Genomic DNA, 57,671 nt, shown 5'->3' with positions numbered 1-57,671 from the left:
GCGCCTCGACCTGCTCAGCCGCACCGACACGCTGACCCAACTGGGCAACCGCTACCAGTTCAACAACCTGTTCCCCAGCCTGGTCGCCAATGCGCAACGCCAGGACGAGCCGCTGTCGCTGGTGCTGCTGGACATTGATCATTTCAAGAAGATCAACGATGCGCATGGCCACATGGGCGGCGATGCCTGCCTGAGCGCCTTTGCCGAGCGCATGCGCGACGTCTTTCAGCGTGACGGCGATGCCCTGCTGCGCCTGGGCGGCGAGGAATTCGGCGTGCTGCTACCGAGCACGCCCTTGCAGCAGGCGCTGGAGTTGGCCGAGCGCTTCCGTCAGGGCCTGGAGCAGGACGGTCTGCAGCTGGATGAGCAACGCCTGAGCCTTACCACCAGCCTTGGCGTGGGCAGCTTCGACAACCGCCTGGATCGCGACGCCGATGCCTTCTTCTCACGGGTAGATGGCGCGCTGTACCGCGCCAAACGGGAAGGTCGCAATCGCCTGGTGATTTCCGAAAGCTGACTCAGGGGCCGACGCTGAACGCCAGCCTGGCCGTATTGCCACCCTCGTCCAGCACGCTGAGCTGGTGCTGCCCGGGCTCGAAGGCATGGGTGAACGGAGCATCGGCGCTGGTTTCGCCCTGCGGCTCACCATCGACGAACCACCAGCGCCGGCCGCTACCGCCCAGCGTCGACAGACTCAGACGCAACGGCTCGCCAAGGCCCTGTGGGCGGCGCAGGCGATCACCCTCACGCACGCCGACGATGGTCAATGGCGCCAGTTGCGTGCTGCGCGGCGGCGGACACGCGGGATCGCTGGCGGGCAGGCGCGCGACACGCCGCTCGCGGCGTGGCAGCCAGGGCTCAAGCGGCGCCGGCCAGAGCACCAGTTCATGGGGCTCGGCGCCGGGGCAGTCCGGCGCAACGCGCAAGCCCTCGGCATTCACCCAATAGCGCTCGCGCAGGCCGCTGCCCAAGGGTTGATCGGCAGCCAGCAGGGTCGGAGGTGTAGTGCCATCCAACGTCCAGGCGAAGCGCTGGCGGCGGCAATTGGCATCGTCCCGGTTCATGGGCTGGCCCAGTGGCCAGCAGATCGCCGCAACACCGACCGTTGGCGGTTGCGGATCAGCGGGGGGTGCCAGGCCGCGCTGGCTGTCGCGGCCGACCAGCAGGTCGTGCACCTGCAGCAGCAGGGGCGCGGCGGAGGCCAGGCCGAACTGGCCTGGCACCGGCGTACCGTCCGGGCGGCCGATCCACACGCCAATCAGGTGGCGCGGGCCAACGCCAATCGCCCAGGCATCGCGAAAGCCATAACTGGTGCCGGTCTTCCAGGCCAGGCTGGGACGCTGCGCCAGTTGCGCGCGCGGGTCGCGATCCGGGCGGGCCTGGCCGCTGAGAATACGGCGGATGATCCAGGCCGCGCCTGGCGACAACAGCCGCCGCTCACGCAGCGTCTCGCTCGGCTGCAGGCGCGGGCGCGCGGCCATGCCGCCGCGGGCAAAGGCGCTGTAACCGCCGACCAGCGCCTCCAGACGCGTGCCACCACCACCAAGAATCATCGCCAGGTTGGGCTCGGCCAGGGCTGGCAGACGAATCGGCAGGCCGGCACCGCGCAGCTCACCGGAGAAACGCTTTGGCCCGTAGGCCTCGAGCAGTTGTACGGCCGGCAGGTTGAGCGAAGTGGCCAGGGCTTCACTGGCCGACACCGGGCCGCTGAAACCAGCGGCGAAGTTGCCGGGACGGTAGTCGCCGTAATGTCGCGGCACATCCTGCAGCAGCGACTCGGAATGAATCAGCCCGGCATCCAGGGCCAGGCCATAGAGGAAGGGTTTCAGCGTCGAACCGGGTGAACGCAGCGCCCGCACCATGTCGACATGACCGAAGCGGGCGGTGTCGGCGATATCCACCGAGCCCAGGTAGGCGCGCACCGCCATGCTCTCGTGCTCGACCACCAGAATGGCGGCCGAGGTACGCTCTGGCAGGCGTGCGCGCCAGCCCAGCAACAGGTCTTCCAGGCGCAGTTGCAACGCGGCATCGAGGCTGGTGCGAATCAGCGGCGGGCTACCGGGACGGTTCAGCCGGCGCGCCAGCAAGGGTGCCAGGCTCGGCTCGCGACGCGTGGCGAGTAGCACCGGCTCCTCCAGCGCTTCGTCGACCTGTTCCTGCGGCCATACACGGAACTCGGCCAACCGTCGCAAGACCTTGTCGCGCGCAGCCTGGGCGCGCTCGGGGTGGCGATCCGGGCGCAAGCGGCTGGGCGCCTGCGGCAACACCGCAAGTAGCGCCGCCTCGGCGCGGGTGAGCTGGCTCGGCGGTTTGCCCAGGTAGCTCCAGCTCGCCGCTGCCACGCCCTGCAGCGTACCGCCGAAGGGCGCACGGTTGAGGTACAGCGCGAGGATTTCATCCTTGGACAGGTGCCACTCCAGTTGCGCGGTACGCCAGAGCTGCTTGAGCTTGCCGGGCAGGTCGCGCGAGTGTGGGTCGAGCAGGCGCGCCACCTGCATCGACAGCGTGCTGCCACCGGACACCACGCGCCCGCCACTGAGGTTCTGCCAGGCTGCCCGGCCCAGCGCCAGCGGGTTGATGCCCGGATGCTGGCGGAACCAGCGATCCTCGTAGGTCAGCAGCGCGTCGAGGTAATAGGGCGACACTTCGTCGGGTGTCACCGGGTAGCGCCAGACGCCGTCGCGATCGGCGAAACGCCACAGCGGCGTGCCGTCCTCTGCCAGCACCACACGGGCCAGATCGTCCTCGGGCAGCGGCAGCGGGAAGAGGCGATCGGCGAGCCAGAGCAGGGCCAGGGGGAGCAGGAGGATCGGTAGCCAGCGGCGAGTTAGGCGGCGCATGCAATGCCCTCTACCCCAGCCCCTCTCCCATAAATGGGATAGGGGAGCGGATCGGTGTTTTGCAAAGCCTCGTGGCAACGTTCACAGCTCTTGCTAGTCGATTTCAAGGCGAATCTGCTCAAGTACGGCCTCGGTTTCCGCCAGTACCTGATGATTCCAGAAACGCAGCACACGATAGCCACGATCCTGTAGATAACCGTCACGTTGGTGGTCGTACTCTGCCTGCTGCTGATGCTGTCCGCCGTCCAGCTCGATGACCAGACAGCGTTCGGTGCAGACGAAATCGACGATATAGGGGCCAATGGGTTTCTGCCGTTTGAACTTCAAGCCAAGGAAGCGATGAGCACGCAAGTGATACCAGAGCCGTTGCTCGGCATCGGTCATGTCGCGGCGCAAGCGCTTGGCGTTGTCGAGTAGGGTCATGGCTCCTCCTTGAACCGGGTTTGCCCTCTCCCCCAGCCCCTCTCCCGCAAGCGAGAGAGGGGAGCAATATGGCACGAGCCTGAAACATGGTACGGCCAGCCCCCTCTCCCATTCATGGGAGAGGGTTGGGGATAGGGAAGCTTTTTACCGCCCCCGCACCACCATCCCCTGCGGCGTGTTGCCCAGCGCCTGCCAGCTCGGCCGGTACATCGACTCTACCTGCGGTGGCGGCACCCGGTAGCTGCCCGGGGTGACCGCGCGGGCCAGGTACAGCAGGTGCGTGGTGTCGTAGCTGTCCACGTCCACCGCCGCAACGTAGCGGTCGCCACGAAACTCCTGGTGCTTGATTCGCGCGTTCTGCATCGCCTGGCTCCACTCCTTGACGTTGCTGCCCGCGTCGTCGAGGCTCGCCGCGCTCTGCGCCAGGTTCTGGTTCTCCAGTTCCAGACCAGCCGGCAGCAGATCCACCACCAGGGCATCAGGCACACGCTGCTTGGCGCGCACGGCGATATGCACCAGCACCAGTTCGCCGCTATCCAGGCGCTGCAGGTCGAGCGGACGGCCCTCCATGCCGAGGTATTCGCGCTCGATGCTGAGGTTCTCGCCACCTGCGCGCGGCGCCTGGCTCGGGTAACCGGACAGGGTCAGTTGCTGATACAGGGTGCTGCTGCCGGTATTGCTCACACCCAACGGCTCGCCCAGTTCGGCACGCTCCAGCTTGATGCCGGGCTGCTGATTGCTCAGGTCGAACTGGAAGGCGCCGCTGGCAAGCCTGGCGCTCCAGGCCTGTTCAGGCTTGCCGAGGATGCCGCGCCCGGCGAGGAACAGCGCGTTGCGCTCCTGGGTCGACAGCCAGCGCTGGCCGGCCAGCTCGTCGGCCAGGTCGAACAGGCGCTGTTCACGCTGCCCGGCAGCCATGTCGTTTTCCTCCAGCACGGCGAGGATCAACGCCTGATCACGCAGGGCGCTGCCGTAGTCGGCCATCCAACGCTCGCCATCGCGCTGCAGGGTGAGCCCCTGGGCCAGTGCCTGGTCGGCACGCGGCGCATCGCCCATGAGCTTCAGCGCAGCGGCCAGTTGCACCAGCGGCAGACCGGAGCGCGCCTCGCTGCGGCGCTCGAACAGGCTGCGCAACGTCCCCAGCGGCGCCTGCTGGCTGCGCGCCAGAACGTAGCCGGCATAGGCCTGCACGGCGAAGCGGGTGTGCGCGTTGTCGTCGCTGTAGCTGACCTCGATCAGGCTGCTCTGCTGCAGGTAGCGCAGCAGCCGATCCGTGGCCTTCTTCAGCGCCTCGTTGGGCACGCCGAAGCCCTGTTCACGGGCACGTAGGAGGAAGTCGGTGACATAGGCGGTGAGCCAGTACTCCTCCTCGCTCTCGGCGCTCCACAAGCCGAAGCCACCGCTGTAGCGCTGCATGCCGAGCAGGCGTTCGATGCCCAGCTCGATGCTCTTGCGCCGTTGCTCGTCCGGCTCGCCTTCCAGGCCTAGACGCTTGAGGCTGGCGGCATCGGCATAGAGCGAGGGATACAGGCCACTGGTGGTCTGCTCCAGGCAGCCGTAGGGGTAGGCCTTGAGCGCGCGGATCTGCTCGCCGAGGTTGAGCGGTGGGCGGCTCGACAGTGCCAGCACCGCCTCCAGCCCGGCCGGCTCGAACTGGCTGAGGGTGCCCGACGGCAGGCTCCACGGCTCGCCCTCGTTGAGTACCGCACGGAAATGCTGCAACTGCGCCGGATAGGCCGGGCGCACGCCCAGCGTCCAGTCGCGGCTGAAGCTGCCGAGCTGCTCGTTGGGCAGGCTCAGCCCCTGCACCTTGACCTGGATATGCCCCTGCCCCAAGCCACCTTCGGCGCGCACCGGGATGCGCAAGGTGGTGCGCTGACCATCCTTGAGGCTCAGCGGCGCCTGCGCGTTGCCAAGCAGGCGCAACTGGCCGCTGACATCGAGCTGCACGTCGAGTTTCTGTTCGGCGCCGGAGAGGTTGGTGACGTCCAGCGCCAGGGTGGTTTCGTCGCCCCCGGCGAGGAAGCGCGGCATCGACAGCTCGGCGATCAGCGGCGCAGCCACCACCGTCTTCGCCTCGGCCACACCGAAGCGCTCGTCACTCCAGGCCTGCGCCATCAGGCGTAGCTCGCCGTTGAAGTCGGGGATGTCCAGGCTGACTTCACCCTCGCCCTGCTCGTTCAGCTTCAGCGCTTCGCTCTGCTGGGCGACGATCAGCACGCTGGTATCCGGGCGCTTGCCCCCGGTTTCGAGGCCGGCATCGCCACCGAAGGCAAGGCTGGCGAGGCGGCCCTGGGCCTCGATCAGCTGGCCGTAGATATCCATCTGGTCGGCGCCATAGCCCTTGCGCCCGAAGAAGCTGGCGAAGGGATCGGGCGTGGCGAAGCTGGTGATGTTGAGGATGCCCACGTCCACCGCAGCGACCAGTACATGCACCTTGTCGGGGATGCTGCCGTCGGCATTGCGCGCCACGACCTTGACCTTCAGCGGCTGCTTGGGCCGCATCTTCTCAGGCGCTTGCAGGCTCACCGCCAGCTTGCGCGGCGCGCGATCCAGCGGCAGGTGCAACAGGCCGACGGCACGCTTGGGCGTGACCTGCGCCTTGCGCTCACCGGGGCGAATCACCAGGGCGCTGAGGTACAGGTCATGGCGCGCCCATTTCTCATCGATGGGCAGCTCGAAGGTTTTGCCTTCTGCCGGCACGCTGATTTCCTGCCACCACAACGGGCCTTCGCTGGACTCGACCAGCAGATAACCATTGCCGGCAGCCGGCGGGGTGACGGTGATCTTGGCCATATCGCCTGCCGCATAGGCGGGCTTGTCCAGAGCCAGCTTGACCTGATCCGGGCGTACCGCGCCGCCGTCGGCATTGTCCTGCCAGCGGTAACCGGCCCAGAAGCGCAGGCTGCTGACCAGGCCGGTCTGGTTGTCCACCACCTCGACCCGATACGGGCCCCACTCCACCGGGAAGCTGACCTTGGCAGTACCGCCCGCCTCAACCTTGAGCGGCTCGTCGCTGAGGGTGAGGAATTTCTCGTTGTAGTTGTGACGCCAGCCTTCGCCGTCGGAGAAGCTCCAGAAGTAATCGCGGCGCTCGCGCACCAGGCGCACGTTGAGGTTGTCGGCGGCCAGTTTGTTGCCGGCGGCATCGGCCACCAGCACCTCGAATTCGGCCAGGCTGTCGGCATCGACCTGTTCGCCCTCGAACACGCCACGTACGCCTGGCAGGCGTTCGGCCGGCCACACGGGCTGAATCACGCGACGGGTGATCGGTCGGCCACCGGACTCCTGCAGGCTGGCCTGGAGGATGAGACGCAGCGGCGAGCGGGCGTCGGCCCAGCGATTCTCGGGCGTCAGCGTGGCGTGCCCCTGGTCGTCGAGGCTCTGCTCGTCCAGCTCCAGATCCTGGCTCAGTTCCGCTTCGGTGATATCGCCGAACTGATAGCCCGGCAGGCTGGCCACCGCCTCGCGCAGCGGCCGCACATAGAGCTGCCCGGACAGGCGATTGCCAGCCGCCGGGGCGCCATAGAGGTAACGCCCGGTGACGCTGAAGTGCGCCTCGTCTGCCGGGGCGATGGGGCTATCCTGGCCTTTGAGTTCCAGCGCCATGCGCTCGGGCAGGAAGTCCTCGACGAGAAATTCGTAGACCTGCGGATTACCGTCACCCAGGTCGAGCAGCAGTTGCCAGCGACCGGTCGGCGCCTCCTCGGCCAGCGGCAGCTGGTATTGATAGAGGCCATCCTCGGCGGCGTTCCAGAAGAACTTGCGGCTGATCTGCTCATCCGGGCGGCGCACCTCGACGCTGACCGGCTGGGCCTTCACCGGCTTGCCATCGACATCACGCAGCAGGCCGTTGAGCAGTACGGTCTCGCCCGGGCGATAAAGGTCGCGCGGGCCGAATACGAAGAACTGCAGCGGATGGGCCGCAGGACCGGTGATGTCGAACTCGGCCAGATCCAGCGCCGGCGCGTTCAGGCGCAGCAGGCTGGTCTGTTCATCCTGCCTGGCCAGCAACACCTCGGCCTTGGCCGGCAGCGGCAACTGTGCGTGGCCGGCGGAATCGGTCTTGCCTTCGGCCAGCAAGGCTCCATCGCCATCGAGCAGTTCGAGCTCTACGGCGGACTGCGCCTTGCCACCTTCCAGCGCCTGGGTGAAGACATCCAGACGGTCGCGGTAGCGGTGCGCGGACAGGCCGATATCGCTCAGGGAAAACAGCGTTGCCGGCTGCGAGTAGCTATAGCTGCCAGCCTGGCGCATCACCGCCAGGTAGACCCCAGGCTGCTTGAAGGGCTCCAGCCCGGCGATGGGCAGCAGCAGGGTTTCGCGGGTGTTGCGCGCCGGGTTGAGGTCGAAGCGACCGCCATAGACCAGATCAGCCAGGGGCAGCAGCTCGCTGGCCTCCCAGGTATCGAGGTTGCTGGAACGGCCCCAGCGTGAGAGGAAACGCGGCAGCGCCTCGGGCTTGATACGGAAGAACTCGACGTTGACCTTGTCGACGTTCAGCGCGATCACCGGCAGGCCCTCGGCCAGGCGCGTGGGCAGCAGCGAGCCACGGCTGGCGAAGCCGACGCTGGCCTGCAGGTCACGGGTTTCGAAGCGGCTGACGTGCTCGGCCGCCAGCTTGCTGCCATTGATCGCGGCAAGGCCCGAGTCGATGGTCAGCACCAGCTTGCGCTTGGGTTCCAGGTGGCGCAGACGCAGCTCGTTGAGGCCATCGGTCAGCTCCCAGGCGCCATCGACCTTGCCGTCCTTGCTGTCGACCAGGTGCAAACGCTCGGCGAACCGCTGATCCGGATCCAGCGGTACGGAGAAGGTCACCGACAGCGCACTGGCGCCGTCGAGCTGCACTTCGGAGACATCCACCACTTCCAGCTCGCGACCGGCATAGCGTTTGGCCAGCGCAGCGCGGTCGACCGCCGGCTTCGCTGCCTGCGGCTGCTCGGCGGCAGGCGAAGAACCGGTCACGGTAGCGGGCGACTGGGAGGAATCACAGGCACTGAGCAGGCTCAGGGCCAGGGCCAGAAGCAGTCCTTTGTTCGGCATTGCAGGCTCCGGGAGAAGGGGGCGCGGGAGGCGATACTATAGCCGAGCGCCCATGCACCGAAGGCGCCAACCGACGAATACGCCAAGCCGCGCACACTCGGCCGACAGCCCGCCCGTGCCTATAATCGGCGTTTTGCCGGAGCCGCCCATGTCCGCCCTGCTCGACGCCTGGCGCCACGCCCCGACCCAGCGCAAGGTCTGGGCACTGGCCGCGCCGATGATCCTCTCCAACCTCTCGGTGCCGATGGTGGCGCTGGTCGATACCGCCGTGGTCGGCCATCTGCCGCATGCCCACCAACTGGCGGCGGTGGCGGTCGGCGGCAGCCTCTACACCCTGCTGACCTGGGCCATGGGTTTTCTGCGCATGGGCAGCACCGGCTTCGCCGCCCAAGCGGCCGGCCGCGAAGACGGCGGTGCCTTGCGCCAGGTGCTACTGCAGGGGTTGGGCCTCGGCGTGCTGCTCGCCCTGCTGTTGAGCCTGCTGGCCATTCCATTCAGCAGCGCCGCGCTGAGCCTGATGCAACCCTCGGCCGAGCTGGATCGACTGGCCCGCGACTATTTCCAGATCCGTCTGTTCGGCCTGCCCGCCAGCCTGGCGACCTACGCGCTGATTGGCTGGTTGCTCGGCACGCAAAGCGCGCGTGGCCCGCTGGCCATTCTGCTCACCGCCAACCTGCTCAACGTGACGCTGGATCTGCTCTTCGTGCTCGGGCTGGAATGGGGCGTAGCAGGTGCGGCCTGGGCCTCGGTCATCGCCGAATGGAGTGGTGCGCTGCTCGGCCTGTGGCTGGCTCGCGGCGCGCTCAGGCGTTACCCCGGCAAGCTCGACCTGGCCGCGCTGCAACGCTGGCGCAACTGGCGGCCGCTGCTGGCAGTCAACCGCGATATCTTCATCCGCACCCTGGCACTGCAACTGGTGTTTTTCCTGATCACCGTGCAGGGCACGCGTCTGGGCGATACCACGGTGGCGGCCAATGCCCTGCTGCTCAACGGCCTGACCCTGACCGCCTATGCCCTGGACGGCCTGGCCCATGCCGTCGAAGCACTGTGCGGGCATGCCCTCGGCGCACGCGACCGCACCGCCCTGCGTCGCTCGCTGCTGGTAGCCGGCACCTGGTCGGTGCTGGCCAGCGCCGGCTTCGCCCTGTTCTTCCTGATCGGCGGCCAGGCCTTCGTCGCCCTGCTCACCGACATTGCCGAGGTACGCGAACGCGCCTCGCAGTTCCTGCCCTACCTGGCCGTATTGCCGCTGCTGGCGGTGTGGAGCTACCTGCTCGACGGTCTGTTCATCGGTGCCACCCGCGCCCGGGAGATGCGCGACGCCATGCTCATCGCCCTGGCGCTGAGCCTACCGCTGGCCTGGCTGCTGCAAGGTTTGGGCAATCATGGCCTGTGGCTGGCCTTTCTTGCCTTCATGAGCCTGCGAAGTCTGGTATTGGCTGGCTATGCTTGGGTTTTGAGTCACCGCGACCTGTGGCTCCCCCCGCCAGCAGAAGGAGAGATCGCCCATGCTCAGCGTGCCCGTGCCCGCAAATGAAGCCGAACGCCAGGCAGCCCTGGATCGCCTGGAAGTACTCGACACGCCAGCCGACCCCTGCCTGGATGCGATCACCCGCCTGGCTCGTGAATTGTTCGGCGTGAAAACCGCGCTGATCAGCCTGGTCGACCGCGAGCGCCAGTGGTTCAAGAGTCGCCAGGGTCTGGACGTGGCAGAGACTTCCCGCGACATCTCCTATTGCTCCTATGCGGTACTGGCCGACATGCCGCTGCTGATCGAGGACAGCGAGACGGATCCGCGCTTCGCCGGCACCGACCTGGCCAAGAGCAACCCCGGCGCACGCTTCTACGCCGGCTGGCCACTGCACGACGTCAGCGGCATGCCACTGGGCACCCTGTGCCTGGCGGACCCGCACGTGCGACGACTCAATGCACGGCAGAAATGTCAGCTACGCGACCTGGCTTACCTGGCCGAAGGCTATCTGCGTCTGCAGCACAGCTCGCAGCAGGCGCAGGAACTGCGCGACGCCCTCGACCGCGAACAGCGCAAAGGCATGCTCGACCCACTGACCCAACTGTGGAATCGCGCCGGGCTGCTGCACTTTCTGCCACTGCAACGAGCGGCCGCCGAACGCAGCGGCCTGCATCTGGGGCTGATCTACTGCGACCTCGATCACTTCAAGCAGGTCAACGACCGTCACGGCCACGACGGTGGCGATCGCGTGCTGTGGGAGAGCGCCAGGCGCATGAGTGCGGCGGTTCGGCCGCAGGACGTGGTGACGCGTAACGGCGGCGAGGAATTCGTCATCCTCACCCAGGTGCACGGAGCCAAGGAGTTGCTGCAGATCGCCGAGCGCGTTCGCCTGGCCATCGCCGAACTGCCGATCACCCTCGACGACGCCGAACTGCAGCAGACCGTCAGCCTTGGCTGCACCCTGCTGGACAGCGGCGAAGACAGTGGCGATGCTCTCAAGCGCGCCGACCAGGCGCTGTATCGTGCCAAGAACGGTGGTCGCAACCGCAGCGAACTGGCCACCTGAATAGCCTCGACCAAGGAGCCCACATGGCCACGGCGTTTTTTGCCTACCTGCACTTCATCGCGATCTTCGCCCTGTTCGCCCTGCTCAGCATCGAGCACGTGCTGTTCAAGGCGCCACTGGACATCCCGCGCGCGCAGCCTGATGATCACCGACATCGCCTACGGCATCTGCGCCGGTGTGGTGTTGCTGACCGGCGTGGCGCGGGTGCTGTGGTTCGGCAAGGGCGCCGCCTACTACCTGGGCAACGGCCTGTTCCATGCCAAGGTGGGCCTGTTCATCCTGATTGCCCTGCTGTCGATCCTGCCGACCTGGGTGTTCTTCAACTGGCGCAACACCCTGCAGGCCGGCCAGGCGCCCACGCCAAGCCCGCGCCAGGTACGCCTGGTGACCTGGTGCATCCGCCTGGAGTTGCTGCTGTTGCTGGTGATGCCGCTACTGGCCGTGCTGATGGCGCGCGGCTATGGCGTGATTGGCTGAGCCTTTGCGGGCGCCTCAGCGTGCACTGAAGCGCCCGCGACCGGGGCTCACGACGACAGGTAGGACGAACGGGTCAGGCCCAGGCGCAGCGCGTCGAGGAACTGGGTACGCTCACGCGTGCTGATCTTGGCGCTGGCAACTTTGTCGCGGTAGTGGGTCATCAACTCCTCGGGCGACAGGTGCACGTAGCGCAGCATGTCCTCGATGGTGTCGTGGGTCTCGATGCCGGCATGCACCACGCTGCCATCGGCGGCCTGGTAGATGTTCACCGAGTCGGTGTCGCCGAACAGGTTGTGCATGTCGCCGAGGATTTCCTGATAGGCGCCGACCAGGAAGATGCCCAGCACATAATCCTCACCTTCGCGAACCTCGTGCACCGGCAGGCTGGTCTCGATGGACTGCTCGTCGACGTACTGGCGGATCTTGCCGTCGGAGTCGCAGGTCAGATCCTGCAGCACGGCGCGGCGCAGCGGCTCTTCGTCCAGACGCGACAGCGGCAGGATCGGCAGGATCTGGCCGATGGCCCAGGTGTCCGGCAGGCTCTGGAACACCGAGAAGTTGCAGATGTACTTGTCGGCGAGCTTGTCGTTGAGCTCGTCGAGCACGGCACGGTGCGAACGCTGACGCGCCTTGAGCTGGTTGTACAGGCGGCGGCAGATGGCGAAGTAGCACTGCTCGGCCAGCGCCTTCTGCGCCAGGCTCAGCTTGCCGGCGGAATACTGCGCGGCCACTTCCTCGATGTAGTGGGTGGCGCGCCAGTAGGTTTCGGCGACCATTTCCGGGTCGCTGTCGTCGAGCAGCTCGATCAGCCAGCGCAACACCTCCGGTTGCTCCACGTCCGGATCGATCTCCGGCACCTTGTCGTTGTGCCGCTCCACGTCGGTGACCTGCACCAACAGCACGGCGTGGTGCGCGGTCATCGCCCGGCCGCTCTCGGAGAAGATGTGCGGATGGGGGATTTCCTGGCGGTCGCAGAATTCCTTGAGCATGTCGACCACGGCATCGGCGTAGTCCTGCATGTCGTAGTTGATCGAGCTGGCATTGCGTGAATGGGTGCCGTCGTAGTCCACGCCAAGACCGCCGCCGACGTCGATGTGGTCGACCGGCAGGCCCATGGCGCGCAGCTCGCCGTAGTAACGGATGGCCTCACGAAAACCCTTGCGGTAGTCGGCGATGTTGGCGATCTGCGAGCCCATGTGGAAGTGCAGCAGGCGGATGCCCTGATCCAGCCCGGCCGCGTGGAAGCGCTCGACCACCGAGAGAAGCTGCGCGGCGGACAGGCCGAACTTGGACTTCTCGCCGCCGGTGTCGGCCCACTTGGAGGATGCCAGCGAAGACAGGCGCACACGCAGGCCGATCTGCGGCGCGACCTTGAGTTCGGCGGCCTCCTCGATCACCAGGGCGACTTCCGATTCCTTCTCGATGACGATGAACACGTTGTGGCCGAGCTTCTGCCCCATCAGCGCCAGGCGGATGAACTCGCGATCCTTGTAGCCGTTGCAGACGATGGTGCCGCCCTTCGGCGCCAGCGCCAGCACGGCCAGCAGCTCGGGCTTGGAGCCGGCTTCGAGGCCGATGGAGACATCCTGCGTGGCGATGATGTTATCGATCACCGCCTCCTGCTGGTTGACCTTGATCGGGTACAGGGCGGTGTAGCGGCTCTGGTATTCCAGGCGCTGGATGCTGGCGTCGAAGGCGCCGGTCAGGCGCCGTACGCGATCTTGCAGGATGTCCGGGAAGCGCACCAAAAGCGGCAGCGACAGGCCGCTCTGACGCAATTCGTCGACCTGCTGGCTAAGATCGATGGGCTGGCTGTCCGGGCCGTTGGGGCGCACCTCGACACGACCGGCATCGTTGATCGAAAAGTAGCCAGCACCCCAGTGGCGAATGCCATAGACACTGCGGCTATCGGCTACGGTCCACTGGCTGCCGTCGTCTTTGCGGGTGCGTCGTGCGGACATCGGGTTCTCCCATGAGAAAAGCCTGACCTTGCTGGCGGCCAGTTTAGAAATGATGAAGGCAAGATGACATTTGCTCGGCGGTTGACCGCATGAGCGTCATCAAAGTTTAGAAAAGGGGGCGTCAGCCGCCGGACTTCTTCGCGGTAAAGCCGCGCTTGCTCAGTTCGGCGAGCAGCAGCTCGACGTGGTCGCCCTGGATCTCGATGATCCCGTCCTTGAGCGCACCGCCGGTGCCGCAGCGCTTCTTCAGCGCGCTGGCCAGCTCCTTGAGCGGCTCCTCGGCCAACGGCACGCCGCTGACGGTGGTGACGGTCTTGCCGCCACGGCCCTTGGTTTCACGGCGTACACGGGCAATGCCATCGCCTTCCGGAATATGCGTCTGCTTGCAGATACAGGCATCCACCGGCTGGTTGCAGTCCGGGCAATGGCGACCGCCATCGGTGGAGTAGACGAGACCGCTCAAGGCGGAAAATGAAGAGGCTTTCTTGACCACCGGCTTGTCCTCGTAGGGGTCAGGATAGCGACTGGCCGACCTCAGTCGACCGCGAAGCCCCACTCAGGCAGGGGCAGCGCTAGCGGACAGACGTCCGCTGAAAAGGCCGCGCAGTGTAACGGCAAAGGCCACACTTGCTAAGTATGGATTTGCGTCATTGTGCGGCACTTTGGCGACGCAACCGGTAGGGCTGCAGGTAGGGCGGGTGCAAGCCGCCACAGCGAAAACAGCGGGTTGCCTCCGCCCTGCGGCTTTGCGCAGCTCAGCCAGCTGCGAGCGGCCTGTTTAAATAGCGCTCCAGCGCCGCCAGCGAATCCGGGCAATAGGGCAGACGACGGGTCTCCTCCAGCGCCTGGTCGATGCTGATGAAGCGCGCCTCCAGCACCTCTTCCGGCTGCAACAGCAGCGGCGCATCGGAGACCGCCGAGTAAGCCATGCACCACAGCCGGCTTTCCGGCGCGTCGTAGAAAAAGTGCGCATGCTCGACCAGCTCGGCGTCGGCGATGCCCAGCTCCTCGGCCAGCTCACGCTCGGCAGACAGGCGATAGTCCTCACCTTCGAGCACCATACCGCCGGCTGCCACGTCCCAGTAGCCGGGGTACAGCGCCTTGCTCAGGGTACGCCGATGCACGCACAGCAAACCGGCCGAGTTGAACAGGAGGATATAGGTGCCACGACCGATCAGCCGGCGCTCGCGCAGCTCGGCGCGGGAAACGCCGCCGAGCGGCTGGTCATGCTCATCGACCCAGGCCACGCGCTCCTGATCCGAGGCCGCGCGATGCGCCGCCTCGGCTGCAGAGATCGCCGCCATCAACCCTGGCTCAGCAACTGGCGCAGGTCGATCAGGCCGGCGTTGGCACGCGAGATGTAGTTGGCCATGACCAGCGAGTGGTTGGCGAGGATGCCGTAGCCGCTGCCGTTGAGGATCATCGGGCTCCACAGGGTCGCCTGCGCCGCCTCCAGCTCACGGATGATCTGGCGTACGCTGACGGTGGCGTTCTTCTTCGCCAGCACGTCGGCGAAGTCCACTTCGACGGCACGCAGCAGATGCGCCAGGGCCCAGGCCTGGCCACGGGCTTCGTAGAACACGTTGTCGATCTGCAGCCAGGGCGTCTCGTACACCCCGCCCTCACCGACCAGACCGGCCTCCTCGGCATCGTTGCCGACCTTCAGACTCTCGTTCAGACGTACCTGACCGACGCTGGCGGACAGCCGCTGGGACAACGAACCCAAGCGAGTACCGGCATCACCCAGCCAGTTGTTGAGGTTGTCGGCGCGGGTATAGAACTGCGCGTTCTGCTGGCTCAGGTCGGCCAGGTAGCGATCCAGCGACTTGATGCCTTCGCGGTATTCGGACTCGGAAGCCGGCAACGCCCAGCTTTTGTTATCGAAGTGAAAGCGCGGCTCGGCCTTGGCCAGATCGGTGTTCTCCGTGGATTGCGACTGCGAGCGCGAGAAGTCCTTGCGCAAGGCCCGGGAGAAATCGCGCACCTGTACCAGCACGCCGTATTCCCAGCTGGGCATGTTGTCCAGCCACAGACCAGGCGGGGCCAGGTCGTTGGAGAGGTAGCCACCGGGCTTGTCGAGCAGCGTGGAGGCCACCTGCTTGAGGGTTTCCACCGTGGTGTAGCCGGTCACCAGCTGGCGCTGGGCCTGCTGCGCAGCCGCCTGCGCGTGCTGCTGCACCTGGAAGGCGGCAGGCTCCTGGCTCCAGTACCAACCCACCACCAGGGCGATCAGCAGGTAGACACCAACCAGGCCACCCAGTGCGCGAGCGATCAGGCTGCCGCCACTGCGGCTGCCTCCGGTGGCCTTGTCGGTGCCGCCGTCCGAGGGCGTCGCACGATTCTTCCAGTCCAGCATGGCAGTGTCCTTTCATCAGCGAATTCATGTGTTCGACCGCGAACCCCGGCATGGGTTGCGACTCGTTCCGCACTATAAGGCAAGCAGACGGCAAAGCGCAGGGCGAGGCGGCAAACTTACCGCCGGGATGAGAAATCTACATTTTTGTCGCCTAGTCGACAGAAATAGAGGCGTCAATTGATCGACGGCAATGTCAATGACCATGGCGCCGGTGATAGCATCCAGCCACCACTTTTTGCCACCGGAAGTCGGCCCCATGACCGAGTTGCCAGACCCCAGTCGCGATCGCCTGAAACATCACTTCGCCCAGCGCGTGATCCACCAGGCGCGCCAGGTGCTGGAAGTCTGGCAGCGCCTGCAACGCAGTGAATGGAGCGAAGCCGGCATGGCCGAGCTGGGCGACGCCACGGTGCGCCTGCTGCGCTACGCCGAACGCTTCGAGCAGGCCGAACACGGCCAGCTGGCACAAAGCATCTGCAACAGCCTGGACGCCGTCGGCGAGAACCGTGGCCGCCTCAACAGCCACTTGATCGCCCAGCTCAACCAGACCATGCAGCGCCTGTCGCGCACCGGTCTGCGCCATGGCGACCACTTCGAACAGACCTTCCTGCCGCCGCTGCGCAAGCCGGTCTACCTGGCGCTGCAGGACGGTGATCGCGCCGAGCGCCTGGCTCATCAGCTGGAATTCTTCGGCCTTGCCGCCCACTCCCTGGCCGATGCCGATGCCTTCAAGGCGGCGGTGAGCGAACGCCACCCTGCCGCCATCGTCATGGACGTGGATTTCGCCGGCGCGGGCCTGGAACTGGCCAATGCCGTGCAACAGGGGCTGGAGCACAAGATACCGGTGCTGTTCTACAGCCATTGCGACACCGATACGCCGACCCGCCTGGCTGCGGTACGCGCCGGCGGCCAGGAGTTCTTCACCGGCTCGCTCGATGCATCCAGCCTGCTGGAACGCATCGAAGTGCTGACTCACGTCGTGCAGTACGACCCGTACAAGGTGCTGATCGTCGACGACTCCAAGGCGCAGGCGACTCACACCGAGCGCGTGCTCAACAGCGCCGGCATCCTCACCCATACGCTGACCGAGCCCATCCTGGCCATGGATGCGCTGACCGAGTTCCAACCGGATCTGATCATCCTCGACATGTACATGCCCGAGTGCAATGGCACCGAGCTGGCCAAGGTGATCCGCCATAACGACCGCTACGTCAGCGTGCCGATCATTTATCTGTCGGCCGAGGACGACCTGGACAAGCAGCTCGACGCCATGAGCGAGGGCGGCGACGACTTCCTCACCAAGCCGATCAAGCCGCGCCATCTGATCGCCACCGTGCGCAACCGCGCGGCGCGCGCGCGCAACCTCAAGGCGCGCATGGTGCGCGACAGCCTTACCGGCCTGTACAACCACACCCACACCCTGCAGTTACTCGACGACGCCTGTTTCCGTGCCCGCCGCGAGGAGCAACCGCTGGCCTTCGCCATGCTCGACATCGACCATTTCAAGAAGGTCAACGATACCTATGGTCACCCCATGGGCGACCGCGTGATCAAGGGCCTGGCCCTGTTTCTCAAGCAGCGTCTGCGCAAGACCGACCACATCGGCCGCTACGGTGGCGAGGAATTTGCCGTGGTGCTGCCCGACACCGACGCGCAATCGGCGCTCAAGGTGCTGGAGGAAATCCGCCAGCGCTTCGCCGAAATCCACTACCCCGCACAACCGCAGGATCTGAGCTGCACCTTCAGTTGCGGCATCGCCATGCTGGAGCCTGGCCTGGACGGCAACACGTTGTCCAAACGTGCCGACGAGGCGCTGTACAAGGCCAAGCATGGTGGGCGTAACCGGGTGGAGCTGTACCGCGGCGAATGACGAATGGCACTGTGACAGGGCGCACGGCGTCATAAGACTGTCACGCGCCTGAAATATCTTCTGGGCTCATCGTTCAGTCGTCGATCGAGCCCGCCATGCGCCTCAAGCTGCTTACCAACCTCAACACCTTGCTGCTGGTCACCGTTTGCGTGGCGCTGGCGGCCACGCTGTGGTGGTCGCAGCGCGCCTTGCAACAGCCCGTGCAACTGATGGAGCGCTATCTCGGCTTGTCGCAACAGTTCCAGCATGAGGTGGCAGACAACATCCAGGCCTATCTGACCAGCGGCAATGCCGTGCAACACAGCGCGGCGACACAGGCCATGGAGGATTTCGGCCAGGCACTGGATGAGCTGCCCCCGCAACTGGCCGAAGAGCTGCGCCCCAGCCTGGAGCAACTGCGCCGCTTCACCGCCAGCGAACTGCTCGCCGCCGGCAAGTTGGCCGGCGATCCGCAAGCGCTGCTGGTACAGGCCGAGCGTGAAATGAGCGGCAACCTGGGTCAACTCGCCGCATACGCGGGCAGCGCCACTGGCAGCCCGGCCGAGGCCTACCGCGCGCCGCTGTTCGAGGCCAGCAGCCGCCTGCTGCGCCTGGCGCATGCTCGCAACCGTTTCGTCAGCCTGGGCCGCAGCGAACTGATCAGCGACGTGGAGCGCGAGCTCGGCGCCCTCGGCCAGCAGGTAGAGCGTCTGGAAGCACTGCCGCTGCTCGGCGTGGAAGAGGCCTCCAGCTCGGCCAGTGACGGCTTCGCCGCCATGCTCGGACTCGACGACAGCGAACAACAAAGCCAGGCCGAGGATCGCGGCATCGCCCTCAAGCGCGAGCTTGGCTCACTGCTGCGCCGCTACCCGGGCGAATTGCAGCGCACCCGCGAGCTGGTCGAACAGCGCCAGAGCCTGGCCAAGGCCACTAGCGCGCGGGTCGCCGAAGTGCAGCAGGCACTGGCCGCACTGGAGCCGCTGGTCAAGGGCGAGTACGGACGCATCCAGGCCGAGGTACGGGTGATTCAGGGCCTGATGATCGGTCTGATCCTGCTCATCGCACTGATCATCGACCGCATCCAGCGCCGCCTGTCACGCGTACTGGGGCAACTGGTGCCGGCCCTGTCGGCCTGGGCTGGCGGCAACTTCACCAGTGCCATCGGTATCGACTCGCGCATTCGTGAGCTGCGCGACATCGAAGCCTCGCTCAACCACCTGCGGCGCTATCTGGTGGAGCTGGTGGGCACCATCAACGGCCATGCGGGAGAAGTCGCCGGCGCCAGCCGCTCGCTTGCCGAACTCAGCGGCGGCCTGCACGGCAGCGCCCAGCACCAGACCAACGACACCGCGCTGATCCGCGATGCCCTGGGTGAACTGGAAGCGACCATCGGCCAGGTCGCGGCCGACGCCAGCCAGACCGCCGAGGCCAGCCAAGCCGCTGACCAGGCCCTGGGCCAGGGCCAGCGCGTCATCGGCGAAAGTCTGCAAGGCCTGCATGCGCTGGTCGGCGAAGTGCAGAGCAACGCCCAGGCCATCGAGCGCCTGGCCGAGGAAACCACCACCATCGGCAACGTGCTCACGGTCATCCGTGGCATCGCCGAGCAGACCAACCTGCTGGCGCTCAACGCCGCCATCGAGGCGGCGCGTGCCGGCGAAGCGGGCCGAGGCTTTGCCGTGGTCGCCGACGAGGTGCGCTCGCTGTCGCAACGCACCGGTCATGCCACCGCCGAGATTCAGGATGTCATCGGCCGCCTGCAGACAGCCGCGCGGCAATCGGTACACGCCATGCGCGAGCAGGTGGAACATGCCGAAGCCACCGCGGGCAAGGCCGAGGCAGCGGACGGCGCCCTGGACGAGATCGTTACCGCCATCCGCACCATCGCCAGCATGGCGGCCCGCATCGCCGAAGCCACGGCCCAGCAGAGCGAGGCGGTCGGCGAGATTCGCGAGCACGGTGAACGCATCCACCAGTTGGGCGACGACAACCTCGGGCTCATCGCCACCGGGCGCAACGAGAGCGAGCGCCTGCTGCAACTCGGCGGCCAGCTGCACGAGGCAGTGCAGGCGTTTCGCGTTTAGCAGGCTCAGGCTGCGACAAGACGGCGCACGCGGGAACTCGTCGCGCACCGGCCTTTCCAAGGCTCCGCCCATCCCCAGCAATCGACAGCCCGGCGCGGCGACGGCGCTGTGGGTGGGTGCTTTCCGGTATCATGCCGCCACCTTTCGCCGAGATAGTCGTCCGATGTCACTGCGCCGCCTGCTGCTTCCGCTGCTACTGCTCTGCCTGAGCCTGCCCGCCGCCGCCAGCCTGCTGGATCAACGCCCGGCACCTGCGCCCCTGGGCGCGCCGCTGAACAACAGCAGTGACTTCCTGCCCGTGCGCGAGGCCTTCAAGCTGAGCCTGGTGAGCAGCGATGCCAAGGCCGTCACCCTGCGTTTCGTCGCTACCGAAGGCTATTACCTGTACCGCCATCGCCTGAACTTCAAGGTCGAACCGGCGGATCTGCAACTCGGCACGCCCGAGCTGCCACCCGGCAAGCCCAAGCACGACGAGTTCTTCGGCGACACCGAGGTCTACTACGGCGTGCTCGATGTGCGCCTGCCGCTGGACAACCCGAACAACCGCCCGCTGCGCCTGCAGGTCGGCTACCAGGGCTGCGCCGACAAGGGCCTGTGCTATCCGCCGGAAACCGAGTTCATCGAGATTGGCGATGTACCCGCCGGCACCGCGAATGGAGCTGCTGCGCCGGCGAGCTGGGACTGGAAAGACCTAGCTCTGTTCTTCCTCGCCGGGCTGGGCCTGACCTTTACCCCCTGCGTGCTGCCGATGCTGCCGATTCTCTCCGGCGTGGTGCTGCGCGGCCGCCCGAGTAATTCCCGTGGCCTGGTTCTGTCGCTCGCCTACGTATTGCCGATGGCGGCCTGCTATGCGCTGCTTGGCGCGCTGATGGGACTGTTCGGCGCCGGCCTCAACCTGCAGGCCATGCTACAGTCGCCCTGGATTCTGGTGCCCTTCGCAGCCTTCTTCAGCCTGTTTGCCCTGGCCATGTTCGGCGTCTTCGAACTGCGCCTGCCGGCATTCATTCGCGAGCGCCTCGACCAGCGCGCCAACCAGACACGCGGCGGCACCATCGCCGGGGCCGCGACCCTCGGCGTGCTCTCCAGCCTGATCGTCTCGCCCTGCATCACGGCGCCGCTGACGGCCCTGCTGCTGTACATCAGCAGCACTGGTGACGCAGTGGGTGGCGGCTTGCAACTGTTCGCGCTGGGCCTGGGCATGGGCACGCCACTGGTGTTGTTCGGCGCGGGCGGCGGTGCGCTGCTGCCAAAATCCGGCCCCTGGCTGGTGACGGTACGCAACGCGTTTGGCGTGATGCTGCTGGGCGTATCGGTCTGGCTGCTCGAGCGCGTGCTGCCAGGCAGCCTGAGCCTGGCGCTGTGGGGCCTGCTGGCCGGCGGCGTGGCAGTGTTCCTCGGCGCCCTGGAGTTCGGGCCGAAGACGCACCGGCAGAAGCTCGGCCAGATCGCCGGCCTGGCCCTGCTGGTCTACGCCCTGGCGGCCTGGGTCGGCGCCCTGCAAGGCGCGACCGATCCGCTCAAACCGCTCGGCCAACTGCAGGCTGACAACCTCAGCACCGGCAGCGCCAAGAGCGGTGCCTGGCAGACCCTCACCAGCCCCGCCGAGCTGGACGCCGCACTGGCCCAGGCCAAGGCGGCAGGTCAGCCGCTGCTGCTGGACTGGTACGCGGACTGGTGCATCAGCTGCAAGGTGATCGAGCGCGAGGTGTTCGGCAATGCCGATGTCGGCAGCAAACTGGCCGGCTGGCGCCTGGTTCGTTTCGACATCACCGAGAGCAACGCCGCTCAGCGCGCCCTGCTCGATCGTTACAAACTGTTCGGCCCACCGGCCATTCAGCTGTTCGCCGGCACTGGCGAGGAGCTGCAGGATCTGCGCGTCGTCGGTGAAATCGACGCGCCGGCCTTCGCGGCTCGCCTGGAAAGCGCGAAGGCTTCCCGGTAACGACCAAAACGCCTGCTATAGTCATATTTCTGCCGCAATTGGCGGGCAACGTGCCGGGTATTGCTGACAACAGGCCGCCTGCGGCATAGTCCCGCGCAGCCTGAACAACAAGGAATTCGAGCATGGCCACCCTACTGGTGTTGCACGGCCCCAATCTCAACCTGCTGGGCACCCGCGAGCCCGACAAATACGGCGCCACTACCCTGGCTCAGATCAATCAGGATCTGGAGCAGCGCGCCCGCGATGCAGGCCACCACCTGCTGCATCTGCAGAGCAATGCCGAGTACGAACTGATCGACCGCATTCATGCCGCCAAGGGCGAGGGTGTCGACTTCATCCTGATCAATCCGGCCGCTTTCACACATACCAGCGTCGCATTACGTGACGCGTTGCTGGCGGTGAGCATCCCATTCATCGAAGTGCACCTGTCCAACGTGCACAAGCGTGAACCTTTCCGCCATCACTCCTACTTTTCCGACGTTGCAGTAGGGGTGATCTGCGGCCTGGGCGCCAGCGGTTATCGGCTGGCCCTGGAAGCGGCACTCGAACAACTGGCCGAGCGCGCCTGACGCGACGCTCGGTAGACAAGTCCTACCTCACCTCTGGGAGTTGAACCTTCATGGATATCCGTAAAGTCAAGAAACTGATCGAGCTGCTGGAAGAGTCCGGTATCGACGAGCTGGAGATCAAAGAGGGCGAAGAGTCCGTACGCATCAGCCGTCACAGCAAACAACCGGCCTACGCCCCGCAACCGATGTACGCCCCTGCACCGGCTCCGGTAGCCGCGCCTGTTGCCGCCGCCGCTCCGAGCGCTGAAGCCGCCCCGGCTGCCGCACCGAAGCTGAACGGCACCGTCGCTCGCTCGCCGATGGTCGGCACCTTCTACCGCGCTGCTTCGCCGACCTCGGCCAACTTCGTCGAAGTCGGTCAGACCGTGAAGAAAGGCGACATCCTGTGCATCGTCGAAGCCATGAAGATGATGAACCACATCGAAGCCGAAGCCAGCGGCGTGATCGAGTCCATCCTGGTGGAAAACGGCCAGCCGGTTGAGTACGACCAGCCCCTGTTCACCATCGTTTGATGCGCGGGGAGCCTGCAATGCAGAAGCTGGAAAAAGTCCTGATCGCCAACCGTGGCGAAATCGCCCTGCGTATCCTGCGCGCCTGCAAGGAGCTGGGTATCAAGACGGTGGCTGTGCACTCCACCGCCGACCGCGAACTGATGCACCTGGGCCTGGCCGACGAGTCCGTCTGCATTGGTCCGGCACCTGGCGCGCAGTCCTACCTGAACATCCCGGCCATCATCAGCGCCGCTGAGCTGACCGGCGCCACGGGCATCCACCCGGGCTACGGCTTCCTCGCCGAGAACGCCGACTTCGCCGAGCAGGTGGAGAAATCCGGTTTCGCCTTCATCGGCCCGAAAGCTGACACCATCCGCCTGATGGGCGACAAGGTGTCGGCCAAGGACGCCATGATCAAAACCGGCGTGCCGGTGGTTCCCGGCTCCGACGGCCCGCTGCCGGAAGACGAGGAAGAAGCCCTGCGCATCGCCCGTGAAGTGGGCTACCCGGTGATCATCAAGGCCGCTGGCGGCGGCGGTGGTCGCGGCATGCGCGTGGTGCACAAGGAAGAAGACCTGATCAAGTCGGCCAAGCTGACCCGCACCGAAGCCGGTGCCGCGTTCGGCAACCCGATGGTCTATCTGGAAAAATTCCTCGGCAACCCGCGTCACGTCGAAGTCCAGGTGCTGTCCGACGGCCAGGGCAACGCCATTCACCTGTATGACCGCGACTGCTCGCTGCAGCGTCGCCACCAGAAGGTGATCGAAGAAGCCCCAGCCCCGCTGATCGACGAGAAGGCCCGTGCCGAAGTGCTCAAGCGCTGCGTCGATGCCTGCATCGAGATCGGCTACCGTGGCGCCGGCACCTTCGAGTTCCTCTATGAAGACGGTCGTTTCTACTTCATCGAGATGAACACTCGCGTGCAGGTGGAGCATCCGGTCACCGAGATGGTCACCGGCATCGACATCGTCAAGGAAATGCTCAGCATCGCCGCGGGCAACAAGCTGTCCATCAAGCAGGAAGACGTGAAGATCCTCGGCCACGCCATCGAGTGCCGAATCAACGCCGAAGACCCGGACAACTTCATGCCCAGCCCCGGCAAGGTCAAGCACTTCCACGCGCCAGGCGGCAACGGCGTACGCGTCGACTCGCACCTGTACAGCGGTTACAGCGTTCCGCCGCACTACGACTCGCTGATCGGCAAGCTGATCACCTACGGTCGTGACCGCGACGAAGCGATGGCGCGCATGCGCAATGCCCTGGACGAGATCGTCGTCGACGGCATCAAGACCAACGTGCCGCTGCACCGCGATCTGACCCGCGACAAGGGCTTCCTCAAAGGTGGTGTGAACATTCACTACCTGGAGAAGAAGCTGGGCATGGACAAGCACTGAGTCCTGACTCGCTGTCATGACAGGGGCTGCCTTCGGGCGGCCCCTTGTCGTTTCGGCACCGAACTGGCAAGCCGCCTTGCCCTTCAAGTAAGCTGCGCGGCCAAACGCGCGCCCTTCACGAGGTTTCCCATGCCCTGGTTACAAGTTCGTCTCGCCATCACGCCTGAGCAGGCGGAAACCTACGAAGACGCCCTGCTCAGCATCGGCGCGGTGTCGGTGACCTTCATGGACGCCGAAGATCAGCCGATCTTCGAGCCGGATCTGGGCACCACCCCGCTGTGGTCGAACACCCACCTGCTGGCGCTGTTCGAAGCCGATACCGACGAAGCGGCACTGATCGCCCACCTGACCCTGCTGTGCGGTGGTAGCCTGCCCGAGCACCAGATCGAGCACATCGAAGATCAGGACTGGGAACGCAGCTGGATGGACAACTTCCAGCCGATGCGTTTCGGCCAGCGCCTGTGGATCGTGCCGAGCTGGCACGCCGCACCGCAGCCGGAGGCGGTCAACCTGCTACTGGATCCGGGCCTGGCCTTCGGCACCGGCACCCACCCGACCACCGCCCTGTGCCTGGAGTGGCTCGACGGCCAGCCGCTGGAAGGTTGCGACCTGATCGATTTCGGCTGCGGTTCGGGCATTCTCGCCATCGCCGCCCTGCTGCTCGGCGCGCCACAAGCGGTGGGCACCGACATCGACCCGCAAGCCCTGGAAGCCTCGCGCGACAACGCCTCGCGCAACGGCATCGACCCGGCGCGCTTCCCGGTCTATCTGCCCGCCGACATGCCGCAGCAGCCTGCGGACGTGGTGGTCGCCAACATCCTCGCCGGCCCGCTGGTTTCTCTGGCACCTCAGATCAGCGCGCTGGTCAAAGCCGGTGGACGCCTGGCGCTCTCTGGCATCCTGGCCGAGCAGGCAGAAGAAGTGCGCGCCGCCTACGCAGATACCTTCGTCCTCGACCCGACCGCCGAGAAAGATGGCTGGGTGCGCATCAGCGGCGTCAAGCGCTGATGCGGCAGGCCGCAGGCGAACCGGCATAGCATTCGGCCGCGTTGGCATCTGCCTGCAGCCTGTGGCTTGCAGCCTGAAGCCGCTCCTTTAGACTAAGCGCCTCGATCAATCGGACTCCTGCATGAGCGAAAGCCACGTCACCCAGTGCCCCCATTGCCGCACCAGCTTCCGCGTCAGCCAGGCGCAGTTGGCCGCTGCCCATGGCGCCGTGCGCTGCGGGGCCTGCCTGCACGTGTTCAACGCCGCCGAACAATTGTTCGGGGCGGCAGCGCGAGTCCCCAAGCCCGCAGCCCCGGCGACCAGCGTAACGCCGCCAGCGGCGGCAGTTCCTAAAGCAGCCAAAGCGACCGACGACACCCTGTGGATCCACGACGATCTGGATCTGGATGGGCTCGACCTCGATGAAGAACTGGCCAAGCTGGAAGAGCAGGAACAACAGCTGTCGAAACAGTTCCTCGCCCTGGAGCCTTCACCGCGCCCCAGCGAAGGCTTCAAGCCAGCCGACGAACCCCGCCAGGCTGCGCACGACGAAGCCTGGGCGGAAGCCCTGCTACGCGAAGAGGCGAATGCCGAGCACCAGCGCAAGGCACACGCACGCGCGCAGGAACCAGACGAGCCCATAGTCCCGGCCTTCCGCCCCGCACCGCCTGCGCCCGTAAGCCAGGCCCCAGCCGACAGCATCGACGAGGAACCGCACGAACCTCGCCTGGGCCGCCTCGACATCGAGACCGATGACCCTGCTGACGAATCGCCCGCAGAGCCGGAGCTGACCGCAACCGAGCAAGAGCAACGGCCGCAGCGCAGCGAACCCAATCTGGGCCGTGAGCGCCTGTTCGAACTGGATGACGAACCGCTGCAACTGGATTGGCAACCGCGCCAGGGCATCGCCTGGGGTCGCGTATTCGGCTGGGGCCTGCTCAATCTCGTTGCGCTGGCGGGCCTGCTGGCTCAGTACGCCGCTTACAACTTCGACGAGCTGGCACGCCAGGATCGTTACCGCCCCTGGTTCGAGCAACTGTGCCCGAACATCGGCTGCAGCCTGCCGTCGAAGGTGGACATCAGCCAGATCCGCAGCAGCAACCTGGTGGTGCGCAGCCACCCCGAGTTTTCCGGCGCCCTGGTGGTAGACGCCATCCTCTACAACCGCGCGCCCTTCGCCCAGCCGTTCCCGCTGCTGGAAATGCGCTTTGCCGACATGGGCGGGCAACTGGTGGCCAGTCGCCGCTTCAAACCCAGTGAATACCTTGCAGGCGAGCTGGCCGGGCAGAGCGAGATGCCCCCGCAAACCCCTATCCATATCTCGCTGGACATCCTCGACCCGGGCCCGCGCGCGGTGAACTACAGCCTCAGCTTTCACTCCCCGGAATAGCCGCAAGCCCGCGTCCAGCCTGAGTTTGCGCCTTGCGACCTAACCTCCGGCAATAAGCCGGAGGCTGTTCAGAATTTGTTCAAAACGGCCTTTATCCGGTCATCCAGAGCGGGTATCATGCCCACCCTTTCGCGAGCACCCGCCCACCATCGTCTTCCCGCCGAAGACAGTGGAGGCAAGGTGTTGATCGCCATTCGACTCAACCCAGCAGGGATGCCCCATGTCGGCCCCACGCATTGGCCCATACACATTGCCCAATCGGTTGATCCTGGCCCCCATGGCCGGCGTCACCGATCGCCCGTTCCGCCAACTGTGCCGCCGCCTCGGCGCCGGTCTGGTGGTGTCGGAGATGGTCACCAGCGATGTGCGCCTGTGGAATAGCCGCAAGTCCAGCCTGCGCCTGCTGCATGCTGGTGATCCCGAGCCGCGCTCGGTACAGATCGCCGGCGGTGACCCGCAGATGATGGCCGACGCCGCCCGCAAGAACGTCGAGCTAGGCGCGCAGATCATCGATATCAACATGGGCTGTCCAGCGAAGAAGGTCTGCAACAAGGCCGCCGGCTCCGCCCTGCTGCGCGATGAGCCGCTGGTACGCGCGATCCTCGCCGCGGTGATCGGCGCGGTCGATGTCCCGGTCACCCTGAAAATCCGTACCGGCTGGGACAGGCAAAATAAGAACGGCATTACCGTGGCGAAAATCGCCGAAGATGCAGGCATCGCAGCGCTCGCCGTACATGGCCGCACTCGCGCCGACCTGTACACCGGCGAAGCCGAGTACGACACCATCGCCGCCATCAAGCAGGCGGTCAGCATTCCGGTGTTCGCCAATGGCGACATCGACTCCCCACAAAAAGCCAAAGCCGTGCTCGACGCCACTGGCGCCGACGCGCTGCTGATCGGCCGTGCCGCCCAGGGGCGGCCATGGATCTTCCGCGAGATCGATCACTACCTGCGCACCGGTGAGCTGTTGCCGCCGCCAGCACTGATCGAGGTGGAACGCATTCTGCTAGAGCATCTGGCCGCACTGCACGCCTTCTATGGCGACGTGATGGGCGTACGCATTGCCCGCAAGCATGTCGGTTGGTATCTGGCAACCCTGCCGGGCGCCAGGGAGTTTCGCGCCCAATTCAATCGTCTGGACAGCACGGACGCACAATGCGCCCAGGTTCGCGCGTTTTTCCGCGAACGGCACGAAGAAGGGAACGAGGTGGCCGCATGACGTTGATGACTGAGACCTTAGTGAGTGGAATTGCACCCGTGAGTGACAACACCAGCCTTAAACAGCACCTGAACACGCCGAGCGAAGAGGGTCAGACCCTGCGCGGCGCCGTGGAGAAGGCGCTGCACAATTACTTCGCCCATCTCGAGGGCGCGGACGTCACCGACGTCTACAATCTGGTGCTCACCGAAGTCGAGGCGCCGCTGCTGGAAACCGTCATGAACCACGTGAAAGGTAACCAGACCAAGGCCTCCGAACTGCTTGGCCTGAACCGCGGTACGCTGCGCAAGAAGCTCAAGCAGTACGACCTGCTGTAACCCAGAACTCCCGAAAAGGGCGGCCCGCATGAGCCGCCTTTTTTGCTGATATCCCCGCTCTGATGGATAGTGAAATGACCGACCAGACCACCCTTCTGCCCGTCCGCCGCGCGCTGATCAGCGTTTCCGACAAAACCGGTGTCCTCGAGTTCGCGCGCGAACTGGTCGCCCTCGGTGTCGAGATCCTCTCCACCGGCGGCACCTACAAGCTGCTCAAGGACAACGGCGTGGCCGCAGTGGAAGTCGCTGACTACACCGGCTTCCCGGAGATGATGGACGGCCGCGTGAAGACCCTGCACCCGAAGATCCACGGCGGCATCCTCGGCCGTCGCGCACTGGACGGCGCGGTGATGGACGAGCACGGCATCAAGCCGATCGACCTGGTGGCGGTCAACCTCTACCCCTTCGAAGCCACCGTGGCCAAGCCTGATTGCGACCTGGCCGATGCCATCGAGAACATCGACATCGGCGGCCCGACCATGGTGCGTTCGGCGGCGAAGAACCACAAAGACGTGGCCATTGTGGTCAATACCAGCGACTACGCCGGCATCGTCGCCTCCCTGAAAGCCGGCGGCCTGAGCTACGCCCAGCGCTTCGATCTGGCCCTGAAAGCCTTCGAGCACACTGCCGCCTACGACGGCATGATCGCCAACTACCTGGGCACCATCGACCAGGCAGCAACCACCCTGTCCACCGAAGGCCGTGGCGCTTTCCCGCGCACCTTCAACAGCCAGTTCATCAAGGCGCAGGAAATGCGTTACGGCGAGAACCCGCACCAGAGCGCGGCGTTCTACGTCGAGGCGAAGAAGGGCGAAGCCAGCGTTTCCACCGCCGTGCAGCTGCAAGGCAAGGAACTGTCGTTCAACAACGTGGCCGACACCGACGCCGCGCTGGAATGCGTGAAGAGCTTCGTCAAGCCGGCCTGCGTCATCGTCAAGCACGCCAACCCGTGCGGCGTGGCCGTGGTACCGGAAGACGAAGGCGGCATTCGCAAGGCCTACGACCTGGCCTACGCCACCGACACCGAGTCGGCCTTCGGCGGCATCATCGCCTTCAACCGCGAACTGGACGGTGAAACCGCCCAGGCCATCGTCGAGCGCCAGTTCGTCGAAGTGATCATCGCCCCGAAAATCAGCGCTGCTGCCCGTGAAGTGGTGGCTGCCAAGGCCAACGTGCGCCTGCTCGAATGTGGCGAGTGGCCAGCCGAGCGCGCTGCGGGCTGGGACTTCAAGCGCGTCAATGGTGGTCTGCTGGTGCAGAGCCGCGACATCGGCATGATCAAGGCAGAAGACCTGAAGATCGTCACCCAGCGCGCACCGAGCGAGCAGGAAATCCATGACCTGATCTTCGCCTGGAAAGTGGCCAAGTTCGTCAAATCCAACGCCATCGTCTACGCCAAGAACCGCCAGACCGTCGGCGTCGGCGCCGGCCAGATGAGCCGCGTCAACTCCGCCCGCATCGCCGCGATCAAGGCCGAGCATGCCGGCCTGCCGGTACCGGGCGCGGTCATGGCCTCGGATGCCTTCTTCCCCTTCCGCGACGGCATCGACAACGCTGCCAAGGCCGGCATCACTGCGGTGATCCAGCCGGGTGGCTCGATGCGCGACAACGAAGTGATCGCGGCGGCCGACGAGGCTGGAATCGCGATGGTGTTCACCGGCATGCGTCACTTCCGTCACTGATTGGCTGGAGGATGGCTTCGGCCATCCACCCACGCTCGGCATTGCTGGCAACGTAGCCCGGATGCAATCCGGGAACGCCCTCATTCGAAAGCCCCGGATTGCATCCGGGCTACGCTCAGGAGAACCCCATGAACGTACTGATCATCGGCAGCGGCGGTCGTGAACACGCCCTGGCCTGGAAAGTGGCGCAGGACAAGCGCGTCGAGAAGGTCTTCGTCGCCCCGGGCAACGCCGGCACCGCGGTGGAAGCCAAGTGCGAGAACGTCGCCATCGACGTGCTGAACATCGAAGCACTGGCTGACTTCGCCGAGAAGAACGTACAGCTGACCATCGTTGGCCCGGAAGCGCCGCTGGTCAAAGGCGTGGTCGACCTGTTCCGTTCGCGCGGCCTGGACATCTTCGGCCCCACCGCCGCCGCCGCCCAGCTGGAAGGTTCCAAGGCCTTTACCAAGGACTTCCTGGCGCGCCACAAGATCCCCACCGCCGACTACCAGAACTTCACCGAGATCGAGCCGGCGCTGGCCTACCTGCGCGAAAAAGGCGCACCGATCGTGATCAAGGCCGACGGCCTGGCTGCGGGCAAGGGCGTGATCGTCGCCATGACCCTGCAGGAAGCCGAAGACGCCGTGCGCGACATGCTCGCTGGCAACGCCTTCGGTGATGCCGGTTCGCGCGTGGTGATCGAGGAGTACCTCGACGGCGAAGAAGCCAGCTTCATCGTCATGGTCGACGGCGAGAACGTACTGCCGATGGCCACCAGCCAGGATCACAAGCGTGTCGGCGACGCCGACAGCGGCCCGAACACCGGTGGCATGGGCGCGTACTCGCCTGCGCCGGTGGTCACCGCCGAGGTGCACAAGCGCGTGATGGACGAGGTGATCTACCCGACCGTACGTGGCATGGCCAGCGAAGGCAACGTCTACACCGGTTTCCTCTACGCCGGCCTGATGATCGACAAGGCCGGTGCGCCGAAGGTCATCGAGTTCAACTGCCGCTTCGGCGACCCGGAAACCCAGCCGATCATGTGCCGCCTGGAAAGCTCCCTGGTGCTGCTGGTCGAGGCCGCGCTGGCCAAGGCACTGGACAAGGTCGAAGCGACCTGGGATCCGCGTCCGACCGTGGGCGTGGTGCTGGCCGCCGGCGGCTACCCGGGCGACTACGCCAAGGGTGACGTGATCGAAGGTCTGGATGACGCCGCCAAGCTCGACGGCAAGGTGTTTCACGCCGGTACCGCACTGAAGGACGGCCAGATCGTCACCGCCGGTGGCCGCGTGCTGTGCGCCACCGCCATCGGCGCCAGCGTGGCCGACGCCCAACAGCAGGCCTACCGCCTGGCCGAGAAGATTCGCTGGAACGGCATGTTCCACCGTAACGATATCGGCTACCGGGCCATCGCCCGCGAACGTGGCGAAAGCTGATCCTTTAAGTCGAAGATGCGACGCAGGCCGACGGCAGGTCTACAAATGCCTGCCTGCGTCGTATTCCCCCTGGCAGATGCTTGGCTATAATCCGGCCACTCGTTTAGAAGGGAATTGCCCGTGTACCGGCTCAGGACTGCCATAGGACTCCTCGTCAGCTTGCTGCTGCTCGCCCTGCCTCTCGCGGCCAAGGCGGTAGGCACGCCAGCAGGTGGACAGAATTGGTCCTACCTGGTCGATGAGAGTGCACGCCTGAGCCTGGAAGAGGTTCGCGCCCAGCGCCAGCAATTCAAACCCCTCGCCAAACAGTCCTTCACCTTCCCCCCCAGTGAGCACGCCGTCTGGCTGCGCGTTGAGCTACCGCCGCAGAGCGAACCGACCTGGCTGTGGATCTTTTCGCCACGGGTGCAGTACCTCGACTACTACCTGCTGCGCGACGGCCAACTGGAGCAGAGCCTGCACACCGGCGAAGCCATGCCGCTGGACTCGCGTCCGCTGCCCTCGCGCTTCTACCTGATGCCCCTGCCCAATGATCAGCAGACGCGCATCGCCTACGTACGCCTGACCTCCAACCACCCGCTGATGACCTGGTTCAAGATCATGGATCAGGCCGAACTGGTGGGGCTGGAGAAACCCGCCTATCTCTACGGCGTGCTGTTCGGCGCGCTGCTGCTGCTGACCCTGTACAACCTGGTGCGCTTCTTCTACAGCCGCAGCGCCAGTGGCCTGTGGCTGGCCAGCGTCAACTTCAACCTGAGCATCTGCTCGGCAGCCAACCTCGGCGTATTCGCCCAGTGGCTGCCGCAACTGGGCTACAACCAGTCACTGATCGCCGATCTCTCGGCCCTCGCCGCCGCCTTCAGCGTGCAGGCCTTCGGCCTGGCCTTCGTCCGCGGGTCACAGGTACAGCGCAGCTCGCTCAATCGTCTGCTGCAAGTCAACGCCCTGCTGATTTTGATCTATGGGTTGGTCATCGCCCTCACCGGGCTGCTCTGGTTCAGCTCGCTGGTCTATGCGCTGGTGGCGCTGAGCACCATCAACCTGTTGCTGGTCAGCACGCTGCACTGGCGCGCCGGCTACCAGCCGATGCGCCTGGTGATGGTCGGTACGCTGGTGTTCAACATGGGCTTCGGCCTGTTCGTGCCGGTGCTGTTCGGCCTCGATCAGCTCAACCCCGGCTGGTTGGTGCTTGGCGTATTCAGCGTCGCTACCCTGGCCGGCCTGATCCTCAGCGTGTCGCTGACCGAGCGTCAGCGCCAGATCAACTACGACACCCTCGACAGCCGCACCGCGCTGGCTGCCAGCAGCGCCGAGCTGCGCGCCAAGGCCGAGTTCCTGGCCAAGATCAGCCACGAGATCCGCACGCCGATGAACGGCGTACTGGGCATGACCGAGCTGCTGCTGGGCACGCCGCTGTCGGCCAAGCAGCGCGACTACGTGCAGACCATCCACAGCTCGGGTAATGAGCTGCTCACCCTGATCAACGAGATTCTCGACATCTCCAAGCTGGAGTCCGGGCAGATTGAGCTGGACGACGTGCAGTTCGACCTCAACGCGCTGATCGAGGATTGCCTCGACATCTTCCGCGCCAAGGCCGAGCAACAGAAGGTCGAGCTGATCAGCTTCATCCAGCCACAGGTGCCACGGGTGATCAGTGGTGATCCGACGCGCCTGCGCCAGGCCCTGCTGAGCCTGCTGGACAACGCCTTCAAGCAGACCGACGAAGGCGAGATCCTGCTGGTCGCCGCGCTGGACAGCAGCAACGGCCAGCATCGCCTGCGCATCGCCGTGCAGGACAGTGGCCGCCCCCTGCTGGCCGAAGAACGCGACGCCCTGCTCAACGCCGAACTGCAGAGCCGCGACTTCCTCTCGGCCACCCGCCTGGGCGGCCGCCTCGGCCTGATCATCGCGCGCCAGTTGGTGCGCCTGATGGGCGGCGAGTTCGGCATTCAGGGCAGTGGCAACCAGGGCACCACGCTGTGGCTGGCATTGCCGCTCGATGCCGCGCGCCTGGAACAACCGGAAACCGACCTCGACAGCCCGCTGCAGGGCGCTCGCCTGCTGGTGGTGGACGACAACGACACCTGCCGCAAGGTGCTGGTGCAGCAGTGCAACGCCTGGGGCCTGCAGGTCAGCGCCGTGCCGTCCGGCAAGGAAGCCCTGGCCCTGCTGCGCACCAAGGCGCACATGCGTGAATACTTCGATGCGGTGCTGCTCGACCAGGACATGCCCGGCATGACCGGCATGCAACTGGCCGCGCGAATCAAGGAAGACCCGAGCCTCAACCACGACATCCTGGTCATCATGCTCACCGGCATCAGCAACGCGCCAAGCAAGGTGATCGCGCGCAACGCCGGGATCAAGCGCATCCTGGCCAAGCCGGTGGCCGGCTACACGCTCAAGACCACCCTGGCCGACGAACTGGCGCAACGCCCCAACGACACCCCGGCCCAGGCCGCACCGACACCGGTGAGCACACCGCTCAACGTGCCGACGGACTTCCGCATTCTGGTGGCCGAGGACAACACCATCTCCACCAAGGTCATCCGCGGCATGCTCGGCAAGCTCAACCTCAAGCCGGACACCGCCAGCAACGGCGAGGAAGCGCTCAGTGCGATGAAAGCCCAGCACTACGACCTGGTGCTGATGGACTGTGAAATGCCGGTGCTCGACGGTTTCTCCGCCACCGAGCAACTACGCGCCTGGGAAAGCGCCGAGCGTCGGCCGCGCACCCCGGTGGTGGCACTGACTGCGCATATCCTCGACGAACACAAGGAGCGCGCGCGCGCCGTGGGCATGGATGGTCACATGTCCAAACCGGTGGAGCTGTCGCAACTGCGCGAGCTGCTCGAACACTGGATCGCCGAACGCGAATTGCAGCGCCAGCGCGAGCCGTCGTAGTGTCTTAGGGCGGATGAACCCCGCCGCCTGATTATCGATGGCGGGTTGCACCCGCCCTACTGCGTTGCATCACTCTCACCGCTCCCTGCACACGAGCCCTCGATGTCCGAACTGTTCACGCTCTACCTGAAACTGCTGGTGCTCTACAGCCCCTTTTTCGTCCTGTCCTGCTTCATCGGCCTGAGCCGCGGCTACACGCTCAAGGAGCGCAAGCGCCTGGCATGGAAGGTGGCCGCCGGGGTGCTGGTGGCGAGCGTGCTGCTGTACCTGTTCGGCAAATACATCTTCACCCTGTTCGGCATCACCATCGACGCCTTCCGCATCGGCGCCGGCAGCGTGCTGTTCATCTCCGCCCTCGGCATGGCCCAGGGCAAGTCGGCGGTGCAAAGCGACAACGTGCAGCAGGACGTGACCATCGTGCCGCTGACCATTCCCATCACCGTCGGCCCCGGCACCATCGGTGCGCTGCTGCTGATGGGCGCCGGTCATCCGAACTGGGACGACAAGCTGGTGGCCGTGGCGGCGATCTTCCTCGCCAGCCTCACCGTCGGTGTGGTGCTGTACCTGTCCAACCAGTTCGAACGCCTGCTCGGTGATCAGGGCCTGCAAATCGTCAGCCGCCTGATGGGGCTGTTCGTCTGCGCCCTGGCCGCGCAGATCATCTTCACCGGGGTGAAGAACTACCTGGTGCCCTGAGGCGGCAGGTTCATACCGCACTCGCTCGCCGGGTGCGTGGCGTTGCACCATTGGCTTGCAGGTGAGCCCCAGCTCGGTGCGCCAGCGCTCGCCAGAGCCCCTGTCGCCTCGCTGCAACCCCTGACAATAATGGCTTGCGCCGACCTGGCACCGTCATTGCTCTGCTGATCCCAACTTGGATACAAGATGGGATCTCAGCACATGCTCACTGCACCTCATGCCTTCACCCTCGCCCAATGGCAACAGTCCTACTGCGAGGGCCAATCCCCGGCCGAGCTGATTGGCGCCCTGCGTGCCGAACTCGACGCCGCCGATAACGCCTGGATCGCCCTGGCCAGCGAAACGCAGCTCGCTGCCCAGTTCGCCGAATTGGCCGCTGCACTACAAGCCGCCAATGGCGATAGCAGCCAACTGCCGCTGTACGGCGTGCCCTTCGCCATCAAGGACAATATCGACGCCGCCGGCTGGCCGACCACCGCCGCCTGCCCCGAGTTCGCCTACCACGCGGAGGCTGACGCCACCGTGGTCGCGCGCCTGCGTGCCGCCGGGGCGATCCTGATCGGCAAGACCAACCTCGACCAGTTCGCCACCGGCCTGGTCGGCACGCGCTCGCCTTATGGCGCGGTCAGCAACAGCTTCGACCCGGCCTACGTCAGCGGCGGCTCCAGCTCCGGCTCGGCCAGCGTGGTCGCCCGTGGCCTGGTGCCCTTCGCCCTGGGCACCGACACCGCCGGTTCGGGTCGCGTACCGGCCAGCTTCAACAATATCGTCGGACTGAAGCCAACCAAGGGCTGGCTGCCCAACACCGGCCTGGTGCCGGCCTGCCGCACCGTCGACTGCATTTCGGTATTCGCCCTGACCGTCAGCGATGCGCTGGCCGTAGCCACTATCGCTGGCGGCTATGACGCCGCCGATGCCTACAGCCGGCAGAACCCGTACAGCGCCAAGGTCGGCATGCCGGCCCAGCCGCGTCTGGCCGTGCCGGCCAACCCCGAGTTTTTCGGCGACAGCCAGAACCAGGCCGTCTACGAGGCCGCGCTAGGCAAACTGCGCGAACTGGGCGCCGAGCTGGTGGAGATCGATTTCGCCCCCTTCCAGCAACTGGCCGAGCAGCTCTACTACGGCTCCTGGGTCGCCGAACGAACGGTCGCAGTGGAAGGCGTCGATCCAGAACACATCAACCCAGTGGTACGCAGCATCGTCGCCAGCGGCCACCAGTACAGCGCCTGCGACGCCTACAAGGCCGAATACATTCGCGCCGAGCTGAGCCGTACCCTCAATGATGTCCTGGCCGGCTTCGATGCGCTGGTGGTGCCAACGTCGCCGACCATCCGCACCCTGGCCGAAATGGACGTCGAGCCGGTGCGCTACAACAGCCAGTTCGGCACCTACACCAACTTCACCAACCTCGCCGATCTGTCGGCCCTGGCCGTGCCGGCGGGTTTTCGCGAGGACGGCCTGCCGGCCGGCATCACCCTGATCGCCCCGGCCTGGCATGACCAGGCGCTGGCCGCCTTCGGCCAACGCTGGCAGCAAGCCCTGGCCCTGCCGCTGGGCGCCACCGGCAAGCCGCTTCCAGCTCAAGAACAGAGCAGCAAACCGGCACCGGGCAGCATCCGCGTCGCCGTGGTCGGCGCGCACCTGACCGGCATGCCGCTGAACTTCCAGCTCAGTACGCGCGATGCCGTGCTGGTGGAGCAGACCACCAGCGCCGCGCATTACCGCCTGTATGCCCTGCCCGGCACCGTACCGCCCAAGCCGGGCCTGGCACGGGTCGCCGAGGACGGCGCCGAGATCATCGTCGAACTGTGGGACGTGCCGCAGGCGCGCTTCGGCGAGTTCGTCGCGGAGATCCCGCCACCACTGGGCATCGGCAACCTGGAGCTGGCCGACGGCCGCTGGGTCAAGGGCTTCATCTGCGAGCCCTATGCGCTGCATGGCGCACGCGACATCACCAGCTTCGGTGGCTGGCGCGCCTTCATCGCCAGCACCAAGGCCTGAGGCCGCTCATGTCGAGTACCGCCGAACGCCCGCAGAGCCTGGCCGAGCGCATCTATGCTCGGCTCAAGGACGACATCTTCGAGTTCCGCCTGATGCCCGGCGACCGCTTCTCCGAGGGCGAAGTCGCCGCGCGCATGGCCGCCAGCCGCACGCCGGTGCGCCAGGCGCTGCATCGCCTGCAGCGCGAGGGTTATCTGCAGGTGCACTTTCGCAGCGGCTGGCAGGTGCGGGCGCTGGACTTCGCCCAGTTCGACGAACTCTACGAGCTGCGCATCGTCCTCGAACTCGAAGCCGTGCGGCGCATCTGCCAGCGCCCCATCGACGAACACCCCGATGCACTGCAAGCGCTCGCACGCACCTGGCTGGTGCAGGAAGAGCAGCGTTTGCAGGATGGCGCTGCCGTGGCCCAGCTCGACGAAGCCTTTCATTGCCAACTGCTGGACGCCGCCGGCAATCAGGAGATGGCCCGCGTACACCGTGAGGTCAGCGAGAAGATCCGCATTCTAAGGCGCCTGGACTTCACCCAGGCGCCGCGCATCGACCTCACCTACGCCGAGCACGGGCAGATTCTGCAGGCAATCCTGACCCGTCGCTCAGAAGAGGCACAGCAATTGCTCAAGAGCCACATAGAGGTCAGCCAGGCGCAGGTGCACAGCATCACCCTGCACAGGCTGTACGGCGCCCGCCAGCGTGTGGCGCCGGCAACCGAGCCATGACCTTCACTGCATGCCCCATAACAACGCTGTCCACTTACTCACATTCGTGAATGGAGATCGCACCATGCAACGTCGCAGCCTGATCAAGGCCTTCACCCTTTCCGCATCCATCGCCGCGATGGGCCTGTCCTGGACCATCCAGGCCGCCGAGACCATCAAGGTCGGCATTCTGCACTCGCTGTCCGGCACCATGGCCATCTCGGAAACCTCGCTCAAAGACATGGCGCTGATGACCATCGACGAGATCAACGCCAAGGGCGGCGTGCTCGGCAAGAAGCTGGAGCCGGTGGTGGTCGACCCCGCCTCCAACTGGCCGCTGTTCGCCGAGAAGGGCCGTCAGCTGCTGACCCAGGACAAGGTGGCGGTGACCTTCGGCTGCTGGACCAGCGTGTCGCGCAAATCCGTGCTGCCGGTCTATGAAGAGCTCAACGGTCTGCTGTTCTACCCGGTGCAGTACGAAGGCGAAGAGATGTCGCCGAACGTCTTCTACACCGGCGCCGCGCCGAACCAGCAGGCCATTCCGGCGGTGGAATACCTGCTCAGCGAAGACGGCGGTGCGGCCAAGCGCTTCTTCCTGCTCGGCACCGACTACGTCTACCCGCGCACCACCAACAAGATCCTGCGCGCCTTCCTGCACAGCAAGGGCATCGCCGACAAGGACATCGAAGAGATCTACACCCCCTTCGGCCACAGCGACTATCAAACCATCGTCGCCAACATCAAGAAGTTCGCCGCCGGCGGCAAGACCGCCGTGGTCTCCACCGTCAACGGCGACTCCAACGTGCCGTTCTACAAGGAACTGGCCAACCAGGGCCTGGAAGCCACCGAAGTGCCGGTGGTGGCCTTCTCCGTGGGCGAGGAAGAACTGCGCGGCATCGACACCAAGCCGCTGGTCGGCCACCTGGCGGCCTGGAACTACTTCCAGTCCGTGGAGAACCCGGTCAACGAGAAGTTCGTCGCCGACTGGAAGGCCTACGCCAAGGCCAAGAAGCTGCCGAATGCCGACACCGTGGTGACCAACGACCCGATGGAAGCCACCTACGTGGGCATCCACATGTGGGCCCAGGCCGTCGAGAAGGCCGGCACCACCGACGTCGACAAGGTGCGTGAGGCCATGGCCGGGCAAACCTTCGCCGCACCGAGCGGCTTCACCCTGACCATGGACAAGACCAACCACCACCTGCACAAGCCGGTGATGATCGGCGAAATCCAGGATGACGGTCAGTTCTCCGTGGTCTGGCAGACCGAGAGCCCGATCCGCGCCCAGCCGTGGAGCCCGTACATCGAAGGCAACGACAAGAAGCCGGATCACCCGGTCAAGTCGAACTGAGGCAAAGCCCCTCTCCCCCAGCCCCTCTCCCGCAAGCGGGAGAGGGGAGACAAGCGGCACGGAGCGATGCACTGCACCGTACCAGCCCCTCTCCCCCCTTTTTTATGAAGAGGGGGAGAGGACTAGGGAGAGGGCAAAAAGTAGCCCGGATGCAATCCGGGAAGAGCCGTCCCGGATTGCATCCGGGCTACGCCAAGGACACACCTGATGCACACTGCCCTTACCCGAATTTTGCTGAGCCTGCTGCTCTGCCTGCCATTGGCAGCGAACGCGGGCGAGGCCGACGACTTCGTCGCCGCCAACGCCGGCAAGCAGGCCAAGCTGCTGCAAAGCTGGGCCGCCGCGCCCAAGGCCGAACGCATGCCGCTGCTGCAGGCCCTGCAGCAAGGCCGTGTCGGTAGCGATGCCGACAAGCGCGCCTTTATCGAACAGAACGACGCCACCTGGCTGGTCGTCGAAGGCGAGGCCGCTGCCAACGGCACACCGCGCAAGGTGCGCCTGAACAACCGTTTGCGCGGCCTCACCGCCACCGCGCTGGCCAGCCATCAATTGCTCGGCGACGATGCCGCCCTGCGTCTGGAAGGCGCCCGGCAACTGCAACGCAACACCCCGGCGGCCCTGCTGCCCTTGCTGGAAAGCCGTCTGAGCATCGAAGCCGATGACGCGGTAAAAGACGCCATCACCCTGGCCCTGGCCAACCTGCAACTGGTGGCCGAAGATCCTGCCGTGCGCCTGGCCGCCGTGCAGCGCCTGGGCGAAACCGGCGAGCCGCTGGCACGCACCCGCCTGCAGGCGCTGATCGACGGTGGCCAGGAAAGCGACGCCGAGGTGCTCAGCGCCGCACGCCAGAGCCTGGCGCGGATCAACAACAAGTTGATGATCGGCGAGGTGCTTGGCCAGGCCTTCAGCGGCCTGTCGCTGGGCTCCATACTGCTGCTCGCCGCCCTCGGCCTGGCCATCACCTTCGGCCTGCTCGGGGTGATCAACATGGCCCATGGCGAAATGCTGATGCTCGGCGCCTACACCACCTACGTGGTGCAGCTGAGTTTCCAGAAGCTCGCCCCTGGCTATCTCGAGCTCTATCCGCTGGCCGCGCTGCCGATTGCCTTCGTCGTTACCGCCTGCATCGGCATGGCGCTGGAGCGTACGGTGATTCGCCATCTCTACGGCCGCCCGCTGGAAACCCTGCTGGCTACCTGGGGCATCAGCCTGATCCTGATTCAACTGGTACGCGTCACCTTCGGTGCGCAGAACGTCGAAGTGGCCAACCCGGCCTGGCTCTCCGGCGGCATGCAAGTGCTGCCCAACCTGGTACTGCCCTACAACCGTATCGTCATCATCGGCTTCGCCCTGTTCGTGGTGGTGCTGACCTGGCTGCTGCTGAATAAGACGCGCCTGGGCCTGAACGTGCGTGCCGTGACGCAGAACCGCAACATGGCCGCCTGCTGCGGCGTGCCCACCGGCCGCGTGGACATGCTCGCCTTCGGCCTCGGCTCAGGTATCGCCGGCCTCGGCGGCGTGGCCCTAAGCCAGATCGGCAACGTCGGCCCGGATCTCGGCCAGAGCTACATCATCGACTCCTTCCTGGTGGTGGTGCTCGGTGGCGTTGGCCAGTTGGCCGGCAGCGTGCTGGCTGCCTTCGGTCTTGGGGTGGTGAACAAGTTCCTCGAACCGCAGATCGGCGCCGTGCTCGGCAAGATCCTCATCCTCGCGCTGATCATTCTGTTCATCCAGAAACGCCCGCAAGGCCTGTTTGCCCTGAAAGGCCGGGTAATCGATTGATGAGCGCGCCCTCGACCGTAGGGCGGGTGAAACCCGCCACCTCTACCGAACGCCATCGCTGTGCGGCGGGTTGCACCCGCCCTACGGAAATAACAGACGAGTGATCGACTGATGAATGCGATAAATCAAACGCTGCTGGCCCGCGCCAGCGCCAAGCTTGGCCCACAGGTCTCACTGGGCATCGGCCTGCTGGTGCTGGCGATCCTCGTCGCCATGCCGCTGCTGCACCTGCTGCCCGCCGAACATGCCCTGCACGTCTCGGCCTACAGCTTGACGCTGGTGGGCAAGATCCTCTGCTACGCCATCGTCGCCCTGGCGCTGGATCTGGTCTGGGGCTACGCCGGCATGCTGTCGCTGGGCCACGGCCTGTTCTTCGCCCTCGGCGGCTACGCCATGGGCATGTACCTGATGCGCCAGAGCGCCGGTGACGGCCTGCCGGCCTTCATGAGCTTTCTGGCCTGGAATGAGCTGCCCTGGTACTGGTACGGCACCTCCAGCTTCCTCTGGGCCATGTGCCTGGTGGTGCTGGCGCCCGGCCTGCTGGCGCTGGTATTCGGCTTCTTCGCCTTCCGTTCGCGGATCAAGGGCGTGTACTTCTCGATCATGACCCAGGCGCTGACCTTCGCCGGTATGCTGCTGTTCTTCCGCAATGAAACCGGCTTCGGCGGCAACAACGGTTTCACCGGCTTCACCCGCATCCTCGGCTTCGATATCACCGCGCAGGGCACCCGCGCGGTGTTGTTCATGGCCACCGTGGCGCTGCTGGTGGGCAGCCTGTACCTGGGCTTTCGCCTGGCGCGCAGCAAGTTCGGTCGGGTGCTCACCGCCCTGCGTGACGCCGAGAACCGGGTGATGTTCTGCGGCTACGATCCGCGCGGTTACAAGCTGTTCATCTGGGTCTTGAGCGCGGTGCTGTGCGGCCTGGCCGGTGCGCTGTACGTGCCGCTGGTGGGCATCATCAACCCCAGCGAGATGGCGCCAACCCAGTCCATCGAAGCTGCCGTGTGGGTCGCCTTGGGCGGTCGCGGCACATTGATCGGCCCGTTGCTCGGCGCCGGCATCGTCAATGGCATGAAGAGCTGGTTCACCGTGGCCTTCCCCGAATACTGGCTGTTCGCGCTCGGTGCCCTGTTCATCGTCGTCACCCTGTATCTGCCGCGTGGCGTGGTGGGCTTGCTGCGCAAGGAGAAGGATCAATGAGAGCCACACCGGTACCTGAAATCATGCTCGAAGCCGCGCTCGATCCCGCCGCACTGGACACCCGCCCGGTGCTGGGCAAGGGCGTCAACGTGCGCCACGGCACCATCCTCACCCTGGAAGACATCAACGTCAGCTTCGATGGCTTCAAGGCGCTGACCAACCTGACGCTGTACATCGGCGTCGGCGAACTGCGTTGCATCATCGGCCCCAACGGCGCCGGCAAGACCACCATGATGGACGTGATCACCGGCAAGACCCGCCCCGACAACGGCGTGGCCTATTTCGGCGAGCAGTTCGACCTGACCCGCATGAGCGAGGTGGAAATCGCCCAGGCCGGCATCGGCCGCAAGTTCCAGAAGCCCACGGTGTTCGAAGCGCTCTCGGTGTTCGAGAACCTGGAGCTGGCGCAGAAAACCGACAAGTCCGTGTGGGCCAGCCTGCGCGCCAGACTCAGCGGCGAGCAACGCGACCGCATCGACGAAGTGCTGAATACCATCCGCCTGGACAACTCACGCAACCGCCCGGCTGGCTTGCTCTCCCATGGCCAGAAGCAGTTCCTGGAGATCGGCATGCTGCTGATGCAGGAGCCGCACCTGCTGCTGCTCGACGAACCGGTGGCGGGCATGACCGACGCCGAAACCGAGTTCACCGCCGAGCTGTTCAAGTCACTGGCACGCAAGCACTCGCTGATGGTGGTGGAGCACGACATGGGCTTCGTCGGTTCCATCGCCGACCATGTCACCGTGTTGCACCAGGGCAGCGTGCTGGCCGAAGGCTCGCTGGAGCAGGTGCAGAACGACGAGCGGGTGATCGAGGTTTATTTGGGGCGCTGAAAAGCCCCTCTCCCCCAGCCCCTCTCCCGCAAGCGGGAGAGGGGAGAAGGCTGGCGCTCCGTAGGGTGCGCCGTGCGCACCGAACAACGGTTAAGGACATTCCCATGCTGCAAGTCCAACAACTCCATCAGTATTACGGCGGCAGCCACATCCTCCGTGGCCTGTCGTTCGACGTGAAGGTCGGCGAAGTCACCTGCCTGCTCGGCCGCAACGGCGTGGGCAAGACCACCCTACTCAAATGCCTGATGGGCCTGATCCCGGCCAAGGACGGCAGCGTGCAATGGGAAGGCAAGGCCATCACCGCCTTCAAACCGCACCAGCGCGTGCACGCCGGCATCGCCTACGTGCCACAGGGCCGCGAGATCTTCGGCCGCCTCACCGTGGAAGAGAACCTGCTGATGGGCTTGTCACGCTTTCCCGGCAGCCAAGCCAAGGCCGTGCCCGAGTTCATCTACGAACTGTTCCCGGTGCTGCGCGAGATGAAACATCGCCGTGGCGGCGACCTGTCCGGCGGCCAGCAGCAACAGTTGGCCATCGGTCGCGCGCTGGCCAGCCAGCCGCGCCTGCTGATCCTCGACGAGCCCACCGAAGGCATCCAACCCTCGGTGATCAAGGAGATCGGCGCAGTGATCAAGAAGCTCGCCGCCCGTGGCGACATGGCCATCCTGCTGGTCGAGCAGTTCTACGACTTCGCCGCCGAACTGGCTGACCAGTACCTGGTGATGAGCCGTGGCGAGATCGTCCAGCAGGGCCGTGGTGAGAACATGGAAGCCGAAGGCGTACGCGGCCTGGTGGCGATCTGACAAGGAATGTAGGGCGGGTGCAACCCGCCAGATACCTCCAGGAAGCTTCAATTGGTGGGCTGAAGCGGAGCGCCGCCCGGCCCACCCTACGGCAGGCGAGCGATTGGTAGGGTGGGCGACGCTTCACCCGCCCACCAACCAGCTACTCGGCGAAATCCGAGCCTTCGCGCAACAACTGGCGCTTCACGCTCTCAAGGTGCAGGTGCGCGCTTTCGGCGTTGCCCTGCAACATCTGCCGGCACGCCGCACTGGCAATCGCCGGCGCCACCGCTTTTAGCGGCCGGCCGCTGGCCATGGCCTTGAGCTGCACCTCGGCGGCTCGCTCCAGGTAGTAGAGGTCGTCCCAGGCTTCGGCAATGCTCGGCCCCAGCACCAACGGGCCGTGGTTCTTCAGCATCAGCACATCGGCATCACCCGCCGCACGGGCAATGCGCTCGCCCTCGGCATCATTCAGCGCCAGCCCCTGATAATCCTCATCCACCGCCAGGCGCTCATAGAATTTCAATGCCGTCTGCCCGGCCCAGACGAAGGGCTCGCCCTCCAGCATGCACAGCGCCGTGGCGTTGGGCATGTGGGTGTGGAACGCCGCGGTGGCGCGCGGATTAAGGCGATGCAACTGGGCGTGGATAAAGAACGCCGTGGCCTCCGGGCGGCCCTCGCCCAGCACCACGCGTCCGTCGAAGTCGCAGATCAGCAGCGACGAGGCCGTAACCTCGGCGAAGGCCAGGCCATAGGGGTTGACCAGGAACAGCTCGGGCCGCCCCGGCACCACCACGGAAAAATGATTGCAGATGCCCTCGCCCATGCCGAGCCGGGCGGCCATGCGAAAGCAGGCGGCCAGGTCGATACGCGCCTGGGCGATCGCGGGGCTGGTCAGGCCCTCAGTAGACGCCGGCGGGGCGCTGTTGATTTCGAATGCATGGGCCATGACTTCACTCCTGAAAGGGATGCCCCAGCCTAACCGGCAGGCTGAACACGCCTAGGGACAGTTGCCCGGCGTCGCCGAGCCAGACGCGCTGACCCGGCCACTTCCGGCATCTGGCCCTACGGCCAATGGTGGCTTTGTTCCTAAGGTGCAGCCATCCGCAACGACCAGCCCGAGGTCATCATGAGCACACCGATCAGCAACCAGTACGTCCACGATCTGGATCGCCAGTACGTCTTCCATTCCTGGTCGACCCAGGGCGCCCTCAATCCACTGGTGATCGCCGGCGGCGAAGGCTGCACGCTGTGGGATTACGACGGCAAGCGTTACCTCGACTTCAGCAGCCAACTGGTCAACACCAACATCGGCCACCAGCACCCGAAGGTGATCGCCGCCATTCAGGAGCAGGCCGGCAGCCTGGTGACCATCGCCCCAGCCACCGCCAACCTGATGCGTGGCGAAGCGGCCAAGCGCATTCTCGCCCGCGCGCCGGCCGGCTTCTCCAAGGTGTTCTTCACCAACGCCGGGGCCGATGCCAACGAGAACGCCATGCGCATGGCGCGCCTGTACACCGGTCGCGACAAGATCCTTTCCGCCTACCGCTCCTACCACGGCAGCACCGGCGCAGCCATCGTCGCCACCGGCGATCCACGCCGCGTGCCCAACGAATACGCGCGCGGCCATGTGCACTTCTTCAACCCCTACCTGTATCGCAGCGAATTCAACGCGGTGAACGAGGAAGAGGAATGCGCGCGCGCCTTGCAGCACCTGCGCCGGGTCATCGAATGCGAAGGGCCGGGCGCCATCGCTGCCATCCTGCTGGAGAGCATTCCCGGCACCGCCGGCATTCTGGTGCCGCCGAAGGGCTATATGCAGGGCGTGCGCAAACTGGCCGACGAGTTCGGCATTCTGCTGATCTGCGATGAAGTGATGGCCGGTTTCGGCCGCACCGGCGCCTGGCTGGCGCTGGAGCATTTCGGCGTGGTGCCGGATCTGATCGTCTTCGCCAAGGGCGTCAATTCCGGCTACGTGCCGGCCGGCGGGGTGATGATCTCCAAGCCGATCTGCGAGCACTTCGACAACCACTTCTTCCCCGGCGGCCTGACCTACTCCGGCCACCCGCTGGCCATGGCCGCCATCGTCGCCACGCTGGATGCGATGAGCGAGGAAGGCATGGTGGAGAACGCCCGTGACATCGGCGCCCAGGTGCTCGGCCCGGGCCTGCAGAAACTGGCCGAGCGCTACCCGATGATCGGCGAGGCACGGGGCGTCGGCCTGTTCTGGGCGCTGGAATTCGTCAGTGATGTGCAGAAGAAAACGCCGATGCCGACGCCAGTGATGCAGGAAATGAAGGCGGCGTTGACCGCGCGCGGGCTGCTCAGCTTCGTGGTGGAGAACCGCATCCATGTGGTGCCACCGTGCATCGTCAGCGCCGCGCAGGTGGACGAGGCGCTGGCGATCTTCGATGAGGTATTCGCCCTTTTCGCGCCGCGTTTTGGCTAGTTCCCCCCCTCTCCCGCTTGCGGGAGAGGGGCCGGGGGAGAGGGTTTGATCAATAATGCAGAGCAACCTTCACCACCCTCTCCCCAACCCTCTCCCATAAATGGGAGAGGGAGCTACAACCCCGCCAGCACCTCCCCCAGTTTCTTCACGCCCGGCCGAATGCGTTCGGCATCGATGGCATGGAAGCCCAGGCGCATGAAATTCTTCGGCACCTCGCCATCACCGAGGAAGAACTGCGCCCCGGATTCGATCAGCACGCTCTGCTGCGCCGCCGCCCAGGCCAGGTGCTGGGTATCGACGCCCGCAGGCGCGGCCAGCCAGCAGGCGCTGGCACCTGGGCTGCCCATCGGCTGGCAATCGCTCAGGTCACTGCGCAGCGCCTGGTAGAGCAGCTCGCGGCGGCGGCAATGCTCCTCGCGAAAGCGCCGCAGGTGCGCGTCGTAATGCCCCTGGGCGAGAAAGTCGGCGAGCATGCGCTGGTTGTTCAACGGCGGGTGGCGGTACATCAGCCGGCGCAGGGCGCGCAGTTCGTCGATCAGCTCGGCGTCGGCGACCATGTAGCCAATGCGCAGCCCCGGCGCGAAAGCCTTCGACAGGCTGCTCAGGTAGATCACCCGGCCACTGCTGTCGCTGGCCTTGAGCGCTGGCAGCGGGTGGTTGTCGAGGTTGAACTCGGCGTCGTAGTCGTCCTCGATCAGCACCTGGTCGTGCTCGCGAATCTGCCGCAGCAGTTGTTCACGCCGCGCCGTGCTCATCGCCACGCCGGTAGGTACCTGGTGCCCAGGCGTCACGTAGAGGTACTGGCAGTCATCCAGGCGCCTGTCCACCACCAGGCCCTGGTCGTCGACATCCTGCAGATGCACCTTGGCGCCGTGCAGGTCGAAGATGCTCGCGGCGTCGCGAAACCCCGGGTTCTCCATGCCGACGCGCACCCCACGGGCCATCAGCAGGCTGGCCAGCAGGTACAGCGCGTTCTGCGAACCGAGGGTGACCAGGATCTCGTCGGCCCGCGCCCAGATGCCGCGCTTGGGCAGCACACGAGTGCGTAGCTGCTCGATCAGCTGCTCATCGTCACGGTCGAAGCGGTCGCCCAGCCACAGCTGGTCGCGCTCGCCACTGAGGTTCTTGCGTGACACCTCGCGCCAGCGCTCCAGCGGGAACAGCTCGCTGATCGGCTGGCCGTAGATGAAGGGGTAGGTGAAGCGGCTCCAGTTACTCGGGCGCAACACGCCGTGCTTCAAACTGGGCTGCATGCGAAAGCGCGCGGCCCAATCCGGGGCAGTGGCGGCGCTGCTGGCATCCGACGGTTCCGGCTTGCGCAGCGGCGTCATGCGCAGCACGGCATCGGTCTGGCCGCAGTAGTCGGGGTGCAGGTAGTAGCCACTGCGTGGACGGCTGATCAGGTAGCCGTTGTCGAGCAGGCTCTCGTACACCAGCGCCACGGTGTTGCGCGACACCGACAGCTGCTGGGACAGCTTGCGACACGACGGCAGCGGCTCGTCGGCAGGGAAACCGCCACCGAGAATGGCCGACACCAGCGACTCGCGAAGCTGCTCCTGAAGGCCGCGCTGACGGTCGAAATCGAGGTGGTAGAAGTGGTCGATCATGGCGCCCTCCAACAGCCAAACAACCCTGTGGTTTAGCAAGTAGCGCGCCACTGTCGCTGGCCAGAACAAAGGCCGGAACTGCCCCTATCTCCGCCGTGCCGGGCGTCTCTAAGGTGAAAACGAAACCGCCGCCGAGCGGCCAGGACAACCCTTGTCGACACCTCTGGAGCACGCCCATGAAGCCATCGAACACCGATTCCAAACCCTTCGGCCTGCTGCGCAAGCTGGCCCTGGCCACTTGCCTGGTCGGCGCCTCGCTGAGCGCCCATGCCGACCTCGACGACATCAAGAGCAAGGGTGTGATGACCGTCGCCACCGAGGATGACTACGCGCCGTTCAACTTCATCGTCGACGGCAAGCCGGAGGGCTTTCACAAGGAGCTGCTGGAAGACCTGAAGGCGTACGCCAAGGCGAAGGGCTTCGACGTGAAACAGGAAATCCTGCCCTGGACCGGCCTGCTCGCCTCGGTTTCGTCCGGCCAGTACGACATGGCCTTCACCGGCGCCCTGGTCACCGATGACCGCCTGCGCGTGTTCAACTTCGCCCCACCCTTCGCCTCCGCGCAGCACTTCTACGTCAAGCGCGCCGGTGACGACCGCCTCAGCGACATCGCCAGCCTGTGCGGCAAGACCGTCGGCCTGCAGGCCGGCAGCGCTCTGCTCGCGCGCCTGCCAGAGCTGAAGAAGATGATGGCTGACAAGGGCTGCGAAATCGGCACCGTGACCGAGTATCCGTCCTACCCCGAGGCCTACGCCGACCTGGCCAACGGCCGCCTGGACTACGTGATCAACGCGCTGATTTCGGTCAACGACCTGGTCAAGACCCGTGGCGATACCTTCGCCAAGGGCATCGCCGTTTCCGGCGACGGCTTCGCCGCCTGGCCGGTGCCCAAGAGCAGCCCCGAGCTGCTGAAATTCCTCACCGGTTTCATGAGCGAAGTGCGCGATAACGGCCGCCTGGCCGAGCTGCAAACCAAATGGTTCGGCGAAGCCTTCCCGGCCATGCCCAAGGAGCCGATCACCACGGTAGAGCAGTTCCACAAACTGGCCGGCATGTGACACCGCCGGGGCGCCCGTGTCGGGCGCCCCACTCTCAGAGCCTGTTCACGATCTCGCGAGCTAGAGCCAGGCAACACCGATGGCGGCCCCGCGAAACCAGGCGAAAAACGCTCGGAGTCGCGTTCGACTTTACGAGTTGTAAATGAGCATTTTGACTGGGCTCGCACGCGAGGCTGGTTTCAACGCAGCATGGCCGACGCGCAGCAGATCGTGAATAGGCTCTCAGGGCCAGCGCTGGCCCTGACCTTGCTAGACACACCTCATCATTTTTCTAGGAGCCCGACATGAACGGACAAGCCTGGTTATTGCTGCTCGAAGGCGCCTGGACGACTCTGTGGATTTCCTCGATCGCCATCGTCCTGGGCGTGGTCATCGGCCTGGGCATCGCCCTGCTGCGCATGGCGCGCATTCCCTTCCTGGAGCAGGCGCTGGTGCTCTACGTCAGCCTGGCGCGTGCCACACCGCTGGTCACCCTGGTGCTGTTCATCTTTCTCTCGGCGCCGACTTTCGGCCTGGCCATGGATCGCAACACGGCGGCGATTCTCGCCCTGACCCTGAATACCGCGGCCTTCAACGCCGAGGTCTGGCGCACGGCGTTCATCAGCTTCTCTCGTGAGCAGAAGGAGGCGGCACTGGCCTGCGGCATGACCAACGGCGTGTTCTTCCGCCGCATCATGCTGCCGCAAATGATCACCAGCAGCCTGCCCGGCCTGGTCAACGAAATGTCCTTCCTGATCAAGAGCAGCCCGGCCATCGCCGTGATCGGCATCGTCGACCTGACCCGCGTGACCAACCGCATCAGCGCCGTGACCTACGACCCGCTGCCACCGATTCTCGCCGCCGCCCTGCTGTACATGCTGATCATCGGCGTGCTGCTCAAGGTGCAGGCCATGGCCGAGAAGAAAGCCAACCGACTGGCCATGTGAGGACGCGACCATGACCGAATGGAGCATCATATGGGAGGCGCGCGCCGCCTTCCTCAACGGCGCACTCAACACCCTGATCCTGTTCGTCCTGTCGGTGCTGGCGGCCTTCGCCATCGGCTGTTTCAGCGTCTACCTGCTGGAGGGCCGCACCTGGCTGTCGACCCTGCTGCGCGGGGCGATCAACCTGATGCGCATGCTGCCCTTTCTGGTGCTGGCCTACCTGCTCTACTACGGGCTGCCGGCACTGGGCATCAAGCCCAGCGCCTGGGGCGCGGGCCTGGTGGCGCTGGCCATTTATCACGCGGCCTACTTCGCCGAGATCCTGCGTGGCGCGCGCCTGGTGCTGCCGCTCGGCCAGGTCGAGGCGGCCAAGGCCCATGGCTTTCGCCCCGCTCGCCTGTACTGGCGAATCATCTTGCCGCAACTGGTGATCCGCACCCGTCCGCTGCTCGGCAACCAGCTGATCTACGCACTCAAGGACACCGCCTTTCTCACCATCATCACCGTGCAGGAACTGACCGCCGCGGCCAACTCGGTGCAGGCCACCTACTTCATCCCCACCGAGGCCTTCATCGTGGTCATCGCCCTGTACTGGGTCATCAGTATCTGCCTGGAACTGGCGCTCAAGTGGGCGAGCCGGTTCGGCGCCAAACGAGGTTTCGAACATGCCTGAGGCACCTGCGGTACAGATCGACAATCTTTCCAAGAGCTTCGACGGCGTCGAGGTGCTGCGCGACATCTCGCTGACCGTGAACAAGGGCGAGGTGGTCAGCGTGCTGGGCTCGTCCGGCTCGGGCAAATCCACCCTGCTGCGCTGCATCAACTGGCTCGAGGAGCCGGATCGCGGCAGCATTCATATCGCCGGCCAGCGCATCGGCCTGGATGCCCTGGGCAAGCGCATGAACAACCGCGACCTGGCGGCGATTCGCGCGCGTACCGGCATGGTGTTCCAGAGCTTCAACCTGTGGCCGCACCTGAACGTGCTGCAGAACGTCATGGAAGCACCGATGCAGGTGAAGAAGATGCGCAAGGACGAGGCCCGCGCCATCGCCCAGACGCTGCTGGAAAAGGTCGGCATGGAGCAGAAGGCCGAGGCCTTTCCCTACACCCTCTCCGGTGGGCAGAAGCAGCGCGTGGCGATTGCCCGCGCTCTGGCCATGAGCCCGGAGGTGATCCTGTTCGACGAGCCGACCTCGGCGCTCGACCCGGAGCGGGTCGGTGAAGTGCTGACGGTGATGAAAAACCTCTCCAGCGAGGGCTACACCATGATCGTGGTTACCCACGAAATGGAATTCGCCCGCGCGGTGTCGGATCAGGTGGTGTTCCTGGAGAAGGGCCTGCTGATCGAGAAATCCGCCCCGGAGAAGTTCTTCACCAACCCGGAAACCGAACGCGTGCGCAAGTTTCTCGAACTGTCCGCATGAATCCGCGACCAGCTGTGGCGCGCGCCCTGGCGGCCAAGGCCATACACTGACGCACCGCCCCAATAGGACTGTTCTCACTGCCCAAACAGCGGATGCAGAAGCAGGCCATGAACCCTGATAGCAAAACGAGGTTATCCATGAGCAAGGTGGCATTCATCACAGGCGCGACATCCGGTTTCGGCCGCGCCACGGCACGACGTTTCGCCGAGGCCGGCTGGGCCCTGGTACTCAGCGGCCGACGCCTGGAGCGCCTGGAAGAATTGAAGGCCGAACTGCAGGACAAGGTGCCGGTGCATATCGCCACGCTCGACGTGCGTGACGCTGCGGCGGTGAAGGCGCTGGTCGACGGCCTGCAGGCGCCCTTCGACCGTATCGACGTGCTGGTCAACAACGCCGGCCTGGCGCTGGCCCCGGAGGCCGCGCAGAAGGTCGCCCTGGAAGACTGGCACACCATGATCGACACCAACGTCACCGGCCTGGTCAACGTCACCCACGCCGTGCTGCCCAAGCTGCTGGAAATCGGCAAGGGCACCAGCATCATCAACATCGGCTCGGTGGCCGGCGAATGGCCCTACCCGGGCGGCCACGTGTATGGCGCCACCAAGGCCTTCGTCAAACAGTTCAGTTTCAACCTGCGGTGCGACCTGGTATCCACTGGCGTGCGCGTCACCGACATCGCCCCCGGCATGGCCGAAACCGAATTCACCCTGGTGCGCACCAAGGGCAACCAGGCTGCCTCCGACGCGCTGTACGGCAGCACCACGCCGCTGACCGCCGAAGATATCGCCGAGCAGATCTTCTACGTCGCCACCCTGCCCGACCATATCAACATCAACCGTCTGGAAATCATGCCGAGCCGCCAGGCCTGGTCGCCCTTCGCCATCGACCGCGACTGAAGGACGCAACTCACCGTAGGGCGGGTGCAACCCGCCAGACCCCTCGTGTCTGGTGATGCACCCGCCCTACAACAACGTCCGCAACAGACTCCCCACCGACAGCAACACCAGCAGCCCGCCGACCAGCACCCGCAGCGGTAACGGCTGCCAGCGCGGATGCAGCCACTGGCCGAGCAGGTTGCCGACCAGCGCCGGCAATGCCAGCTCCAGCGCCAGCCGCCACAGCGCGCCGTTCAGCACACCTGCAAGCCCCAACCCAACCAGCGCAGCGCTACTGCTGGCGAGGAAGAACAGCACCGCTGTGCCGCGCAACTGGCGTGCATCGAGGCCACTGCGCAGCAGGTAGATCATCAAGGGCGGGCCGCCGGCTGAGGCCAAGGTGGTCGCCAGACCGGATGCCAGCCCCGCCAACCAGGCCATGCCCTGGCCCACCGGCGTGGCCACGGACGGCCGCCACAGCACCAGCACGCCGCCGCACAAACACAGCATCGCCACCAATGGCGCCATGATGCGGGCCGGCAGCCACAGCAACAGCCAGGCGCCCAGCGGCACGGCCAGCAGCATGCCAACCAACAGGCGGCCCAGCACGCGCCCATGCACGGCGCGCAACGCTGCCGGCCACAGCGTGACGCTGCAGGCCACGTCGAGAATCAACGCCACCGGCACCGCCTCGGCCGGCGGCAGTCGCAGCATTAGCCCGAGCGCCATCAGCATGGCGAAACCGAAGCCGCTGTAGCCGCGCACCAGGCCGGCAGCGAAGGCGATAAAGGTGAACATGAGTGCTCCGCACGAATCGACGCCCCACTCTAGAGCCGGCCAGGCGTGAGAAGGCAGAGCCAGATACGGCAGCACGACTGGCCACAGGCACAAAAGCGCACCGAATTGGTTCAGGGCACGCCTCTTGCTTGCCCACTCGGTCAACTATCCTGCGGAACCGCTGCCTCGACATGAATCTGCCTGCCGCCCTGTTCACGCCAAGCTGGCCTGCCGAGCTGGAGCTGGCCTACGCGCGCCACGGCGAACGCACCACGCCGGTGCGCAGGCGCCACCTCGGCCCTCTTAGAGTGCAGAAGCACCTGTACGCAGAAGGGCCGGAAGTCTGCCAGCACATCATCGTTCACCCGCCCGGCGGCATCGCCGGCGGCGACCGCCTGGACATCAGCGCCCATGCCGGCGAGAACACCTGGGTGCAGCTCACCAGCCCCGGCGCGGCCAAGTGGTACCGCGCAGCAGGCGTGGCCTATCAGGATCTGCGCCTGCGCGTCGACGCCGGCGCCACCCTGGAATGGCTGCCGCAGGAAACCATCATCTACGCCGGCGCCCAGGCCGAACTGCACACGCAGATCGAGCTGCAGGGCGACGCCCGCCTGTTCTACTGGGACATCGTCGCCCTTGGCCGCCCCGCCGCCGACGAGCGCTTTGCCAGCGGCCACTTCCAGGCCGCGCTGGATGTCCGCCGCGACGGCAAACTGCTGTGGCATGAGCGCCAGCGCGTGAGCGGCGGCGACGGCCTGCTCGACTCGCCCATCGGCCTCGACGGCCAACCGGTATTCGCCACCCTGCTGGTCAGCGGCGAGCTGGATGCCGAGCTACTGGAGCGCTGCCGCGAGTTGAAGATTGAAGGCGTGCGTGGTGATCTCAGCCAGCTTTCGGGCCTTCTGATCGCGCGCTGCCTGGCCAGCGAAGCGCTCAAGGCGCGTGCCTGGCTGATCGAACTCTGGAGCCTGCTGCGCCCGGCGCTGCTGGGGCGTGAAGCGCGACCGCCACGCATCTGGAGCACATGACGGCGGATGTAAAAAGCGACATCCGCCATACCCCACGACGCATTCCTGCGATGCCTGGCATACGCCCCCATGGAGTAACACGATGGATCTGAGTCCACGCGAGAAAGACAAGCTGCTGATCTTCACCGCCGGCCTGGTGGCCGAGCGCCGCCTGGCGCGCGGGGTGAAGCTGAACTATCCGGAAGCCATGGCCTACATCTCCGCCGCGCTGCTCGAAGGCGCACGTGACGGCCAGACCGTGGCCGAACTGATGCATTTCGGCACCACCCTGCTGAGCCGCGATCAAGTCATGGAGGGTGTGCCGGAAATGATCCCGGAAATCCAGATCGAAGCCACCTTTCCCGACGGCACCAAGCTGGTGACCGTTCACCAGCCGATTGCATAACTCATGAGTTATTCCATAGCCGACGCCGGCGAAGCCGATCTACCTGGCATCCTCGCCATCTACAACGATGCCGTGGAGTACACCACGGCGATCTGGAACGAGACCCTGGTGGATCTCGCCAACCGCCGCGCCTGGCTGGCCGAACGAACGGCCGCAGGCTTTCCCGTGCTGGTGGCGCGTGACGCTGGCGGCGAAGTGCTCGGCTACGCCAGCTATGGCACCTGGCGCACCATCGAAGGCTTTCGCCACACCGTCGAGCATTCGGTCTACGTGCGCGCCGACCAACGCGGCCAGGGCCTTGGCCCGGCGCTGATGCAGGCGCTGATCGAGCGCGCCCTCGCCGCCAACCTGCACGTCATGGTCGCCGCCATCGAGTCAGAGAACGCCGCTTCGATCCGCCTGCACCAGCGCCTCGGCTTCGTCACCACCGGACAGATGCCCCAGGTCGGCCGCAAGTTCGGCCGCTGGCTGGATCTGACTTTCATGCAACTGATCCTCGGCGCCAAGGAGTGACCCCGTGGACGTGACGCTACAGCGACTCGACAGCGCCAGCTTCGCCAACTACCGCGAAGGCTTGATCGTCCTGCTGCTCGATGCAGTCAACGATGGCGCATCGCTGGGCTTTCTCGCCGATCTCGACGAGCGAGGCGCCGCCGAGTATTTCACTCAGGTACAGGCGGGCATTGCCGACGGCTCGTTGCTGCTCTGGGTGGCCCATGAACAGGGCCGCGTAATGGGCAGCGTGCAACTGAGCCTGTGCCAGAAGCCCAACGGCCTGAATCGCGCAGAGATTCAAAAGCTGCTGGTACTGAGCACGGCGCGTCGCAGGGGTATCGCCCGCCTACTGATGCAAGCCGTCGAGCAGGAAGCGGCAGCCCGCAAACGTGGCCTGCTGTACCTCGACACCGAGGCCGGCAGCGATGCGGAACAGCTCTATCGCCACCTCGGCTACCAGTGCATTGGTGGCCTACCCGACTACGCCTGCGGCCCGGACGGCACCTACCGGGCCAATGCCATCTACTACAAGACGCTTGCGAGGCCCAACTGATGATTCCCGGCGAATACAAGATTGACGACGGCGAGATCGAGCTCAACGCCGGTCGCCGCACCCTGACCCTGTCCGTGGCCAACAGCGGCGACCGGCCGATCCAGGTTGGCTCGCACTACCACTTCTTCGAAACCAATGACGCCCTGCTATTCGACCGCGCCAGTACTCGCGGTATGCGCCTGAACATCCCGGCAGGCACTGCCGTGCGCTTCGAGCCAGGTCAGAGCCGTGATGTGGAACTGGTCGAGCTGGCCGGCGCGCGCCGCGTGTTCGGCTTCGCCGGCCGGGTGATGGGCGATCTTTGATACATAAATTTTCGTAGGGTGCGCCATGCGCACCACAAGCAACGCGGATAACAACGGTGCGCACAGCGCACCCTACGGGACGAACCAATGAAGATCAGCAGACAAGCCTACGCCGACATGTTCGGCCCCACCGTCGGCGACAAGGTGCGCCTGGCCGACACCGACCTGTGGATCGAAGTGGAGAAGGACTTCACCACCTACGGCGAAGAAGTGAAATTCGGCGGCGGCAAGGTAATCCGCGACGGCATGGGCCAGGGCCAGCTGTGTGCGGCCGACGTGGTGGACACGCTGATCACCAACGCCCTGATCATCGACCACTGGGGCATCGTCAAAGCCGACGTCGGCCTCAAGGACGGCCGCATCGCCGCCATCGGCAAGGCCGGCAACCCGGATATCCAGCCGGACGTCACCATCGCCATCGGTGCCGGCACCGAGGTGATCGCCGGTGAAGGCATGATCCTCACCGCGGGCGGCATCGACACCCACATCCACTTCATCTGCCCGCAGCAGATCGAAGAAGCGTTGATGAGTGGGGTGACCACCATGATCGGCGGTGGCACGGGCCCGGCCACCGGCACCAACGCCACCACCTGCACCTCCGGCCCCTGGCACATGGCGCGCATGCTGCAGGCCGCCGACGCCTTCCCGATGAACCTGGGCTTTACCGGCAAGGGCAACGCCTCGCTGCCCGAGCCGCTGATCGAGCAGGTGAAAGCCGGCGCCATCGGTCTGAAGCTGCACGAGGACTGGGGCACCACCCCGGCCGCCATCGACAACTGCCTGTCGGTCGCCGACGAGTACGACGTGCAGGTGGCGATCCATACCGACACGCTGAACGAGTCCGGCTTCGTCGAAACCACCCTCGGCGCCTTCAAGGGCCGCACCATCCACACCTATCACACCGAGGGTGCCGGCGGCGGCCACGCCCCAGACATCATCAAGGCCTGCGGCTTCCCCAATGTGCTGCCGTCCTCGACCAACCCTACGCGGCCGTTCACCCGCAACACCATCGACGAGCATCTGGACATGCTCATGGTCTGCCACCACCTCGACCCGAGCATCGCCGAGGACGTGGCCTTCGCCGAGAGCCGTATCCGCCGCGAGACCATCGCCGCCGAGGATATCCTCCACGACCTCGGCGCGTTCAGCATGATCAGCTCCGACAGCCAGGCCATGGGCCGCGTCGGCGAGGTGATCACCCGTACCTGGCAGACCGCCGACAAGATGAAGCAGCAGCGCGGCCCGCTGCCCGAAGACGCGCCCGGCAACGACAACTTCCGCGCCAAGCGCTACATCGCCAAGTACACCATCAACCCGGCGATCACCCACGGCATCAGCCATGAAGTGGGCTCCATCGAAGTGGGCAAGTGGGCCGATCTGGTGTTGTGGCGCCCGGCCTTCTTCGGCGTCAAACCGACGCTGATCCTCAAGGGTGGCGCCATTGCCGCCAGCCTGATGGGCGACGCCAACGCCTCGATCCCGACGCCGCAACCGGTGCACTACCGGCCGATGTTCGCCAGCTACGGTGGCAGCCGCCATGCCACCAGCATCACCTTTATCAGCCAGGCGGCGTTCGAGGCGGGCGTACCCGAGCGGCTTGGCCTGAAGAAGAAGATCGGCGTGGTCAAAGGCTGCCGCGAGGTGCAGAAGACCGACCTGATCCACAACGGCTACCTGCCGAATATCGAGGTCGATCCGCAGAACTATCAGGTCAAGGCCGACGGCCAGTTGCTCTGGTGCGAGCCGGCCGACGTGCTGCCGATGGCGCAGCGGTATTTCCTCTTCTGAAATAACTGGCCGAGACAACAATGGCGGGTTTCACCCGCCCTACGGGAAGGCAATTGCTCGCCTGCGCACAAACCGCCTGGTCTGTTTTGACATTCTGGCGGGTTTCAACCGCCCTACGGGGTAGGTGATTGCCCGCCTGCGCAAACCTGTAGGGCGGGTGCAACCCGCCAATTCATTCACCGACACCCAAGTTATCCATCCCAATATCCCCGCCCCAATCGACGGGGTAAACACTCTGCTTCACCCAACGGTGAAACGACGACCAGGGCCAGTCCCTCACACGCGTCACCAGCCCATGCTTGAGCGGGTTACCGTGCAGGTAGTCGAAGTGCCTGGCGTAGTCGTCCTCGTCACGAATCAGATGCTCCCAGAAGCGTTGCTGCCAAAGCGTGCCTTGTCCCTTTGCCTGGCGTCGCTCGCTCAGCAGTTCGATACGGTTGTAGTTGCGACAGGCATGGCTGACATGCCGCTTGATCAGTCGCCAGCGATTGGAAAAGTCGGCGTCGTCAGGCGGTAAACGCCAGATGGCATGCAGGTGGTCGGGCAACAATACCCAGGCGTCGATAGTGAAGGGCTGGGTCAGGCGTACCCTCTGGATTGCCTCGCGCAGAGCCTGGCGAATATCGGGATGGGTCAGAATCGGCTGGCGCCGCTCGGTGACGAGGGTGAAGAAATAGATGCCGCCAGGAACGGCGGCGCGACGGTAATCGGGCATGGCAACGTCCTTGTTGCAGATGTGATAGGTGGCGGGTTTCACCCGCCCTACGGTCATGTGTAGGGGGGG

The 57,671-nt window shown here is 65.4% G+C and carries 47 protein-coding genes and 1 pseudogene (1 of these 48 running past the window's edge); 37 read left to right on the top strand and 11 right to left on the bottom strand.

What is annotated here, in order from left to right:
• A protein-coding gene (locus ACODS1_RS11800; RefSeq protein WP_489085792.1) for a GGDEF domain-containing protein crosses the window boundary here: on the top strand, positions 1 to 517 show its final stretch. The gene continues 611 nt to the left of window position 1, outside the view; only the last 517 of its 1,128 coding nucleotides appear in the window; the start codon falls outside the window, past its left edge; it ends in the stop codon at positions 515 to 517.
• Between the two features lies 1 nt (position 518).
• Here ACODS1_RS11800 and pbpC read toward each other — a convergent pair whose 3' ends face one another.
• From pbpC to ACODS1_RS11785, 3 genes are all read right to left on the bottom strand, one after another.
• Positions 519 to 2,840, bottom strand: a complete 2,322-nt coding sequence (pbpC, locus tag ACODS1_RS11795; protein WP_489085791.1) for a peptidoglycan glycosyltransferase PbpC — start codon at positions 2,838 to 2,840, stop codon at positions 519 to 521.
• Between the two features lie 93 nt (positions 2,841 to 2,933).
• Positions 2,934 to 3,263: an endonuclease domain-containing protein gene (locus ACODS1_RS11790; RefSeq protein ID WP_489085790.1), complete on the bottom strand. Its 330-nt coding sequence runs from the start codon at positions 3,261 to 3,263 to the stop codon at positions 2,934 to 2,936.
• A 144-nt stretch (positions 3,264 to 3,407) separates the two neighbouring features.
• On the bottom strand, positions 3,408 to 8,306 hold the full coding sequence (locus ACODS1_RS11785) for an alpha-2-macroglobulin family protein (protein WP_489085789.1): 4,899 nt from the start codon (positions 8,304 to 8,306) through the stop codon (positions 3,408 to 3,410).
• Between the two features lie 148 nt (positions 8,307 to 8,454).
• Between ACODS1_RS11785 and ACODS1_RS11780 the strand changes: the two genes are divergently transcribed.
• The 3 genes and pseudogenes from ACODS1_RS11780 to ACODS1_RS11770 all read left to right on the top strand — a co-directional run bounded on the left by ACODS1_RS11780 (position 8,455) and on the right by ACODS1_RS11770 (position 11,320).
• Complete coding sequence (locus tag ACODS1_RS11780; RefSeq protein WP_489085788.1) at positions 8,455 to 9,843, top strand: MATE family efflux transporter; 1,389 nt, start codon at positions 8,455 to 8,457, stop codon at positions 9,841 to 9,843.
• Positions 9,815 to 10,843, top strand: a complete 1,029-nt coding sequence (locus tag ACODS1_RS11775; RefSeq protein ID WP_489085787.1) for a sensor domain-containing diguanylate cyclase — start codon at positions 9,815 to 9,817, stop codon at positions 10,841 to 10,843. Before ACODS1_RS11780 ends, ACODS1_RS11775 begins: the two co-directional genes overlap by 29 nt.
• Positions 10,844 to 10,866: 23 nt before the next feature.
• Positions 10,867 to 11,320, top strand: a pseudogene (locus ACODS1_RS11770) (DUF2214 family protein).
• A 47-nt stretch (positions 11,321 to 11,367) separates the two neighbouring features.
• Here the strand turns inward: ACODS1_RS11770 and speA are convergent.
• The 4 genes from speA to ACODS1_RS11750 all read right to left on the bottom strand — a co-directional run bounded on the left by speA (position 11,368) and on the right by ACODS1_RS11750 (position 15,637).
• Positions 11,368 to 13,281: an arginine decarboxylase gene (gene speA, locus ACODS1_RS11765; protein ID WP_322979677.1), complete on the bottom strand. Its 1,914-nt coding sequence runs from the start codon at positions 13,279 to 13,281 to the stop codon at positions 11,368 to 11,370.
• Positions 13,282 to 13,402: 121 nt separating this feature from the next.
• Positions 13,403 to 13,774 (bottom strand): translation initiation factor Sui1, encoded by a 372-nt coding sequence (locus ACODS1_RS11760; RefSeq protein WP_489085786.1) that lies wholly within the window; start codon positions 13,772 to 13,774, stop codon positions 13,403 to 13,405.
• 262 nt (positions 13,775 to 14,036) lie between these two features.
• Positions 14,037 to 14,585: an NUDIX hydrolase gene (locus ACODS1_RS11755; RefSeq protein ID WP_489085785.1), complete on the bottom strand. Its 549-nt coding sequence runs from the start codon at positions 14,583 to 14,585 to the stop codon at positions 14,037 to 14,039.
• Positions 14,585 to 15,637 carry a DUF2333 family protein gene (locus ACODS1_RS11750; protein WP_489085784.1) on the bottom strand — a complete coding sequence of 351 codons (1,053 nt, stop codon included), beginning with the start codon at positions 15,635 to 15,637 and terminating at the stop codon, positions 14,585 to 14,587. Before ACODS1_RS11750 ends, ACODS1_RS11755 begins: the two co-directional genes overlap by 1 nt.
• A 256-nt stretch (positions 15,638 to 15,893) precedes the next feature.
• Between ACODS1_RS11750 and ACODS1_RS11745 the strand changes: the two genes are divergently transcribed.
• The 21 genes from ACODS1_RS11745 to urtE all read left to right on the top strand — a co-directional run bounded on the left by ACODS1_RS11745 (position 15,894) and on the right by urtE (position 43,238).
• Positions 15,894 to 17,507, top strand: a complete 1,614-nt coding sequence (locus ACODS1_RS11745; protein WP_489085783.1) for a diguanylate cyclase — start codon at positions 15,894 to 15,896, stop codon at positions 17,505 to 17,507.
• Positions 17,508 to 17,602: 95 nt separating this feature from the next.
• Positions 17,603 to 19,567, top strand: coding sequence for a methyl-accepting chemotaxis protein (locus ACODS1_RS11740; RefSeq protein ID WP_489085782.1), 1,965 nt, complete (start codon positions 17,603 to 17,605; stop codon positions 19,565 to 19,567).
• Positions 19,568 to 19,730: 163 nt separating this feature from the next.
• Positions 19,731 to 21,509, top strand: coding sequence for a protein-disulfide reductase DsbD (locus ACODS1_RS11735; RefSeq protein ID WP_489085781.1), 1,779 nt, complete (start codon positions 19,731 to 19,733; stop codon positions 21,507 to 21,509).
• 122 nt (positions 21,510 to 21,631) lie between these two features.
• On the top strand, positions 21,632 to 22,078 hold the full coding sequence (gene aroQ, locus ACODS1_RS11730) for a type II 3-dehydroquinate dehydratase (RefSeq protein ID WP_489085780.1): 447 nt from the start codon (positions 21,632 to 21,634) through the stop codon (positions 22,076 to 22,078).
• A gap of 50 nt (positions 22,079 to 22,128) precedes the next feature.
• Positions 22,129 to 22,590 carry an acetyl-CoA carboxylase biotin carboxyl carrier protein gene (accB, locus tag ACODS1_RS11725; protein WP_296234160.1) on the top strand — a complete coding sequence of 154 codons (462 nt, stop codon included), beginning with the start codon at positions 22,129 to 22,131 and terminating at the stop codon, positions 22,588 to 22,590.
• A gap of 17 nt (positions 22,591 to 22,607) precedes the next feature.
• The gene (accC, locus tag ACODS1_RS11720) at positions 22,608 to 23,963 is read left to right on the top strand and encodes an acetyl-CoA carboxylase biotin carboxylase subunit (RefSeq protein ID WP_489085779.1); all 1,356 of its coding nucleotides are present in this window, start codon (positions 22,608 to 22,610) and stop codon (positions 23,961 to 23,963) included.
• 129 nt (positions 23,964 to 24,092) lie between these two features.
• Complete coding sequence (gene prmA / locus ACODS1_RS11715) at positions 24,093 to 24,971, top strand: 50S ribosomal protein L11 methyltransferase (protein ID WP_489085778.1); 879 nt, start codon at positions 24,093 to 24,095, stop codon at positions 24,969 to 24,971.
• Between the two features lie 121 nt (positions 24,972 to 25,092).
• The gene (locus tag ACODS1_RS11710; protein ID WP_489085777.1) at positions 25,093 to 26,340 is read left to right on the top strand and encodes a DUF3426 domain-containing protein; all 1,248 of its coding nucleotides are present in this window, start codon (positions 25,093 to 25,095) and stop codon (positions 26,338 to 26,340) included.
• 220 nt (positions 26,341 to 26,560) lie between these two features.
• Positions 26,561 to 27,559 (top strand): tRNA dihydrouridine synthase DusB, encoded by a 999-nt coding sequence (gene dusB / locus ACODS1_RS11705; protein ID WP_489085776.1) that lies wholly within the window; start codon positions 26,561 to 26,563, stop codon positions 27,557 to 27,559.
• Positions 27,556 to 27,876: a DNA-binding transcriptional regulator Fis gene (fis, locus tag ACODS1_RS11700; protein WP_003242613.1), complete on the top strand. Its 321-nt coding sequence runs from the start codon at positions 27,556 to 27,558 to the stop codon at positions 27,874 to 27,876. Before dusB ends, fis begins: the two co-directional genes overlap by 4 nt.
• Positions 27,877 to 27,950: 74 nt before the next feature.
• Positions 27,951 to 29,558 carry a bifunctional phosphoribosylaminoimidazolecarboxamide formyltransferase/IMP cyclohydrolase gene (gene purH, locus ACODS1_RS11695; RefSeq protein ID WP_489085775.1) on the top strand — a complete coding sequence of 536 codons (1,608 nt, stop codon included), beginning with the start codon at positions 27,951 to 27,953 and terminating at the stop codon, positions 29,556 to 29,558.
• A gap of 128 nt (positions 29,559 to 29,686) precedes the next feature.
• Complete coding sequence (gene purD / locus ACODS1_RS11690) at positions 29,687 to 30,976, top strand: phosphoribosylamine--glycine ligase (RefSeq protein ID WP_489085774.1); 1,290 nt, start codon at positions 29,687 to 29,689, stop codon at positions 30,974 to 30,976.
• Between the two features lie 120 nt (positions 30,977 to 31,096).
• On the top strand, positions 31,097 to 33,877 hold the full coding sequence (locus tag ACODS1_RS11685) for a hybrid sensor histidine kinase/response regulator (protein WP_489085773.1): 2,781 nt from the start codon (positions 31,097 to 31,099) through the stop codon (positions 33,875 to 33,877).
• A gap of 102 nt (positions 33,878 to 33,979) precedes the next feature.
• Positions 33,980 to 34,573: a MarC family protein gene (locus tag ACODS1_RS11680; protein ID WP_322979692.1), complete on the top strand. Its 594-nt coding sequence runs from the start codon at positions 33,980 to 33,982 to the stop codon at positions 34,571 to 34,573.
• A 201-nt stretch (positions 34,574 to 34,774) separates the two neighbouring features.
• The gene (atzF, locus tag ACODS1_RS11675; RefSeq protein WP_489085772.1) at positions 34,775 to 36,574 is read left to right on the top strand and encodes an allophanate hydrolase; all 1,800 of its coding nucleotides are present in this window, start codon (positions 34,775 to 34,777) and stop codon (positions 36,572 to 36,574) included.
• Between the two features lie 8 nt (positions 36,575 to 36,582).
• A complete protein-coding gene (locus ACODS1_RS11670; RefSeq protein ID WP_322979694.1) occupies positions 36,583 to 37,290 on the top strand; it encodes a GntR family transcriptional regulator in 708 nt (235 codons plus the stop codon).
• 64 nt (positions 37,291 to 37,354) lie between these two features.
• The gene (gene urtA, locus ACODS1_RS11665) at positions 37,355 to 38,620 is read left to right on the top strand and encodes an urea ABC transporter substrate-binding protein (protein WP_322979695.1); all 1,266 of its coding nucleotides are present in this window, start codon (positions 37,355 to 37,357) and stop codon (positions 38,618 to 38,620) included.
• 207 nt (positions 38,621 to 38,827) lie between these two features.
• A complete protein-coding gene (gene urtB / locus ACODS1_RS11660; RefSeq protein ID WP_489085771.1) occupies positions 38,828 to 40,402 on the top strand; it encodes an urea ABC transporter permease subunit UrtB in 1,575 nt (524 codons plus the stop codon).
• A 111-nt stretch (positions 40,403 to 40,513) separates the two neighbouring features.
• A complete protein-coding gene (gene urtC, locus ACODS1_RS11655) occupies positions 40,514 to 41,602 on the top strand; it encodes an urea ABC transporter permease subunit UrtC (protein ID WP_489085770.1) in 1,089 nt (362 codons plus the stop codon).
• A complete protein-coding gene (gene urtD / locus ACODS1_RS11650) occupies positions 41,599 to 42,435 on the top strand; it encodes an urea ABC transporter ATP-binding protein UrtD (protein WP_489085769.1) in 837 nt (278 codons plus the stop codon). Before urtC ends, urtD begins: the two co-directional genes overlap by 4 nt.
• A 104-nt stretch (positions 42,436 to 42,539) precedes the next feature.
• Entirely contained in the window at positions 42,540 to 43,238 is a 699-nt protein-coding gene (gene urtE, locus ACODS1_RS11645) for an urea ABC transporter ATP-binding subunit UrtE (protein ID WP_489085768.1), read from the top strand.
• Positions 43,239 to 43,380: 142 nt separating this feature from the next.
• Here the strand turns inward: urtE and ACODS1_RS11640 are convergent, their stop codons facing one another.
• A complete protein-coding gene (locus ACODS1_RS11640) occupies positions 43,381 to 44,166 on the bottom strand; it encodes an aldolase (protein ID WP_489085767.1) in 786 nt (261 codons plus the stop codon).
• A gap of 180 nt (positions 44,167 to 44,346) precedes the next feature.
• On the opposite strand from ACODS1_RS11640, the gene ACODS1_RS11635 reads away from it, so the two are divergent.
• Positions 44,347 to 45,666, top strand: coding sequence for an aspartate aminotransferase family protein (locus ACODS1_RS11635; protein ID WP_489085766.1), 1,320 nt, complete (start codon positions 44,347 to 44,349; stop codon positions 45,664 to 45,666).
• 113 nt (positions 45,667 to 45,779) lie between these two features.
• On the opposite strand, the gene pdxR is transcribed toward ACODS1_RS11635, so the two are convergent.
• Positions 45,780 to 47,273, bottom strand: a complete 1,494-nt coding sequence (gene pdxR, locus ACODS1_RS11630; RefSeq protein WP_489085765.1) for a MocR-like pyridoxine biosynthesis transcription factor PdxR — start codon at positions 47,271 to 47,273, stop codon at positions 45,780 to 45,782.
• Positions 47,274 to 47,449: 176 nt separating this feature from the next.
• Between pdxR and ACODS1_RS11625 the strand changes: the two genes are divergently transcribed.
• The 5 genes from ACODS1_RS11625 (at position 47,450) to ACODS1_RS11605 (ending at position 51,577) form a co-directional block, all read left to right on the top strand.
• Positions 47,450 to 48,331, top strand: a complete 882-nt coding sequence (locus ACODS1_RS11625; protein ID WP_489085764.1) for a transporter substrate-binding domain-containing protein — start codon at positions 47,450 to 47,452, stop codon at positions 48,329 to 48,331.
• Between the two features lie 284 nt (positions 48,332 to 48,615).
• Positions 48,616 to 49,257, top strand: coding sequence for an amino acid ABC transporter permease (locus ACODS1_RS11620; protein WP_489085763.1), 642 nt, complete (start codon positions 48,616 to 48,618; stop codon positions 49,255 to 49,257).
• 10 nt (positions 49,258 to 49,267) lie between these two features.
• The gene (locus tag ACODS1_RS11615) at positions 49,268 to 49,930 is read left to right on the top strand and encodes an amino acid ABC transporter permease (protein WP_489085762.1); all 663 of its coding nucleotides are present in this window, start codon (positions 49,268 to 49,270) and stop codon (positions 49,928 to 49,930) included.
• Positions 49,923 to 50,681, top strand: a complete 759-nt coding sequence (locus tag ACODS1_RS11610; protein ID WP_489085761.1) for an amino acid ABC transporter ATP-binding protein — start codon at positions 49,923 to 49,925, stop codon at positions 50,679 to 50,681. Before ACODS1_RS11615 ends, ACODS1_RS11610 begins: the two co-directional genes overlap by 8 nt.
• A 137-nt stretch (positions 50,682 to 50,818) precedes the next feature.
• Positions 50,819 to 51,577 carry an SDR family NAD(P)-dependent oxidoreductase gene (locus tag ACODS1_RS11605; protein WP_489085760.1) on the top strand — a complete coding sequence of 253 codons (759 nt, stop codon included), beginning with the start codon at positions 50,819 to 50,821 and terminating at the stop codon, positions 51,575 to 51,577.
• A 66-nt stretch (positions 51,578 to 51,643) separates the two neighbouring features.
• On the opposite strand, the gene ACODS1_RS11600 is transcribed toward ACODS1_RS11605, so the two are convergent.
• Positions 51,644 to 52,354, bottom strand: a complete 711-nt coding sequence (locus tag ACODS1_RS11600; protein ID WP_489085759.1) for a sulfite exporter TauE/SafE family protein — start codon at positions 52,352 to 52,354, stop codon at positions 51,644 to 51,646.
• A 170-nt stretch (positions 52,355 to 52,524) separates the two neighbouring features.
• Between ACODS1_RS11600 and ACODS1_RS11595 the strand changes: the two genes are divergently transcribed.
• The 6 genes from ACODS1_RS11595 to ureC all read left to right on the top strand — a co-directional run bounded on the left by ACODS1_RS11595 (position 52,525) and on the right by ureC (position 56,887).
• Positions 52,525 to 53,361 (top strand): urease accessory protein UreD, encoded by an 837-nt coding sequence (locus ACODS1_RS11595; protein WP_489085758.1) that lies wholly within the window; start codon positions 52,525 to 52,527, stop codon positions 53,359 to 53,361.
• A gap of 82 nt (positions 53,362 to 53,443) precedes the next feature.
• On the top strand, positions 53,444 to 53,746 hold the full coding sequence (ureA, locus tag ACODS1_RS11590) for an urease subunit gamma (protein ID WP_017678731.1): 303 nt from the start codon (positions 53,444 to 53,446) through the stop codon (positions 53,744 to 53,746).
• Between the two features lie 3 nt (positions 53,747 to 53,749).
• Entirely contained in the window at positions 53,750 to 54,259 is a 510-nt protein-coding gene (locus ACODS1_RS11585; protein ID WP_489085757.1) for a GNAT family N-acetyltransferase, read from the top strand.
• Positions 54,260 to 54,263: 4 nt separating this feature from the next.
• On the top strand, positions 54,264 to 54,794 hold the full coding sequence (locus tag ACODS1_RS11580) for a GNAT family N-acetyltransferase (protein WP_489085756.1): 531 nt from the start codon (positions 54,264 to 54,266) through the stop codon (positions 54,792 to 54,794).
• Entirely contained in the window at positions 54,794 to 55,099 is a 306-nt protein-coding gene (locus ACODS1_RS11575; protein WP_489085755.1) for an urease subunit beta, read from the top strand. Before ACODS1_RS11580 ends, ACODS1_RS11575 begins: the two co-directional genes overlap by 1 nt.
• 87 nt (positions 55,100 to 55,186) lie before the next feature.
• Positions 55,187 to 56,887, top strand: coding sequence for an urease subunit alpha (ureC, locus tag ACODS1_RS11570; protein WP_489085754.1), 1,701 nt, complete (start codon positions 55,187 to 55,189; stop codon positions 56,885 to 56,887).
• A gap of 172 nt (positions 56,888 to 57,059) precedes the next feature.
• On the opposite strand, the gene ACODS1_RS11565 is transcribed toward ureC, so the two are convergent.
• The gene (locus tag ACODS1_RS11565) at positions 57,060 to 57,602 is read right to left on the bottom strand and encodes an REP-associated tyrosine transposase (protein ID WP_489085875.1); all 543 of its coding nucleotides are present in this window, start codon (positions 57,600 to 57,602) and stop codon (positions 57,060 to 57,062) included.
• Positions 57,603 to 57,671: the final 69 nt, after the last annotated feature.

Source organism: Pseudomonas sp. FG29 (assembly GCF_057809355.1).
Note: the sequence above shows the minus strand (reverse complement) of the source record. Positions and strands in the feature narration are given on the sequence as shown.

Excerpts from the sequence above, each read along its gene's own strand:
- ACODS1_RS11595 (WP_489085758.1), top strand. The coding sequence starts at position 52,525 with ATGAATCTGCCTGCCGCCCTGTTCACGCCAAGCTGGCCTGCCGAGCTG.
- urtC (WP_489085770.1), top strand. The coding sequence starts at position 40,514 with ATGAATGCGATAAATCAAACGCTGCTGGCCCGCGCCAGCGCCAAGCTT.
- ureC (WP_489085754.1), top strand. The coding sequence starts at position 55,187 with ATGAAGATCAGCAGACAAGCCTACGCCGACATGTTCGGCCCCACCGTC.
- accB (WP_296234160.1), top strand. The coding sequence starts at position 22,129 with ATGGATATCCGTAAAGTCAAGAAACTGATCGAGCTGCTGGAAGAGTCC.
- pbpC (WP_489085791.1), bottom strand. The coding sequence starts at position 2,840 with ATGCGCCGCCTAACTCGCCGCTGGCTACCGATCCTCCTGCTCCCCCTG.
- ACODS1_RS11750 (WP_489085784.1), bottom strand. The coding sequence starts at position 15,637 with ATGCTGGACTGGAAGAATCGTGCGACGCCCTCGGACGGCGGCACCGAC.
- ACODS1_RS11640 (WP_489085767.1), bottom strand. The coding sequence starts at position 44,166 with ATGGCCCATGCATTCGAAATCAACAGCGCCCCGCCGGCGTCTACTGAG.
- ACODS1_RS11785 (WP_489085789.1), bottom strand. The coding sequence starts at position 8,306 with ATGCCGAACAAAGGACTGCTTCTGGCCCTGGCCCTGAGCCTGCTCAGT.
- prmA (WP_489085778.1), top strand. The coding sequence starts at position 24,093 with ATGCCCTGGTTACAAGTTCGTCTCGCCATCACGCCTGAGCAGGCGGAA.
- ureA (WP_017678731.1), top strand. The coding sequence starts at position 53,444 with ATGGATCTGAGTCCACGCGAGAAAGACAAGCTGCTGATCTTCACCGCC.
- ACODS1_RS11745 (WP_489085783.1), top strand. The coding sequence starts at position 15,894 with ATGACCGAGTTGCCAGACCCCAGTCGCGATCGCCTGAAACATCACTTC.
- ACODS1_RS11790 (WP_489085790.1), bottom strand. The coding sequence starts at position 3,263 with ATGACCCTACTCGACAACGCCAAGCGCTTGCGCCGCGACATGACCGAT.
- ACODS1_RS11625 (WP_489085764.1), top strand. The coding sequence starts at position 47,450 with ATGAAGCCATCGAACACCGATTCCAAACCCTTCGGCCTGCTGCGCAAG.
- purD (WP_489085774.1), top strand. The coding sequence starts at position 29,687 with ATGAACGTACTGATCATCGGCAGCGGCGGTCGTGAACACGCCCTGGCC.
- ACODS1_RS11610 (WP_489085761.1), top strand. The coding sequence starts at position 49,923 with ATGCCTGAGGCACCTGCGGTACAGATCGACAATCTTTCCAAGAGCTTC.
- ACODS1_RS11600 (WP_489085759.1), bottom strand. The coding sequence starts at position 52,354 with ATGTTCACCTTTATCGCCTTCGCTGCCGGCCTGGTGCGCGGCTACAGC.
- ACODS1_RS11680 (WP_322979692.1), top strand. The coding sequence starts at position 33,980 with ATGTCCGAACTGTTCACGCTCTACCTGAAACTGCTGGTGCTCTACAGC.
- ACODS1_RS11565 (WP_489085875.1), bottom strand. The coding sequence starts at position 57,602 with ATGCCCGATTACCGTCGCGCCGCCGTTCCTGGCGGCATCTATTTCTTC.
- ACODS1_RS11585 (WP_489085757.1), top strand. The coding sequence starts at position 53,750 with ATGAGTTATTCCATAGCCGACGCCGGCGAAGCCGATCTACCTGGCATC.
- ACODS1_RS11740 (WP_489085782.1), top strand. The coding sequence starts at position 17,603 with ATGCGCCTCAAGCTGCTTACCAACCTCAACACCTTGCTGCTGGTCACC.
- ACODS1_RS11605 (WP_489085760.1), top strand. The coding sequence starts at position 50,819 with ATGAGCAAGGTGGCATTCATCACAGGCGCGACATCCGGTTTCGGCCGC.
- dusB (WP_489085776.1), top strand. The coding sequence starts at position 26,561 with ATGTCGGCCCCACGCATTGGCCCATACACATTGCCCAATCGGTTGATC.
- accC (WP_489085779.1), top strand. The coding sequence starts at position 22,608 with ATGCAGAAGCTGGAAAAAGTCCTGATCGCCAACCGTGGCGAAATCGCC.
- ACODS1_RS11620 (WP_489085763.1), top strand. The coding sequence starts at position 48,616 with ATGAACGGACAAGCCTGGTTATTGCTGCTCGAAGGCGCCTGGACGACT.
- pdxR (WP_489085765.1), bottom strand. The coding sequence starts at position 47,273 with ATGATCGACCACTTCTACCACCTCGATTTCGACCGTCAGCGCGGCCTT.
- ACODS1_RS11575 (WP_489085755.1), top strand. The coding sequence starts at position 54,794 with ATGATTCCCGGCGAATACAAGATTGACGACGGCGAGATCGAGCTCAAC.
- ACODS1_RS11615 (WP_489085762.1), top strand. The coding sequence starts at position 49,268 with ATGACCGAATGGAGCATCATATGGGAGGCGCGCGCCGCCTTCCTCAAC.
- ACODS1_RS11635 (WP_489085766.1), top strand. The coding sequence starts at position 44,347 with ATGAGCACACCGATCAGCAACCAGTACGTCCACGATCTGGATCGCCAG.
- urtB (WP_489085771.1), top strand. The coding sequence starts at position 38,828 with ATGCACACTGCCCTTACCCGAATTTTGCTGAGCCTGCTGCTCTGCCTG.
- aroQ (WP_489085780.1), top strand. The coding sequence starts at position 21,632 with ATGGCCACCCTACTGGTGTTGCACGGCCCCAATCTCAACCTGCTGGGC.
- ACODS1_RS11710 (WP_489085777.1), top strand. The coding sequence starts at position 25,093 with ATGAGCGAAAGCCACGTCACCCAGTGCCCCCATTGCCGCACCAGCTTC.
- purH (WP_489085775.1), top strand. The coding sequence starts at position 27,951 with ATGACCGACCAGACCACCCTTCTGCCCGTCCGCCGCGCGCTGATCAGC.
- urtE (WP_489085768.1), top strand. The coding sequence starts at position 42,540 with ATGCTGCAAGTCCAACAACTCCATCAGTATTACGGCGGCAGCCACATC.
- ACODS1_RS11780 (WP_489085788.1), top strand. The coding sequence starts at position 8,455 with ATGTCCGCCCTGCTCGACGCCTGGCGCCACGCCCCGACCCAGCGCAAG.
- fis (WP_003242613.1), top strand. The coding sequence starts at position 27,556 with ATGACGTTGATGACTGAGACCTTAGTGAGTGGAATTGCACCCGTGAGT.
- urtD (WP_489085769.1), top strand. The coding sequence starts at position 41,599 with ATGAGAGCCACACCGGTACCTGAAATCATGCTCGAAGCCGCGCTCGAT.
- atzF (WP_489085772.1), top strand. The coding sequence starts at position 34,775 with ATGCTCACTGCACCTCATGCCTTCACCCTCGCCCAATGGCAACAGTCC.
- speA (WP_322979677.1), bottom strand. The coding sequence starts at position 13,281 with ATGTCCGCACGACGCACCCGCAAAGACGACGGCAGCCAGTGGACCGTA.
- ACODS1_RS11670 (WP_322979694.1), top strand. The coding sequence starts at position 36,583 with ATGTCGAGTACCGCCGAACGCCCGCAGAGCCTGGCCGAGCGCATCTAT.
- ACODS1_RS11735 (WP_489085781.1), top strand. The coding sequence starts at position 19,731 with ATGTCACTGCGCCGCCTGCTGCTTCCGCTGCTACTGCTCTGCCTGAGC.
- ACODS1_RS11775 (WP_489085787.1), top strand. The coding sequence starts at position 9,815 with ATGCTCAGCGTGCCCGTGCCCGCAAATGAAGCCGAACGCCAGGCAGCC.
- ACODS1_RS11755 (WP_489085785.1), bottom strand. The coding sequence starts at position 14,585 with ATGGCGGCGATCTCTGCAGCCGAGGCGGCGCATCGCGCGGCCTCGGAT.
- urtA (WP_322979695.1), top strand. The coding sequence starts at position 37,355 with ATGCAACGTCGCAGCCTGATCAAGGCCTTCACCCTTTCCGCATCCATC.